This is a genomic window from Herbaspirillum sp. YR522 (assembly GCF_000282575.1).
Classification (GTDB): domain Bacteria; phylum Pseudomonadota; class Gammaproteobacteria; order Burkholderiales; family Burkholderiaceae_D; genus Herbaspirillum.
Window position 1 is genome coordinate 55,996 of the sequence record NZ_AKJA01000010.1, and the last position, 54,529, is coordinate 110,524.

A 54,529-nucleotide genomic window follows, 5' to 3' on the forward strand; every position below is an offset into this window, starting at 1 on the left:
AGGAGATCCGGCCCATCGAGATCGATCCCAAGTTCGCGGCCTACTCGCGCGAGCACCTGGGCAACGAATTCATCGGCTGGCTGCATTTCCAGACCCTGTTCGCCGAGATTTCGCATCTGCAGCCGGACCTGTTCGACTGAACGCGCCTGCACCAGGCCAGACCCGAAGGGGCAGGCGACAGGCTGCCGACCCGCCCCGATAACAAGAAATAGCCATCCGCCAACAAGGAGACAAACATCATGACCACCGCCATCAACAGCGGCGCCCTGGCGCACGCCGATGCCGCCGATATCTACAAGAAAGCGTACTGGCGGCTATTGCCGCTGATCCTGGCCTGCTACCTGGTGGCGTACCTGGACCGCGTCAACGTCGGCTTCGCCAAGCTGCAGATGCTCGATGCGCTCAAGTTCGACGACGCCATCTACGGCCTGGGGTCGGGCATCTTCTTCATCGGCTACCTGATCTTCGAAGTGCCCAGCAACATGATCCTGCGCCGGGTCGGCGCGCGCGTTGGATCGCCGCATCATGATCACCTGGGGCATCGTCTCGGCTGCCATGCTGATGGTGCACACGCCCATGCAGTTCTACATCGCGCGCTTCCTGCTGGGCGTGGCCGAAGCCGGTTTCGCCCCCGGCATCATGTACCTGCTGACCTTGTGGTTCCCGGCGCGACGGCGCGGTCGTGCCATGGCGCTGTACGTGATGGGGGCGCCGCTGGCCTTCATCATCGGCGGGCCGCTGTCGGGCTGGATTCTGGACGCGTTCCAGGACGTGCAGCCGCTGGCGGCCTGGCAATGGCTGTTTCTGGTGGAAGCCATCCCGGCGCTGGTGCTGGGCGTGATGGTGTATTTCTGGCTGGCCGATGACTTTCGCAAGGTGAGCTGGCTGACCGCAGCCGAGAAGGACCGCATCGACAGCGACCTGCGGGCCGAGAACGCCGACAAGGTCGAGCACGGCAGCGTGCGCGCGTTCCTGGGCAGCCGCCAGTTGTGGGTGTTCGTGCTGATCTACTTCTGCCTGATCATGGGCCTGTACGCGGTGGGGTTCTGGATGCCATCGCTGATCAAGCGCGCCGGGGTGGCCGATCCGTTTCATATCGGCCTGTACTGCGCCATTCCCAATATCGTGGCCGCCATCGCGCTGTACCTGTCGGGCCGGGGCGCCGACCTGTCCGGCCGGCGTCGCCTGTACTTCGCCGGCATGCTCACGCTGGGCGCCGTCGGCCTGGCACTGGCGATGCTCATCGATGGCGGTCCGTTGACCACCGTGGCCTGCCTGTCGCTGGCCGCCGCCGGCGTGTATTCGTGCATCAGCCTGTTCTGGGCGCTGCCCACCAGCATGTTCGTGGGGGCATCGGTGGCCGCGGCGCTGGCCTTCGTCAATTCGTTCGGCAACATCGCCGGCTTCGTCTCGCCTTACCTGGTGGGCTGGCTCAATGTCAGCACCGGGCGCAGCGACGTCGGCATGTATATCATCGGCGCGGTGATGGTGCTGGGCGCGATGGTGACCATGCTGCTGCCGCGCCATCTCGACAAATAGCGTCTTGGCATGGCCGGTTGCCGGCCGCCCCTCGGGGCGGCCTTTTGGTCGCCGCTCAGCTGGCCCAGGGCGGGTTGGCGAACCGGTCCACCAGGAAGTTGACGAACCCGCGTACCCGCGGATGAACATGGCGGTCCTTGGCATAGACGGCGTAGATGGCGGTGTCGTCCGGTGCCTGGAATGGCCTCAGCAGGGGCACCAGTTTCCCGCTGCGGATGGCCGGCAGCGCGAAGTGCTCGGCCATGCGCGTGATGCCCACGCCGGCCAGTACCATCTCGACCGACGACATGCCACTGGTGAAGCGGAAATTGCCCTTGATCTCGAGGCTGCTGCGCTGGCCGTCGATGATGAAGGGCCACTGGTTGAGGTGGTCCATCGGCGCTTCCCATTGCAGGCAGTTATGCCGCAGCAGGTCCGACGGCAGCTCGGGCTTGCCATGGCGCGCGATGTAGGCCGGCGAGGCCACGATCACGCGCTGCAGGTGGCACAGCTTGCGCGAGAGCAGCATCGAATCCTGCAGGTGACCCATGCGGATGGCCACGTCGAAGCCGCTGCCAATGATGTCGACCAGCGTGTCCGACAACGATAGCCGCACCTTCACATTGGGATACTGCGCCATGAACTGCGGCAGCAGCGGCACCACCTGGTCCATGCCGAACGAGGTGGCGGCGGTGATGCGCAGGTCGCCCGAGGCGGCCGCGCCGCCCGGCGCCACCTGTCCCTCGGCCAGGTCGATCTCGCCCAGGATGCGATTGCACGACGCCAGGAAGATCTTGCCTTCCTCGGTCAGGCTGACCTGGCGCGTGGAACGCCGCAGCAAGGCCACGCCCAGTCGTCGTTCCAGGTTGGTCATGGTGCGGCTGACGAAGGGTTGTCCGGTTTCCAGCGCCTGGGCGGCGGCGGTGAAGCCGCCATGCTCGGCCACCGCCTTGAATACCTGCATCTCGAGCAAGCGTTCGTCTTTCATCGGGTGTCTCGGTGATTTGATCGGTCGCGGCGCCTTATGGTGGCGCCTGGCGTCGATCATATCAGCCAAATCGATACCGTTGGGGCCGCGCGCCGTGCCCGACGCGATTGCCGTTTATGATGGCTGCCGTCATCCAATTTGCTCAATCGCAGGGGCGGGCGGACGCCACCCGCTGCATCCCATGGAGTGGTAATGCAAGACTATCGCAAACTGTTCGACCTGAGCGGCAAGGCCGCTGTCGTCATTGGCGCGGCCTCCGGCATCGGGCGCGCATCGGCCGAGGCCATCGCCAGCCTGGGCGGCCGGGTGATCTGCGCCGACGCCGACCTGGCCGGCGCCGAGGCGACCGCCGCCGGGATCGTCGCCGCCGGCGGCCAGGCCGAACCCTATCGGATCAACGCCGCCGACGGCGCCGAGATCGAAGCGCTGGCCCAATATGCGATGAAGCAGGGGCACATCGACATTGCCGTGAGCACGCCCGCGCTGAACATCCGCAAGTTGATCGTCGACACTACCGAAGAAGAATACGACCGGGTGATGAACCTGAACCTGAAGGGCGGGTTCAATTTCCTGCGCAGCTTCGGGCGGCCGATGATGGAGCAGGGCAGCGGCAGCATCATCGCCTGTTCATCGATGCGCGCCGTGACCATCGAGCCCGGACTGGGTGTGTACGCCGCCTCGAAGGCGGGCATCGAACAACTGGTCAAGGCCTTCGCCGCAGAGGCGGGGCCGTATGGCGTGCGGGTCAACGCGGTCATGCCCAGCATCATCGAGACGCGGCTGACGGCGCCCTTGAAGGAGCGTGCCGATATCTTCAAGACCTATGCCGGGCATACGGTATTGAACCGCTGGGGACAACCTTCCGAGGTGGGCGCGGCGGTGGCCTTCCTGGCCTCCGATGCGGCCAGTTATATCTCGGGCAGTTCGCTCTCGGTCGATGGCGGCTGGACTGCCATCGATGGTCCGCCAACGGGACTGACGGCGACCCGGCCCTCGAGTTGAGCGCGGGGCCGGTCGTTTTCGATACTTTCGTCGAATTGCCGGGGCGGAATCGATCGGGGTCATGAGGACCAACACAATGCATGCTTTTTTTCAGGGGGCATGCATGCAGATCGAAGACCAAGCCCGGCCGTGCGCCGGCACTGCGCTGGGCGCGGCCGGGGCGCCGCTGTCGTCGCGCCCGCGTCGCAGCGCCGCCAACCAGGAGATCGACCAACCCGAGGGCGTTCACGTGAGCCTGGGCGCACACGCCGGGCCACCTGTGACCGAGGTCTACGCCCCCTCGACGACGGTGCGCGCCGGAGGGGCCGGCGACTCCACTGCATTGCTGCGCGCACAGCAGCTGGAACGGCTCAAGCTGAGCCTGGCGGCGGACTATCCCGATGTACGGCGGGCAGCGGCCATGGCCATTCGCGACCGTCTCATCCAGGAGCACTTCATCGAGCTCGACCCCGATCGCACGTGGTTCAACGTGTTCCAGGGCGGCAGCGGCAGCGCGCTCACGTACAACGGCTGGCAGCATGCGCGTGCGCCACTGGCGTCGTACACGCTGACCGATATGCAGTTGCGCAATTTCGATGCCGACTTCGGCGAGGACCCGGCCAGCCTCGACGCCAATACCGGTATCTATACCCAGGGCCGCGAGGCCAGTCGCTTCGACCAGCGCAACGAGGTGCGGCTGCTGTCGAGTGCGCTCAAGGCGTCGATACGCGACAACGATTTCTACGGCAGCTATCACACCAGGCTGGCCAGTTACTACGCACGCAACGCCCAGGCCCTGGCGACCGTGGCCGAGGCCAATGTGCTGGGCTACGCGCAGGCCACGCGCCAGGCTGCCGGTGGCCTGTCGGAGCAGGCCATGGCCATGCTGGCCGAGGCCGCCGGCTATCCCGACCCTGCCGTCGACGCCCAGGGGACCCGGGCGTATGTGTTCGATATCGATTCCTGGCCATCGCGCGACATGAGCTGGTTGTGTGCCTCCGATGGGCATGTGGTGCTGATCATGCCGGGCAGCGCCAGGCCGGTGCGCGAATACGCCGACCTGGCCGGCATGCGTACGGATGTCGCCCGCATGACCCGAAGCGCTGCCGGCCGTGACGAACTGGCACGTCACTTCTCGATCACCAACCGGCGCGACGGCATGACCTACCAAGGGATCGACAGATGGCTGCTCGACATCGCCGCCGGCGGCTACGACGAACGTATCGCCTGGACGCCTTCGCTGGTGGGCGAGCGCCTCTTCGCCAACCAGGTGGTTCGCATGCGCGAGGCTGCGCTGGATGACGTGCGGCACCTGGTTCGTGCCAACGCCGATATCAGCCGGCAGGAACTGGTGCAGGCCTTCGGCGCCTTCAACAGCGTGCTGGGCAACCCGTTGACCCAGGTGGCCGAACTGGGCCTGAACCTGCTGGAGCAAAAGCGCGCCAGCCTGGTACAAGACCGTGATACCGCCGTGGCCGGTGCATGGAAGGCCGGGGTCGGACTGGCCCTGAGCCTGATGGTCGCGGGACTGGCGGACGCGCCCGATCCGATACCGGCAAGCGCGGCGGAAGCGGTGGGCGTCGAGGACATGCCTGCCGACACCGGGGCGACAGGGACCGATACGCAGGCGCTCGCCGACAGCGCGGCGGTCGCGGAGATGCCGGGCAGTTCGACGCAAGTCGCCCCCTTGGCCAGCGCCTCGCGCAACAGCCTGGATATGTTGCAGCATCAGAACATGCGGTTTTTGTACCGGGCTGTCTCGGCCCACACAGCGTCGAGCCTGGATCCGGCCGCATTCGGCTTTGCCAATTCCGGATGGTTCGAGGTGCCGCCCATGCTGGAAGGGCCGGTGGTGGTGACATCGTCGACCAAGGCCGGGGCCGTCCTGTTCGGCAGGGGATGCTGGCCGGAAGGCTTCGCGGTGTACCAGATCGACGCCGAAGGCTTGCCCGCGGTGTCGCTGGAAGAGAACGTGCGCCTCAATGCGCCAGCACTGAGTCGCCACCTGGGACTGGTCGAGGGCGCGGTCGACCACTGGAAGGAGAACGGCACCGCCGTTGTCAATGTGGGCAACGGGGCCATGGGCTACGACGAGGTGCACCTGTCCAACGCGGCCCTGGGACCGGAGCGCATCAGGCGCCTGCCCGACGAAGAACTGGATTCCATCGTCTCGGGTTACGTCACGCCGGGAGAGTTGTCGTCGGGCGACTCGTGGTGGAATGCCGACTGAAATGAAAAACGGTCCCGCGGGACCGTTTTCTTACGATGCACGGTCGTCGGCGCAAGCCGCGACCGCTGGACACATCAGGCGAAGTTCTTGGCCACGAAGTCCCAGTTGATGATGCCCCAGTAGTTCTCGACGTACTTGGCGCGTGCGTTGCGGTAGTCGATGTAGTAGGCGTGTTCCCATACGTCGACCGTCAGCAGTGGCTTGTCGGCGGTGGTCAACGGGGTACCGGCGCCGGTGGTGTTGACGATGTCGACGCTGCCGTCGGCCTTCTTGACCAGCCAGGTCCAGCCCGAACCGAAGTTGGCCAGGCCCTGCTTGGTGAACTCGGCCTTGAAGGCGTCGAACGAGCCCCACTTGGCGTTGATGGCATCGGCCAGGGCACCGCTCGGCGCGCCAGCACCCTTCGGGGTCAGGCCGTTCCAGTAGAAAGTGTGGTTCCAGACCTGGGCTGCGTTGTTGAAGATGCCGCCGGAGGATTTCTTGATGATCTCTTCCAGGGACAGGTTTTCGAACTCGGTGCCGGGGATCAGGTTGTTCAGGTTGGTCACATAGGTCTGATGGTGCTTGCCGTAGTGATATTCCAATGTCTCTTTGGAGATGGTGGGCGCCAGCGCGTCCAGTTCATAAGGCAGTGCCGGAAGGGTATGTGCCATGGTGAATCCTTTCAGTCTTGTTGATGGTTCGGGTATTACCGAGGTCTATTCCGAACCTGTGATTCTAAAGCGGATGAAGATTCTTTGCACTCGGTCAATTGCCCGCCAGGCCGCGCCGGGCCTGGATGTGATTGAATCAGAATCGTTCTCATTCAATGTCGATTTAGTTATTGGCCAGCACCGGCGCGCAAGGCCGCGGCTGGGCCGCACCGCAACGGGTCGCGGCGTCGAACAAGCTAATGACGAAAATGTCTGGGACCGGGCTCAGTCCAGGCGCGGCTGTACGCTGGCGATGCCGACCTCGGCGCTGCCTTGCGCCAGGCGCAGCGTAACCTGGCTGCGTGCAGCCAGCTCGGCGGGGGATTGCAGCACCCGGCCGCTGGCATCGGTGACGATGGCGTAGCCCCGTTCCAGCGTGCGCTGGGGATTGAGCAGCTCGAGCTGGTCGGCAAGCCCGGCCAGTGCGCGGCGACGCTGCTGCTGTTCGGCTTTCACGGCGCCTTGCAGGCGCCGTGCCAGCTCGGCAATGGCGCGCCGGCCCGCCGCGGTGTCGGGCAACTGGTGCGCCAGGCGTGCCGTGACGCGCTCCAGGCGATGTCGCATCTGCGTGGCCGGCAGGCCGATGCCGTGCGCCAGGCGGTTCTGCAACGCCAGCAACTTGACCCGTTCGTGGCGGATGGTGGCGCCCGGATTGACCAGGCGGCGCGACAGCCAGTCCAACGTCTGGGCCCGGTCGGTGAGCCTGCGGCGCAGCGAGCGGGTCAGTTCGCCGGCATGGGCGCGCAATTGGTCGAGGCGGTCCTGGCGGGCCACCACCGCCAGCTCGGCCGCGGCGGTGGGAGTGGGCGCGCGCAGGTCGGCGGCGAAATCGGCGATGGTGAAGTCGGTTTCGTGGCCCACCCCCGAGATCACCGGCACGGCGCAAGCCACGATGGCACGGGCCACCACCTCTTCATTGAAGGACCACAAATCTTCGATGCTGCCGCCGCCACGGCACACCAGCAGCAGGTCGCACTCGGCGCGTGCGCTGGCCGTGGCAATGGCCGTGGCGATACGCTGGGCGGCGCCCTCGCCCTGCACCGGGGTCGGGTACAGGATCACCTGCACATGCGGCGCCCGGCGGCGCAGGGTGGTCAGCACATCGCGCAGGGCCGCGGCCTGGGGGCTGGTGACGATACCCACCGTGCGCGCAAATCCGGGCATCGGGCGCTTGCTGGCAGGGTCGAACAGGCCTTCGCGCGCCAGCCTTTCCTTCAACTGCACGAACGCGGCATACAGGTCGCCTACGCCCGAGCGGCGCATCGCCTCGACGTTGAGCTGGTAGTCGCCGCGGGGTGCATACAGCGTCACCAGCGTGCGTACCTCGACCTTGTCACCGTCGCGTGGCATGAAGCCGGCGTACTGGGCGCGGCCCTTGAACATCACCGCGCGCACCTGCGCACCTTCGTCCTTGAGGTTGAAATACCAGTGGCCGGAGGCCGCGCGCGTGAAGTTGGAGATCTCGCCCTTGACCCAGACCAGTGGAAAGCTGCGCTCCAGCATGCGCGCCACCGACTGGTTCAGGGCCGACACCGTCAGGATCGGCGGCCCGCTGTCGGCCGCGGGCGTGGCGAAGGCGGGGGCAGGGCGGGGCGGCGGAAACTTGTCGATGGGCATGCGGCGTATCGGGCGATGGTTCGGTGATCGGCGGACAAAAGCGCGGGGCGGTGCGCCAGGCGCTACAATTGCCGACATTGTAAAGCCAGTGGCGGCGCTTGCCCCCGTCGTTGCAAACGGCTACATTCTGCACCCTGATTCGCGCGCGCCCCGGCCTGCGCCCGGTCATCCCTTCATCTTGTCTACAGGAGTCTGTTTTGCTCGCCATCATCCTCGCCGCCGGCTGGCCGATCTGGCCACTGCTGATCGCATCGATCATCGGCCTGGCACTGGTCATCGAACGACTGGTCTATCTGCGCCGCAGCCGCATCCTGCCCCCGCAACTGCTGTCGGAGGTGGTACGGGTCTACCAGAGTGGACGGGTCAACGACGAGGTCGTCGAGACGCTCGAGCAGAATTCGCCGCTGGGCCATGTGCTGGCCGCCGGCCTGCGCAATGTGGACGCGCCGCGCGAGGTCATGAAAGAAGCCATCGAAGAGGCCGGCCAGGCCGCCGCGCACCGTCTCGAACGCTTCCTGACCACGCTGGGCACGATCGCCTCGCTGGCGCCACTGATGGGGCTGTTCGGCACCGTAGTGGGGATGATCGAGATCTTCGCCTCGCAGAATGCGGCCGGCACCAACCCGGCGCAGCTGGCGCACGGCATCTCGATTGCGCTCTACAACACCGGGTTCGGGCTGGCCGTCGCCATGCCGGCGCTGGTGTTCTATCGTCATTTCCGGGCGCTGGTGGATGGTTTCGTGGTCGATATGGAGCAGCAGGCCGTGAAGTTCGTCGACATCGTGCACGACGTGCGCCATTGAGCACGCGGGAGACCCCATGAATTTCCGCAAAGGACGCAGCCGCGAAGAGCTCGAGATCAACCTGATCCCGTTCATCGACGTGTTGCTGGTGATCGTGATCTTCCTGATGGTGACCACCACCTACAGCAAGTTCACGGCGCTGCAGGTGACCTTGCCCACGGCCGACGCCCAGAAGGCGCTGGAGCAGCCGTTCGAGATCAATATCGCCGTCGATGCCCAGGGCCGCTATGCGGTCAACAACAGCCGCATCGCCGCGCGCGACGCCCAGGGGCTGGCCGAGCAGATGCAGGCAACGCTCAAGGCCAGCGGCAAGAGCGACCCGGTGGTGATCATCAATGCCGACGCCCTGGCCACCCACCAGACCGTGATCAACGTGCTGGAAGCGGCGCGCATCGCGGGCTTTCCCAAGGTGACCTTTGCCGCGCAATCGAGCGCCGGCAAGTAAGGCAGTCTTGGCACATCCGACCTCTCGTGCCGAAGCGGTGCTGACCCGCGCCTGGCAACGGCGCGGCCCGCTGGCCTGCCTGTTGTGGCCATTGTCGCTGGTGTTCGGCGCCGTGGCGCGCCTGCGGCGGCTGCTGTTTTCGCTCGGCATCAAGCGCCGCCAGCGCCTGCCGGTGCCGGTCATCGTGGTCGGCAACGTATTCGTCGGCGGCACCGGCAAGACGCCGCTGACGATCTGGCTGATCGAAGCGTTGCGGGCCGCCGGCATGACCCCGGGCGTGGTCTCGCGCGGGCATGGCGCCGATCTGCACGACGTGCGCCAGGTGCATGCAGGCAGCGCCGCGCGCGAGGTGGGTGACGAGCCGCTGCTGATGGTGCAGCGCACCGGCGTGCCACTGGTGGTCGGGCGCAGCCGCGCGGCGGCCGGCCGGGCGCTGTTGGCGGCCCATCCGCAGGTCGATGTGATCGTCTCCGATGATGGCCTGCAGCACTACGCGTTGCAGCGTGACGTCGAGATCGTGCTGTCGGATGCGCGGGGCGTGGGCAACGGCTGGCTGTTGCCGGCCGGCCCGCTGCGCGAACCGGCATCGCGCCGGCGCGACTTCTCGGTGTGCAACCTGCCCGCAGGCATGGCCGCCCCGGCCGGACACTTTGCCATGCGCCTGGACGGCAGCATGGCACGGCCGCTGGCAGGCGGCGCGCCGCCGCAGCCGCTGGCGAGCTGGGTCGGCAGCCGATTGCGACTGGCCGCCGCCGCCGGTATCGGCAACCCCGAGCGCTTCTTTGCGATGTTGCGTGGTGCCGGGCTGGCGGTCCGCACGCAGGCGCTGCCGGACCATCACGACTTTGCCGACAACCCGTTTGCCGCGCTCGATGCCGATGTCATCCTGATCACCGAAAAGGATGCAGTAAAATGCACGGCTATCGAGGCTATCCAAAACGACCCGCGCATCTGGGTCGTGCCCGTAACGGCGCGCATCGAAGGCGCGCTGGCTGAACATATAGTGGAGAAACTCCGTGAACGCCCGACTGCTTGATATCCTGGTTTGCCCGATCTGCAAAGGTCCTCTGGACTACGACAAGAAAGCGCAGGAACTGATCTGCAAAGGCGACCGGCTGGCCTACCCGATTCGCGACGGCATTCCCATCATGTGGGCCGACGAGGCGCGTGACATCAACGCCGCGCCGACCCCGGCGCCGGTGGCGTAGGCAAGCCCGACCGTCCATGTCGTTTACCGTCATCATCCCGGCGCGCCTGGCCTCCACGCGCCTGCCCAACAAGCCCCTGGCCGACCTCGGCGGACGTCCGATGATCGTGCGCGTGGCCGAACGGGCGGCGCTGTCGGGCGCGGCGCGGGTCATCGTCGCCACCGACCATCACGACATCTTCGCCGCCTGCCAGCAGCACCAGGTCGAGGTGGCGATGACCCGCGCCGATCATCCCTCGGGTACCGACCGCATTGCCGAGGTCGCCGCCACGCTCGGCCTGGCCGACGACGCGGTAGTGGTCAACGTGCAGGGTGACGAACCGCTGATCGATCCTGGCCTGATCGCCGCCACCGCCGGCCACATCAAGGCCGGGGTGCCGATGGCCACCGCCGCCCATGCCATCGACAGCGCGCAGGATGCGTTCAATCCCAACGTGGTCAAGGTGGTGCTGGACAAGGCCGGCTGCGCGATGTATTTCTCGCGCGCCACGATCCCCTGGCACCGCGACGCCTTTGCCCGCTCGCGCGACGTGTTGCCCGAGGCGCATGGGCCGGAACACGCCAACGACTATGCGCCGTTGCGCCACATCGGCCTGTATGCCTACAGCAACCACTTCCTGCAGCTGTACCCGACGCTGACGCCGTCGCCGGTCGAGCGCATCGAGGCACTGGAGCAGTTGCGCGTGCTGTGGCACGGTCATTCGATCGCGGTCCACGTCACGTCGCTGTTACCCGAAGCCGGCGTCGATACCCCCGAGGATCTGCTGCGCGTGCGCAAGCACTTCGAGGTCCCGCCCGATAGCGCGCTGGTGCAGAGCATCGCGTCGCTCTGAAGCCCGGCGTGTAAGTTTGCCGTCATGCTGGCGCGTCACAATCGTGCCCGGCCCAAGCGCCGGCATGCTGCTTAAAAATTAGGCGTTTGGCATGGTTGGGCGGGATTTTGTGGTAAGTTTCGTCCAGAGCAGATGCAAAAGGCGCAACGAAAAAAGGCTTAACCGCTCCGAAAGAACGGGTAACTACGGCCATCGCATCGCAACAGTATTCAGCATTCAGATTTCAGAAACCTCAATTAGGAAATAATATGCGCCTCATCCTTCTAGGAGCGCCTGGTGCCGGTAAAGGTACGCAAGCCACTTTTATCAAGGAAAAATTCAACATCCCGCAGATTTCCACCGGTGACATGCTGCGCGCCGCCGTGGCAGCCGGCACCGAGCTGGGTGTCGCCGCCAAGAAGGTGATGGATGCGGGCGGCCTGGTGTCGGACGACATCATCATCGGCCTGGTCAAGGACCGCCTGCAGCAGCCGGACTGCGCCAACGGTTACCTGTTCGATGGGTTCCCGCGCACCACGCGCCAGGCCGATGCCATGAAGGAAGCCGGCGTGGCCATCGACTTCGTGCTCGAGATCGACGTGCCCGACAGCGCCATCATCGAACGCATGAGCGGTCGCCGCGTACACCCGGGTTCGGGCCGCACCTACCACGTCAAGTTCAATCCACCGAAGGCGGAAGGTCGCGACGACGCCACCGGCGAAGCCTTGGTCCAACGCGACGACGACAAGGAAGAAACGGTCAAGAAGCGCCTCGATGTCTACCACGAGCAGACCGAAGTGCTGTTGAGCTATTACGGCGACTGGGCCAGGTCCGGCCAGCCGGGTGCGCCCAAGTACCGCAAGATTGCCGGCGTCGGTCCGGTCGAGGAAATCAGGGATCGCGCCTTCGCCGCCCTGGCGGAGTAAGCGGCACCGGGAAAAAGCGGACTGCGGTCCGCTTTTTTTACGTCCCGATCCTGTCGGCGCTGGCCAATAAGTGCCACCGGCCGGGGCGCCGCCGATGCATCCAATGTCGCGCCGCAGATAGTCGGGCGCGACCGCATGGCCGATAATGGCGGCAAGAACCCCAACGACAGACAGGAGACGCCATGCTCATCGCAGGCAATGTATTCATCGTCACCGGCGCCGCATCCGGCCTGGGCGCGGCCACCGCACGGATGATCACCGCCGGCGGCGGGCGCGTGGTGCTGGCCGACCTGCAGCAGGATGCGGGGGCGGCGCTGGCGCAGGAGCTGGGCGGCGTGTTCGTACGCTGCGATGTCACCGCCGAGGCCGATGCGGCGGCCGTGGTCGAGGCCGCCTGTGCATTGGGCTCGCTGCGGGGCCTGGTCAATTGTGCCGGCATCGCGCCGGCCGAGAAGCTGATCGGCAAGCACGGCCCGCATTCCATGGCGCTGTTCCAGAAGACCCTCTCCATCAACCTGGTGGGTAGTTTCAACATGGCCCGGCTGGCGGCCGACGCAATGGCACGCCAGGATCCGGTGGCCGACGGCGAGCGCGGCGTGATCATCCATACCGCCTCGGTGGCGGCCTACGACGGGCAGGTCGGACAGGCGGCATACGCTGCCTCCAAGGGCGCCATCGTGGCCATGACCCTGCCGATGGCGCGCGACCTGGCACGCTTCGGCATTCGTGTCATGACCATCGCACCGGGCATCTTCGAAACCCCGATGATGCTGGCCATGCCGCAGGAAGTGCTGGATTCGCTGGGCCAGTCGGTGCCTTTTCCGCCGCGCCTGGGACGTGCCACCGAATACGCCCGGCTGGCCGGCAGCATCATCGAGAACGTCATGCTCAATGGCGAAACCATTCGCCTCGATGGCGCCATCCGCATGCCGCCGAAGTAGGTGGTTGCGGTGTCAGATTCAGGCCACCATCTTCAATTTCTTTCGACAGCGGCGGCGCGCTGCTGCTAAGCTCACCGGATGGAGTCAACAGAACAAAAAACCGGCTTGATCCTGACCGGCGGCGGTGCGCGGGCAGCCTATCAGGTGGGGGTGCTCAATGCACTGTCGATGATCTTGCTGGAGGCCGGCTGGCCAGTCCATCGCAATCCCTTTCCTATCGTATGCGGCACGTCCGCCGGGGCGCTCAACGCCACGGCGCTGGCCTGCCGCGCCGACGATTTCGGCGAGGCGGTGCGCGAATTGATGGCAGTGTGGAGCAATGTCGAGGTCGAGCAGGTCTACCGTGCCGACTCGCTGGGGGTATTGCGCTCCGGCGCGCGCTGGCTGTCGCTGTTCTCGTTCGGTTGGTTGCTGCGCAAATGGCGCGCCAACCCGCCCAATTCGCTGCTCGACAATACGCCGCTGGTGACCATGCTGCACCGGCTGCTCGACCTGCCCCGGCTGGACGCGGCGCTGGCCAGCGGCGAGCTGCATGCGCTGGCGGTGACGGCGTCTTCCTATACCAGCGGTCATCACATCACGTTCTACCAGTGCCTGGACGAGATCGAACCGTGGCGCCGCACCCAGCGCCTGGCCCTGCGTGACCAGATCGGCATCGATCACCTGCTGGCGTCGTCGGCGATCCCGTTCATCTTCCCGGCCATCCCGGTCTACATCGACGGTCGCTGCGAATACTGCGGCGACGGTTCGATGCGCCAGATCGCGCCGATCTCGCCGGCCATCCACCTGGGCGCCTCGAAGGTGCTGGTGATCGGCGCCGGACGCATGGGCGAGAAGGGCGAGACCGCACCGGTCCATGCGCCGCAATATCCGAGCCTGGCGCAGGTGGCCGGGCATGCGATGTCGAGCATCTTCCTCGATGGCCTGGCGGCCGACATCGAGCGCACCAACCGCGTCAACCAGACATTGTCGGTATTGACGCCGCAGCAGCGCCTGCATACCCCGCTCAAACCGGTGCGTACGCTGGTGATTTCACCGTCCCAGCGCATCGACAGTATTGCCAGTCGGCATGTGGGCAGCCTGCCGCGTCCCATCCGCAGCATGCTGGGCGGGATCGGCGCGACCGAGGCGCGCGGCTCGGCGCTGGCGTCCTACCTGCTGTTCGAGAAGAGCTTCACGCGCGAACTGATCGCCTTGGGGGAGCACGACACCTACGCCAAGCGCGACGAGGTGTTGTCGTTTTTTGAACCGGAAACCCGCCAGCAGCTCCAAGACTGAACTCGCAAGTGGCGCTGGCCAGGCTCGCTGCGGTTGATCCAGCGCAGCCCGGCGAGCGCGCCGTGGTTGCCTAGCCGAAAGCAACAGGCTAATCTACTGTGTCGAATTGCCCACAATTAACAAAATTGCAATAGTAAAAATGCGAGCACGACTCATTTCAAGTTTATTCCTGCGTTTCTGGCTGGTCCTGCTGACCGCGCTGGTGCTGACCGGTCCTGCGCAGGCGCGTGGCTCGATGGATGGCCTGGACGTGGTCCAGATCGACCAGTTGCCGCGCGAGGCGCAGCAGACCATGGCCTTGATCCGGCAGGGCGGGCCTTTTCCGTATCCCAAGGATGGCGCGGTTTTCGGGAACTATGAAGGGGTTTTACCCAAGCAGAAGCGCGGGTATTATCACGAATTTACGGTGCCCACGCCGCGCGCGCGCAATCGCGGGGCACGTCGGATCGTCAGCGGTGGCGATCCTCGCAGCTCCGGCGAATACTATTACACGAGCGACCACTACAAGACCTTTCGCCGCGTCCATGACTGATTCGTCATCGACCTGCCTGGTTGCGGGTGGCCGCATCGCGGCCCGCAACGCCGTGCGCCAGGATCCGCAACACCCGTCAATCGTTACTGGAAGGGAGAATGAGTTTGTTTAAAACGGTGCCGCCAAATATTGTGCAGTCGATCCGCGCCTTTCGCGTGACCGAATTGCAGGAAGAGGCTGCGCGTCTGGAGCAGCACTTTCTCTATGCTTATTGCGCCGAGGCAATCACCAAGCAGCAGGTGTTGAGCACGATTGCCCACGCCTTCCACTTTCCCAAGCATTTCGGCAAGAATTTCGACGCCCTTGCCGATTGCCTGACCGATCTGACCCACAAGGCCGGCCGCCAGACCGGCTTCGTGGTGGTGATCGAACAATTGCCCAATACCCAGAAATTCGACAAGGAGGCGCGCGAGACGCTGCTCGATGTATTCCGGGACGCGGCCGACTTCTGGGCTGACAAGAAAGTCCCGTTCAGGGTCTTCTACTCTTTCCAATAACGCATTCATACCGTGCTTGCCCCGATTTTACGGTGCGAACGGCGCTAAAATCGCGGGCGCGGTGCTCGTCAGCAGGTACAATGCGCACACCATGAGAAGCATTGTCATCCTGATTTCCGGGCGCGGAAGCAATATGGAAGCCATCGTCCGTGCCGCTGCCGCCGAGCAGTGGCCCGCCCGGATCTGCGCGGTCATCAGCAATCGCGCCGACGCCAGCGGCCTGGACTTCGCCCGCGCCCACGGCATCGCCACCGAAGTCATCGCCAACCGCGATTACGCCAGTCGCGACCTGTTCGACGCGGCATTGCGTGAACGGATCGACGCCTATCGGCCCGACCTGGTGGTGCTGGCCGGCTTCATGCGCATCCTGACCACACCGTTCGTCGACCACTATCGCGGGCGCATGCTCAATATCCATCCGTCGCTGCTGCCCAGTTTCCCGGGCATGGCCACGCATCGGCAGGCGCTGGCGGCCGGGGTCAAGCTGCACGGCGCCACCGTGCATTTCGTCACGCCCGACCTCGACCACGGCCCCATCGTCGCCCAGGCCGGCGTGCCGGTGCGTGACGATGACAGTGAAGAAACCCTGGCCGCGCGCGTGCTGGAGCAGGAGCACCTGATCTACCCACGCGCCGTGCGCTGGTTCGTCCAGGGCCGGCTGACGCTGCAGGGCGGGCGCGTGCGCCTGGCGGCGGCCGACCTGGCCCAGACCGATACGCCCTCAGTGATTGCAATCTGAGTCATTGCAGTCCCATTACTTTTTGAATCCGAAGGACCCAGCATGAGATTGCCACCCGCGATCATTCCCCATACCGAAGAACTGTTGCGTGAGATCCTGCGCTTCACCGGCCCGGCCGATGTCACCCTGTCGCGCTATTTCCGCGACCACCCCCGGTTGGGGAGCCGCGAGCGCGGCGTGATCGCCGAGGCGATCTACGGCATGCTACGCAACAAGACCGTCTTTACCAATTTCGCCGAATCGGGCGCCGGCCCGATGATGCGCCGCCTGACGCTGCTGGGCCTGGTCGACGCCGTGAGCATCGAATCGATCGCCGGCCTGCAGCCGGAAGAAACCGAATGGCTGCAGCGGGTGGCGCAAATCGACCGCGGCCAGTTGCCGCCGCAGATGCGCAGCAACCTGCCGCCATGGCTGTACGACCGCCTGGTCGAGCGCATGGGTGAAGCGGGCGCGATGGAACTGGCCCACGCCATGAACCAGCAGGCCCCGCTCGACCTGCGCGTCAACGCCATCAAGACCGATCGCGAAACGGTGCTGGCCGAGCTGGCCAAGGTGCCGGTGGCGTGCGAGATCACGCCCTATGCGCCGCTGGGTCTGCGCGCACTGAAGAAGCCGGTGCTGCAGAACATGCCGCTGTTCAAGGAAGGCGCCATCGAGGTGCAGGACGAAGGCAGCCAGTTGCTGGCCCTGGTGGTCGGCGCCAAGCGCGGCGAGATGGTGGTCGACTTCTGCGCCGGTGCCGGCGGCAAGACCCTGGCGCTGGGTGCGTCGATGCGCAATACCGGCCGCCTGTACGCGTTCGACATTTCCGAGAAGCGCCTGGCCAAGCTCAAGCCGCGCCTGGCGCGCAGCGGGCTGTCCAACGTGCATCCGGTGATGATCGCCCACGAGAACGACGCCAAGGTCAAGCGCCTGGCCGGTAAGATCGACCGCGTGCTGGTGGACGCGCCCTGCAGTGGCCTGGGTACGCTGCGACGCAATCCCGACATGAAGTGGCGCCAGACGCCCGAGACCATCATCGAGATGCACGCCAAGCAGATGGCCATCCTGACCAGCGCCGCGCGCCTGGTGCGCCCGGGCGGTCGGCTGGTGTATGGTACCTGCAGCATCCTGGACGAAGAGAACGAAGCGGTAGTGACCGAGTTCCTGGCCGCCAACCCCGATTTCTCGCTGCGTCCGATGCACGAAGTACTGGCCGAGCAGAAGGTCGAGCTGGAGATGCAGGACTACCTCAAGCTGCTGCCGCACCTGCATCACACCGATGGCTTCTTCGCCGCCGTACTGGAGCGCCGCGCCTGATGCGCACGATAACCTGTCGCGCATGGTCGCTGGCGGCGTTGCTGCTGCTGGCCTCGGTTGGCGGTGCCCAGGCGCGCAGCCTGGCGCCGGCCGCGCCGCCGGTGTTGCAGGCCCGCGGCACGGTGCAGGTGGCCTTTGCCCCCTGGGACGACATCGAAGGCATCATCATCGCCCGCCTGGCCGATGCCCGTCGCCAGGTATTGATGCAAGCCTACCTGCTGACCAACCGCAGGATCGTCGACGCGCTGATCGCGGCGCACGCACGCGGGATCGATGTACAGGTCATGATGGATCGGGGCCAGCTCGACAAGAATTCGACCGAGCGGCTGCGCCAGTTGCGGGCGGCCGCCATCCCGGTCTGGTTCGAGACCCTCTATCGCAGCGCCCACAACAAGGTGATCGTGATCGACGCCGGCCAGCCCACGGCAGCCGTGATCACGGGCAGTTTCAATTTCACCTGGTCGGCCCAGCATCGCAACGCCGAGAACATCGTGGTGCTGGCAGGCGACGACGCGCTGGTGGCGCGTTATGCGGCCAACTGGCAGCGCCACCGCGAGGACGCGGAAGTCGCACCGTGAAGCCATGACCCAGCATTTCCTGTCGTTATTCACTTACCCGCCCTTGATCGACGTGCTGCGCCAGGTCGGCGTGGTCGTGCTGTGCGTACTGGGCGGCATTGGCCTGTCGCGCTGGGTGCGCACGCTGTTTCGCGTACCTGGCGACGACCAGCAATCGCTGGTGCAGATCGGCGTCAAGAGCTTCGTGCGGGTGTTGTCGCCGTTGCTGGCGCTGGGCCTGCTGACGGGCTGCTACTTCGGCCTGAAGCGTATCGGCCACCCGGTCGGGCTGTGGGAGATCATGTTTCCGCTGGCCATTGCCCAGGTCTCGATGCGCTTCGTGTTCTATGTCCTGCGCGGCATCTTCGTCAAGGATGCCACCGTCGGCGCGCTGCTGCACCTGTCCGAGAAAGTCATCGCCATCTTCGTCTGGCTGTGCGTGCTGCTCTATATCTCGGGCCTGTGGCCCGAATTCATCGAGTACCTCGATACCACCGAACTGCCCCTGGGCCGGCACAAGGCTTCGCTGCTGACCACCCTGCAGGCGGTGGCCTCGGTGCTGGTGACGCTGATCATCGCCCTGTGGATCGGGGCCGTGCTCGAGAACCGGCTGATGAAATTCAGCAACATGCACTCGTCGTTGCGTACCGTGGTCGCGCGCATGGCGCGGGCGGTGCTGATCCTGGTGGCATTCCTGGTCAGCCTGTCGCTGGTGGGCATCGACCTGACCGTGTTGTCGGTGTTCGGCGGTGCGCTCGGGGTCGGTATCGGCCTGGGTTTGCAGAAGATCGCCAGCAGCTATGTATCGGGCTTCGTGATCCTGTTCGAGCGCAGCATGGTCATCGGCGACATGGTTGCCGTGGATAAATATTTCGGCCGCGTCACCCAGATCAATACCCGCTACACCATCCTCGAAGGGCTCGATGGCATCGAATCGGTGTTGCCCAACGAGATGTTCATGGCCAACCCGGTCCAGAACTATTCCTTGACGCACCGCATTGTACGTTTGTCGACACAACTTACAATTCTGTACCAGGACGATGTGGAGACGGTCTTGTCTATCATGGAGCAAGCCGCACTTGGGGTAAAGCGCATCTCGCCACAGACCGCACCGCAGGGCCTGCTGGTAAAAATAGGTGCTGATGGGCTCGAACTCGAACTGGGATTCTGGATCACAGACCCCGAGAACGGCCGGTTGAACGTGATATCCGATGTCAACCGGGCAATATGGCAGGCGTTCAAGCGGGAGGGGATCCAGCTGGCGCACGCCAAGCGCGACATCCGTATCATGGATGAACGCAGTTTCCGGCAAAGTGTGGCACCCACGGTTCAGGAAAATCCCGAACCCCAACGCGAACAGAATTCGCGTACAATGCCCGAAAATTAGAAGAACATAAAAACATTTTCCCCGAACAAGTTAAAATGACCGATTTACATGTGTGTGAATCGGCCGGTACGTGATGGGTGTTTTTGTCCGATGGCAGTTTTCTATTTGGAGTAAGTGATAATGCTAGATGCGATCCTCGACTTTGTTGCCCACGGCTTGCTGCACGCAAGCGGTTGGCAGATTGTCATTTACACGTTGGTGATGACGCACATCACGATCGTGGGCGTGACGCTCTACCTGCATCGTTGCCAGGCGCATCGCGCGCTCGAAATGCACGCGATCCCCAGCCACTTCTTCCGTCTCTGGTTGTGGATGACGACCGGTATGGTCACCAAGGAATGGGCTGCGATCCACCGCAAGCACCATGCCAAGTGCGAAACCGAGGAAGATCCGCACAGCCCGCAGACCCGTGGACTTTCCAAGGTCATGTGGCAGGGCGCAGAGCTGTATCGCCAGGAGTCGAAGAACGCCGAGACCATGGAAAAATTTGGTCACGGCACCCCCGACGACTGGGTCGAGCGCAACATCTACAGCAAGTACGGCTGGCAGGGCGTGGGCATCATGATGATCATCGACATCGCCTTGTTCGGCGCGATCGGCCTTGCGATCTGGGCCGTGCAGATGGCATGGATCCCGTTCTGGGCCGCCGGCGTGGTCAATGGCATCGGGCACTTCTGGGGTTATCGCAACTACGACTGCAATGACGCTGCGACCAACCTGTTCCCGATCGGCATCATCATCGGTGGCGAAGAAATGCACAATAACCACCACACCTTCGGTACCTCGGCCAAGTTCTCGTCGAAGTGGTACGAGTTCGATATCGGCTGGATGTACATCCGTATCCTGGAAACCTTCGGCCTGGCCAAGGTAAAGAAGGTAGCGCCGGTGCCCAAGTTCGATAGCAAGAAGTCGGCGGTCGACTTCGATACGCTGCAATCGGTGATCGCCAACCGTTACGACGTCACTGCCAAGTACGCCAACTCGGTCAAGCGCGCCTGGAAGGACGAGCTGGATCACCTGATCGAGAAGGCCAAGCTGGAATCGCGCTTCCTGAAGTCGTCCAAGAAACTGCTGCAACGCGAACCGGCCAAGCTGGAAGACGGCCAGAAGCAACAGCTCTCCGAGTTGTTCACGCACAGCAATGCGCTCAGGACGATGCACGAGATGCGCATCGAACTGGGCGCCATCTGGGAGCGTTCGCATTCGACCCGCGAGCAGCTGCTGCAACAATTGCAAGACTGGTGCGTGCGTGCCGAAGCATCGGGTGTCCAGGCCCTGCGCGATTTCGCGGTACGCCTGCGCAGCTACGCCTGAGCGGTATCAACTGGCCCGAGCGCAAGTGAAATGCCCGATGCGGTGACGCATCGGGCATTTTTCATTGCGCCCGTGGCTGCGTGATGTACCGAATCATTCACCGCTTCCAAGCGCCCCGGGGCCGGCCAATGCCGGGCCAGGCCGGGTGCCGGACCCTGGCAAGCAGGGCAGGCGCCCGCGACAGCGTCGCGTAAAAAAATTGCCACCGCGGATGTCTCCACGGTGGCAATCTCTACAGGCAACCGGCACGCTATTGAGCTACACGGCCACGGCAACTTTCGATACGCGCCGCGCGCTCGTCGAGCGTGTCGCCCGCTGCATCAACGCTTGAGTGCCGGCTGCGAACCGCGTCCCAGCACCAGGTTGACGATCACGGCGACGACGATATTGAGCGCCAGTGCGATCAGGCCGGTGTACATGGTGTAGGAGTCACCGCCCACCACGAAGGTGTGCACCGGCTTGATGCCGTCGGCAAACGCCATCCAGCTGCCGCCCACGATACCTACCGCCCAGCCGCACAGCAAGGCGCGCGCGCCGAACCAGCCGACGAACAGCCCGAACACCAGCGCCGGGAAGGTCTGCAGGATCCACACGCCGCCCAGCAACTGCAGGTCGAGGGCGAACTTGGTGGGCAGGAACAGGATGAACACCAGTGCGCCGAACTTGACCACCAGCGACACCACCTTGGCTACCTTGGCTTCCCCCTCGTTGCTGATCCCGGGATTCACGTAGGGCTTCCAGAAGTTGCGCGTGAACAGGTTCGAGGCACCGATCGACATCACTGCCGCCGGCACCAGCGCGCCGATGGCAATGGCGGCAAACGCGAAGCCTGCGAACCAGCCGGGGAACAGGCCATTGAACAGGGCCGGCACCACGTCGTTGTTGGACTGCACCGTGATGCCGGCGGCATAGGCCATGAACCCCAGCAGCGCGATCAGGCCCAGCAAGACCGTATAGGCGGGCAGGAACACCGCATTCTTGCGAATGGTGTCGGCGTCCTTGGCCGCGAAGATGCCGGTCAGGGTGTGCGGATACATGAAGGCCGCCATGGCCGAGCCCAGTGCGAGCGTGGCGAACGGCAGGATCTGGGTCGGCTTGAGGGTCAGGCCGGTGGCACCGCCCTTGGCCGCGAAGGCGTCGCGCGCCGCACCGAACACCGCACCGTAGCCGCCCAGCTTGGCCGGCACGATGATCACCGCCGCCAGTACCACGATGTAGATCATCAGGTCCTTGACGAAGGCGATCAAGGCCGGCGCCCGCAGGCCGGCCGAGTAGGTGTACAAAGCGAGGATCACGAACGCGGCCAGCAATGGCAGCTCGCCGGTCAGGCCGAGTGCCTTGATCACCACCTCCATGCCGATCAGTTGCAGCGCGATGTAGGGCATGGTGGCGACCACGCCGGTGAGGGCGATGGCGAACTCGAGAGGGCGCGACTGGTAGCGCCCCCACACCACGTCGGCGGCGGTGACGTGCCCGGCCTTGTGCGCGGCGTGCCACAGCTTGGGCATGATCACGAACACGATCGGATACACCAGGATGGTGTAGGGCAGCGCAAAGAAGCCATAGGCGCCGACCGCGTAGACCAGCGCCGGCACCGCAATGACGGTATAGGCGGTATAGAAGTCACCCCCTACCAGGAACCAGGTGATCCAGGTGCCGAAGTTGCGCCCGCCCAGGCCCCACTCGTCGAGATGGGCACCCTTGTTGCGGGGGCCGGCCTGCCAGCGCGACGCCCAGAACCCCATCACGGTGACCAGCGCGAAAAAGAAAATGAAAACCCACAACGCAGACCAGTGGATGTTATTGGTATCCATCACTCTACCCCCTTGCGCAAGCCGTCGCGATACACCAGCCAGATGATCAGCGAGGTCAGGGGCACCCAGGCGAACTGGTACCAGTAGAAGAAGGGAAAACCGAACAGCGTGGGCAGTTCTTCGTTATAGAACGGAACCCAGAGCAAACCAATGAACGGCAGGATGAGTAGTAGCCGCATAATTCTCCTCTAACTTTTGGCGAAGGAATGTTGTTCTAAAAGTTGCCAGGAAATTATATTAAGAATGTCCGAATGGTGCTGGCAATGCGCCGTTTTCGAGTTTTCTGGTATCGCGGCACCTGGTTCGCACCATCTAGTGGGAATGTTGCCGTGGTCTAAGTAATTTTTTGACCTGGCGCAATAACCTGTGCCTGGCACTCAGGAAAAGCCCCGTTGTTTAGTTGATAATTTGATAAATTTCATGCTTTTCCCAGCATCGCAGCGAGGCCTGTGGCGGTTAAAATACCAGGCAGCAAGCCCGGAAAAATCCAAGGCGTCCATGCGGCGTTGAAAAGGATCGGGCATCACGTTGAGGTTGTTCACGGTGTTTATCTGAGACGGACATGCGGCGACCCGGGGGAAGCGCAATGGCGCAGGAAGTTGATTTGACCGAATTTTCATCTGAACACACTTATAAATTGCTGGTCGAGGGCATCACCGACTACGCCATCTACATGCTCCGTCCCGACGGCACGGTAGCCAACTGGAACGCTGGCGCCCAGCGCGCCAAGGGCTATCTCGAGCATGAGATCGTCGGCCGCAACTTCGCCATGTTCTACAGCGATGACGATCGCCTTGCCGGCTTGCCGGGCAAGAACCTGGCCATCGCGCTGCGCGAGGGCAAGTTCGAGGCCGAGGGCTGGCGCTATCGCAAGGATGGCAGCCGCTTCTGGGCGCACGTGGTGATCGATCGCATCTTCAAGGAAAACGGCGAACTGCTCGGGTTTGCCAAGATCACCCGCGACCGCACCGAACAGATGGAAAGTCGCGAGCGCATCAATTACCTGGCACGGCACGATGCGCTGACCGGCCTGCCCAACCGGGCGCAATTCCTGGAGCGGCTCGATGCGGCCATCGCCGGCCTGGATCACGGCCAGCAGGAAATCGCCGTCATCAGTATCGACCTCGACCGCTTCAAGGAAATCAACGATACCTTCGGGCATGTCGTCGGCGACCAGGTGCTGTGCGAGCTGTCCGAACGCATGAAGGGCCTGGCCGACGAGAACGAAGTGGTGGCCCGTTTCGGCGGTGACGAGTTCGTCGCGCTCAAGGTGTTTCGCCAGGAGCGCGCCTTGGCCGACTTCATCACCCGCCTGTACCGGGCGCTGACGTCGGTGCTGCGCCTGAGCGATACCGACATGGCCCCCGGTGCCAGCCTGGGGGTGGCGATGTTCCCGGGCGACGCCGAGGATCGTGCGCAATTGCTCAACAACGCCGACCTCGCCATGTATCGCGCCAAGAAGAGCATGGGCGAGAAGATCTGCTTCTACGAAGCCAACATGGACGAAGCCTCGCGCGCGCGCCGCACCATGGCGCGCGACCTGTGGCAGGCGCTGGAACAAGGCCAGTTCTTCCTCAATTACCAGATCCAGCGCTCCGTGAGCCACGATGAAATCACCGGCTACGAAGTGCTGCTGCGCTGGAAGCACCCGCAGCATGGCCTGATCTCGCCGGCGGTGTTCATCCCGATCGCCGAGGAATGCGGCGCCATCGGCGCCATCGGCGACTGGGTGCTGGAAAGAGCCTGTCGCGAGGCCGCCCAGTGGGATCTGCAGCCACGCATCGCCGTCAACCTCTCGGCCGTGCAGCTGTCCAGCCTGGCGCTGGTGGAAAAGGTCAGGGCGGTGCTGGCATCGTCCGGCTTGCCGGCCACCCGGCTCGAACTCGAGGTGACCGAGACGGCCATCATCTCGGACCGCGATCGTGCCCTGCATATCCTGCAGCAGCTCAAGGCGATGGGCGTGACCATCGCCATGGACGACTTCGGCAGCGGCTACTCGTCGCTGGAGACGCTGCGCTCGTTCCCGTTCGACAAGATCAAGCTGGACCGCAGCTTCATCAGCGAACTCGAAAGCAGCTTGCAGGCCAAGGCCTTCGTGCGGGCGATCCTGGCACTGGGCCACAGCCTCAACGTGGCGGTGCTGGCCGAGGGCGTCGAAACCGAGCAGCAACGCGCGATCCTGGAACAGGAAGGTTGCCACGAAGGGCAGGGCTTCCTGTTCGGTCGCCCGGCCACGCTGCAAAGCCTGGCCGAGCAGCAGGTGATCGGCCTTCCCGATTTCGTCGAGCGACGCGCCTGAACGCAGGGTCTGCTACGATAGGCGAACCCCTCGCCAAACACATCATGTCTTCCGTCCAAGTCACTTCCTGCGCTACCTCCGAAGCCGCGTTGCTGCAATTGCTGCGCACGCACCGGCGCCTGCTGGTGCTGACCGGCGCCGGCATCAGCACTGCCTCCGGCATTCCCGATTATCGCGATGACGATGGCGTGCGCCGCGGCCGGTTGCCGATCCAGGGCACCGAGTTCCGCGCCCACGAAGCCGCCCGCCGCCGCTACTGGGCACGCAGCATGGTGGGCTGGCCACGGCTGGCGCTGGCGCGCCCCAATGCCGCCCACGAGGCATTGGCGCGCCTGCAGCGGGCCGGTCGCATCGACACCATCCTCACCCAGAACGTCGACGGCCTGCACCAGCAGGCCGGCAGCGATCCGGTCATCGAACTGCACGGCAGCATCCATGCCGTGCGGTGCCTGGCGTGCGCCCGGCCCACCACGCGTGCCGATGTCCAGCGACGGCTGGAACAGGCCAATCCCGCTTTCGTCGGGCTCGATGCGGCCAGCCTGCCCGATGGCGACGTGCAGCTCGAACCGGATGCCGATGCCGCCTTCGAGGTTCCCGTGTGTGAACATTGCGGTGGCATGCTGCAACCCGACGTGGTGTTCTTCGGCGACGGCGTGCCGGCCGCGCGCAATGCCATTGCCGAGCAGGCCGTGCGGCAGGCCGACGCGGTGCTGGTGGTGGGTACCTCGCTGATGGTGCTGTCGGGATTTCGCTTCGCGCGCATGGCCGCCGAATCCGGCAAGCCGGTGGCGGCCATCAATCGCGGCCTCACGCGCGCCGATGCCTTGCTTGCCGTCAAGTCGGCCGACAGTGCCGAACTGCTGCTGCCCCGACTCGCCGCCGACTTGCTCGACAGCCACGCGGCATGACCGGCTGCATAACGATATCCATTTTCCTTCCTTAGCATTCGCCTGCGGCTGCCAGATAATCGATGGCATTGCCGGCCCTGCCGGCGCAACTGCAGGAACATCATGAGCATCACCGTCAATGCCGCCGCCGAGGCGCAACATCAACGTTTCGCCGACCTGTTCGAGCGCATTGCCGCCGGTGCCATCGAGCGCGAAATCCATCGCCGCCTGCCGCATGAAGAGGTCAAGCAGCTCAAGGAAAGCGGCTTCACCGCATTGCGCGTGCCGCCGGCGCAGGGCGGCGCCGGGGTCAGCCTGGAGACCTACTTCACCTTGCTGATCCGCTTGGGCGAGGCCGAGCCCAACCTGCCGCAGATCCTGCGTGTCAATGCCGGCTTTACCGAAGTGCTGCTGGAGCGCCGCGATGACGCCGACACCCGCCGCTGGCTGTCCGTGATCGGCAGCGGCAAGACCTTCGGCGCGGCCGTGGCCGAGCGCAACGGCAGCACCGGCAACACCACCGTGGTGGCGCCCGACGGCAGCGGGCAACTGCGCCTGGATGGCGAAAAGTATTATTCGACCGGTACCTTGTACGCCGACTGGATCCAGGCCCGCGCCCACGACGACCAATCCGACCTGACCGTGCTGGTGCCCTCGGACGCGCCCGGTGTCGAGCGTATCGACGACTGGGATGGCTTTGGACAGCGCCTGACCGGCAGCGGCACCACCCGCTTCACCAACGTGGCAGTGCAGCCCGACCAGATACTGGACCGCTACCATGTCTCGCAGCCGCGTCGCAACAGCATCATCACGTCGTTCTACCAGACCTTCCACCTGGCGACGCTGGCAGGGATAGCCCGCGCCGCATTGCGCGACGCCGTCGGTTTTACCCAGCCGCGCACGCGCACCTTCGGCGTGCCGGGCAACTCCAGCCCGCGCGAGAACCCGCTGGTGCATCGGGTGGTCGGCCGCCTGGGCAGCCTGGCCTGGTCGGCCGAGCAACTGACGCTGGCCGTGGCGCGCCAGCAGGACGCACTGAACCACGCCCGCGGCGCCGGCATCGCCACCACCGAAGACTATAACGCGCTCGACATCCACACCTTCGAGGCGCAGCAGATCGTCATCGGCCAGGTGCTGGAGGCCACCACCCTGTTGTTCGAGGTGGGGGGCGCGTCGGCCACCAGCCAGGAGCGACGCCTGGATCGTCATTGGCGCAATGCGCGCACGCTGGCATCGCATAATCCGGCGATCCAGCGCGAAGCGGTGATCGGTAATTTCCATCTCAACGGCGAGCCGCACAACGAACGCTTCGGCCATGGCTATGCCTAGGCGGTCGTCGGATATCGACATGCGAAAAGCTTCGTTCTAATGCATCGGCATGGTCAATACACTGCGCTCACCATCCACTTCCAAGCCACGCGAGCACATTGACCATGCCCACCTTCAAACGCATCCTGTCGTTGCTGTTGTTGTCCCTCGCCGTGACCGCCCAGGCCGCACCCGAGACCCGCGAACTCAAGGTTGGCTTCGTGCCCGGCCCCTATATCGACGAATTCAAGCTGGGCGTGCAGCCCGAGCTGGAAAAGAAGGGCTATCGCATCAAGCTATACGAATTCAGCACCGGGCTCGAAGCCAACAGCGCCGTGTTCAAGGGCGACATCGACGCCAATGTGATGCAGCACACGGTGTTCCTGAATTCGTACAACGAACGCAACAAGACCGACCTGGTCGGCATCGTCCAGGTGCCCACGCCGCCGATGGGCCTGTACTCGCGCAAGCACAAGGACCTTGACAACCTCAAGAAGGGCTTCACCGTGGCCGTGCCCAACGACCCGGTCAACCTGCAGCGGGCGCTGTGGATCTTGCAGCGCCTGGGCTGGATCCGCATCCGCGAGAACAAGCCGGTCGACGTGACCGAACTGGACGTGATCGAGAACAAGGTCGGGCTCAAGCTGCTGTTGCTGGAAAATGCCCAGGGCCCGCGTGCGCTGGATGATGCCGACTATGTGGCGATCCAGGGCAACTTCGCCATCTTCGCCAAGCTCAAGCTGTCAGAGGCATTCATCCTGGAAGACATGAAGTCGCCCTACATCAACGTGCTGGCCGTCAAGAAGACGCGCCAGGACGACGCCTATGCCAGGGATCTGGTGCAGGCCTATCGATCGGAAAACTTCCAGAAGGCCATACGCGCCGATCGCTTCTATGACGGCTTCACGTTGCCGGATTATTTTTCGACCCGCAAGGACTGAGTCGTTTCGATCACGGCAGCGAACTGCCGCTGCCGTGATCCCGACTCGCGCGACGCCCACGCGGCCGCCTTCCCGTGTCCCCGGGGCGGCGCATCGCCTATGGCTGGCGGTGCAGGCCCGGCGGCCGCGCCAGCCCGAAATGCTCGCGCAAGGTGCGCCCTTCATAGGCGCGCCGGAACAGGCCGCGTTGCTGCAGCACCGGCACCACGCCATCGACGAAGTCCTGCAGCCCGTCGGGCAGGGCGTCGGGCATCAGGTTGAAGCCGTCGGCCGCTCCCTGGCGGAACCAGGCTTCGATCTCGTCGGCGACCTGTTCCGGCGTGCCCACCAGCACCCGATGACCACCGCCGCCGCATAGCGCGCGAATGACATCGCGCACCGTGTGCTTGCGGTTCTTCACCAGCGACAGGGTGGCATGGAAAAAAGTATGGTTACCATTGCCGCCACCCGGCAGCACCAGGTCGTCGGGCAAGGGACGGTCCAGGTGCAGCCGCTCGACGTCGATGCCCAGGGTGCCGGCCAGCCGTTTCAGGCTGTAGCGCCAGGGGATCATCTCCACCAGCTGGTCGCGGCGTTGCAGCGCCTGCGCTTCGGTGGCGCCGATGATGGTGGCCAGCCCCGGCAATATCCTGACCGCGCGCGGTCCGCGCCCCAGCGCCTGGGCGCGCTGGTTGATGGCCTCCGAATAGGCGCGCGACTCTTCTATCGTATGCGCCGCCGAGAACACCGCCTCGGCATGGCGCGCCGCCAGTTCGCGACCGTCGTCGGAGCCCCCGGCCTGCACCAGCAGTGGCTGGCCCTGGGGCGTACGCGGCAGGTTCAGCGGACCTTGCACATCGAAGTAGGTGCCGCGGTGCGAAATCGGCTGCACCTGCGAGGTATCGATGAAGCGCCCACTCGCCTTGTCGCCGATGATGGCATCGTCGCTCCAGCTGTTCCACAGTGCCTTGACCACCGTGGTGAATTCATCGGCACGGGCGTAGCGCTTAGCGTGGTCGGGGGTGGCGGGCAAGCCGAAATTGCGTGCCGATCCGGGGTCGGCGGTGGTGACGATATTCCATCCGGCACGCCCGCCGCTGACATGGTCCAGTGTCGCAAAACGGCGTGCGATATTGAAGGGCTCGTTATAACTGGTCGATGCCGTGCCGATCACGCCGATATGCGTGGTGGCCGCGGCAATCGCGGCCAGCAGCACGGTCGGCTCCAGCGCCATGGTCGGCCGGAAGTCGATCTGCTCGGCGATGCTCGCGGTGTCGGCCAGGAACACGGCATCGAAACAGGCGGCCTCGGCGATCCTGGCCACCTTGACGTAATGGGCGGCATCGATGAAGGCCAGCGGGTCTGCCTGTTCCAGCCGCCACGCCGACGGGATGAACCCGGAATGCAGGATGTTGACGTTGAGGTGCAACTGGCGGGGGCGTTCGGCCAAGGCCATCAGCCGGCCCGGGCAAGGTCGTGGCGCCGTCCCGCGCGGGGCGCGGCGTCGGATGGCTGTTCAGGTAAGCGCAACAGGTGGCCACGCATGACTGTCCTTTCGATCAAGATGTCGTCATTCTGGGACGACCCGGACGAGGGCGGCCACGAATAATTACGCATATTCTTATGCGGTCCAGCAGCTACAATGCCGGTATCGCACACTTATTCCGACAGCTTGCACATGGCCGCATTGACATCGCTTGATACTCTTCCGTGGCTGCGCTGGCCCCTGTTGCTGGTGGCCTTGTTATTGTTATTGGTATTAGGAATCTGGGGCGGGCTGGCGCTGTGGTACCAGCTGCCTTCACCGTCCTGGCTAAGGGTAGTGGTCATCGGCGCCTGGTCGGTGCTGGGGCTGGCCGCCCTCGGCGCGTTGTGCGACTGGTTGCCCAGCGGCGTGGGAGAGTGGACGCCCGCTGCATTCGTGCTGTGCCTGGTGACGCTATTGGCATGGTGGACCTCGATCGTCCCTTCGCACCAGCGCGTCTGGGCCGACGACGTGGCACAGATGCTGGAGTCGCGCGTCGAAGGCGACCAGGTCACGCTGACCAATGTGCGCAACTTCACCTGGCGCGGCGAAGATGACTACGACATCAACTGGGAGACCCGTCACTACGACCTGTCGCAGTTGCGCTCGGCAGACCTGGTGCTGTCGTACTGGATGGGGCCGGCGATTGCCCACACGCTGGTGTCGTTCGGCTTTGCCGATGGCCGGCGCCTGGTGTTCTCGCTGGAGATCCGCAAGGAAAAGGGCGAGGCCTTCTCGGCCATCGGCGGCTTCTTTCGCCAGTTCGAGACCGTCATCGTCGCCGCCGACGAGAGCGACATCATCCGCACCCGCACCAATGCGCGTGGCGAAGATGTCTACCTGTATCGCCTGAACCTCAAGCCCGAGCAGTTGCGCGCAGTGTTCCTGGGTTACCTGGACCGGGCCGCCGAACTGCACGGCCATCCGCGGTTCTATAACACCCTCACCAGCAATTGCACCACGATCGTATTCGAGCTGGCGCGCAGCCTGTCGCCGACGCTGCCGCTGGACTACCGGCTGCTGGCCTCGGGCTACTTCGCCAACTATGCCTTCGACCATGGCGGCCTGGTGCCGGGACATGGCTTTGCCGAACTCAAGCAGGCCGGCCACATTACCGCCCGCGCGCTGGCCACCAAGCCGGGTGACGATTTTGCCAGCGCCATCCGGGTCAGCGTGCCAGGCATTTCAGACTGACGTCGTCGGTGGCTCAGTGGCTCGACGAGCGCTGCCACAGGTTGACTTGCCCTTCCTGCGCCTGGGCATCGATGGCCGCCAGTTCGTCTGCGGTAAAGACCAGCTTGTCGAGGGCGGCGACGTTCTCGCGGATCTGGTGGCTGCTGCTGGCGCCGATCAAGGTCGAGCTCACGCGTTCGTCGCGCAGTACCCAGGCCAGCGCCATCTGGGCCAGGGTCTGGCCGCGCGACCTGGCGATCTCGTTGAGTGCGCGCACGCGGGCCAGGTTTTCCGGGCTCAGGTGCTCGCTCTTGAGCGAACCGCCCCCGGCGCGGTTGATGCGCGCATCCTGCGGCACGCCGTCGAGGTACTTGTCGCTCAGCAGTCCTTGCGCCAGCGCCGTGAAGGTGATGCAGCCCATGCCCTGCTGTTGCAGCGTATCGAGCAGCCCGTGTTCGATCCAGCGGTTGAGCATGTTATAGGAGGGCTGGTGAATCAGGCACGGCACCCGCCATTGCCTGAGCAGCTCGGCCGCCTCGGCCGTCTTCTGCGGCGAATAGGACGACACCCCCACATACAGGGCCTTTCCTTGCTGTACGGCGGTGGCCAGTGCGCCCATGGTTTCTTCCAGCGGCGTGTCGGGGTCGAAGCGATGCGAATAGAAGATATCCACATAGTCCAGGCCCATGCGCTGCAGGCTCTGGTCGAGACTGGCCAGCACGTATTTGCGCGAGCCGCCGCCCTGGCCGTAGGGGCCGGGCCACATGTCGTAGCCGGCCTTGGTCGAGATGACCAGCTCATCGCGGTAGGGACGAAAATCCTGCATGAAGTGATGGCCGAAGTTGGTCTCGGCGCTGCCATAGGGCGGCCCGTAGTTGTTGGCCAGGTCGAAGTGGGTGATACCGAGGTCGAAGGCGGTGCGCAGCATGTCGCGCTGCGAGGCCAGCGAACTGGTGTCACCGAAGTTGTGCCACAGTCCCAGCGAGAGCAACGGCAACTTCAGGCCGCTGCGGCCGCACTGGCGGTACTGCATGGTTTCATAGCGCGTATCGGACGCACGATAGGTCATTGTCTTGTCTCCGGAATGGGGGATTTATTGATCGTCGGATCTGGATTGCGTCGGCATTTATACACCGAACCTGGCTCGGGCGCAGGCGGTCTAGCCGCGGTGATTGGACAGGGTACGGCATGCGTAGGCATGCATGGCATGCAGGGCATGTGCCGAGGCTGCCGGCCGGCGCCCCACCATGACAAGATCGGCGAGGCGTGCAGCCGGCCGCGCTATCGTGGGGTTTTGACTGCGTTCAGGGCGCAGAGGATGAATCGACCGACGCGAAGCTAGTGCTTGGCCGACAACATCCTTTCCACATACCGCGCAATCAAGTCAATCTCCAGGTTGACCCGGCTGCCCGCCTTCAAATGCTTGAGGGTGGTCACTTCCACCGTATGTGGAATCAGGTTGATGGAGAATCGGCAAGCATCAGCCAGGTCCTCGACGCGATTGACCGTCAGCGACACCCCATTGACCACGATCGATCCCTTGTAGGCCAGGTACTTGCCCAGCGCCTTGGGTGCATCGACGATCAGTTCGCGCGACTCGCCGACCGGCTCGAACGAATGCACCTGCCCCAGGCCGTCCACATGGCCCGATACCAGGTGTCCGCCCAGTCGTTCGGCCAGGGTCAGCGCCTTTTCGAGGTTGACTTCGCCGGGGGCGTCCAGGCCTACGGTCAGGTTCAGGCTTTCACGCGACACATCCACCGTGAAACCATGGTCGCTCTTCTCCACCACCGTCATGCAGGCGCCGTTCAAGGCAATCGAATCGCCCAGTCCCACGTCGCCCATCGGCAACGCACCGGCGTCGATGGTCAGGCGCACGCCGGCGTCGGGGCCGGCCGCCAGAGGATGAACGGAAGTGATTTTGCCGATGGTGGCGACGATACCGGTGAACATGAGACGAATTCCTGACGATGACGAAAGTGTGAGGTGGGTGTTAGTCGAACCGGGCAAGGATACGCAAATCCGGGCCGATCTGCTTGACCTCGTGGAAGTGCAAGCCGATGCGGCCCTGCAGGTCTTGCAAGGGCGGCAAGTCGAACATATTGCGTCCCTCGCCCAGAAGGCAAGGAGCCAGGTAGGCCAGCAACTCGTCCACGCAGCCTTCGCGGATCAACGATGCATTGAGCTTGCTGCCGGCCTCGACATGCAGTTCGTTGACCTGGCGCTGGCCGAGTTCGCGCAGCAGTGCCGGCAGGTCGACCTTGCCCTCGGCATTGGCCAGCACGATGACCTCGGCGCCCTTGTCCTCCAGCGCGGCACGCTTGTCGCGGTCTTCGCTGGCCGTGAATACCCAGGTGCCGCCGCCTTCGATCACGCGCGCCTGGGGCGACACGGCCAGCTTGCTGTCGACCACGATGCGGTGCGGCTGGCGCGGCGTGTCGATGGCGCGCACGGTGAGCTGGGCGTCGTCCTTGGCGATGGTGCCGATGCCGGCCATGATGGCGCAGGCACGCGCACGCCAGATGTGACCGTCGTCGCGCGCGGCCTGGCTGGTGATCCATTGGCTGCTGCCGTTGTTGAGCGCGGTCTTGCCATCCAGGCTGGCGGCAGTCTTCATGCGCACCCAGGGCAGGCCGGTGCGCATGCGCTTGAGAAAGCCGATGTTGATCTCGGCCGCTTCGTCCTGCAGTACGCCGCTGGCGGTCTCGATGCCTGCGGCTTGCAGCTTGGCCAGCCCCTGGCCTGCGACCAGCGGATTGGGATCGGTGATGGCGGCGACCACGCGGCCGATGCCGGCGCGGATCAAGGCGTCGGCGCAGGGTGGGGTGCGGCCGAAATGGCTGCACGGCTCGAGCGTGACGTAGATGGTGGCGCCGCGCACGTCCTCGCCGCGCATCGCGGCATCGGCCAGCGCCTGGATCTCGGCGTGGTTGCCGCCCGGGGGTTGGGTGAAGCCGACGCCGATCACCCGTTGCTGGCGGGTGATCACCGCGCCCACGCGCGGGTTGGGGTTGGTGCTGAGCATGCCGAAACCGGCCTGTATCAATGCCAGGGCCATGCCCTGCTGGTCGGTGTCGATGCGCAGTTGGTAGATGGTGTCTTGGGTGTCGTTCATGGTGCGGGTCTGGTGGGGTTTGTCAGGGCGACAACCGGTGCCGTTTGTCGTCAATATACACGCCTTTACCGCTCAGCAAGACCCCGTCGGCGCCGGGTCGCAGATCCGGATTCGACCCAGGAAGTTGATGATCACCCAGCGTTGCGTGGCGCCATCGGTGAAGCGCCAGGTGCCAGACACGGCAGGCCGGCCATCGGCGAGATAGCGCACCCGGGCTTGCTCGGCCGTGCTGCTGACATCGATGCCCGGCGCCAGTGCCGGCCTGGTCATCAGCACCTCGTTGCCGTTGACGACAATGCGCCATCCCTGGCGCCAGTCAGCGCCCTGTGGCGGAACCATTTCGGCGGTCCGGCCGCGGCGCAGGGCGGTGGCGCGGGTAAGGTGGGCCGCATGGAAGAAGTCGTCGGCGGCGCCGGTCAGGCGCTGGCGGCGCACCATCTGCTGCAACGCCGGTACGCCAGCCGTGAGGACGATGGCGGCGATCAGCACCACCACCATCATCTCGACCAGGGTGAAGCCGGCGCGCATGGGCATGGCCGCGCTCACCAGCAGCCGTCGCCGACGGGATTGCGCCGGCCGAGGGTGTCGGCACTGAGCGCGCCGCACAGCGCATCGTCGAATACGGCGGCGCGCGGCGTCGCCGTGACCTGCACGCAGGTGCGCAAGTTGCTGCCGGGGCAGGCGTCGGCTTGCAGCAGGTAGGCGCTGCTGGCCTCGCTGTCACCGGAAAACCAGCGGAATTCGGTTTCGCTGGCCACGGCGGTAAAGCTGCGATAGCTGTGTTCCCGTGCATGACGCCGCTCTTGCTGCAGCAGCACCTGGAGCACCGCGGCGCGGCCCTCGGCGCGTCGGCTGCGGGTCAGGTATTGCTGGTAGCCGTTCCAGCTGAACGTGGCAAGCAAGCCCACGATCGCCAGCACCACCGTCAATTCGATCAGCGTAAAGCCGCGCCGTCGTGCCCATCGATGGTTACCGTCCATCTGGCCATCTCCCTCTTCGCCAGCCAAGAACCTCGAGGGTGACCACGCCACGCTCCGGTTCCAGCCGCCTGACCAGCATCTGCAACGTGGCGCGCGCCTGGCCGGCACCGAAGCCTCGGGCGGTCACCCGATACAGCGCCCGGCGGCGCCACTCGCGGGTTCTGATCCATTCGATCGTATAGCCCGGCATGGGCAGTCGATCGGCATCGAAGGCGGCAGTCATGCCGCTCGAATCACCCAGGTTGGCCGTTCGGGGCTCGGGCAGGCGTTGATCGTTTTCCCAGCGCGCGCCGCCCAGGTCGACCAGCGCATCGTCGAGCGCCGCCTGCGCCGCCAGTCGCGCCTGGTCCAGCCCCTGGTGATTGCGGGCGGCGTGTTCTTCCAGCATGCGCAACCTGGCCGACGATGCACCCAGCAGCAGGATGACGATCACCAGCGTGAGCGTGATGATGAGGGTTGCGCCTCGTTGGCGGGAAGTCGACTTCATGCCGGGGCACCGAGCACCGCATTGCGCAGCATCACCGTGGTCTCGAACACCGCACGCATGCGACGCGGGGCCTGGTCGGTGGCGATCCTGACGGCCTGGGCGCCGGGGCCGAGCAATTCGAACGCCGGCGTCGCACCGTCGCGGGCACTGAAATGCCTGCCGCGCACCAACAGCGCAATGCGCACCAGGCGCACCCGTGGCCACAGCGTGGCATCCATCTGGCTGGCGTTGAGCCAGCGATCGGCGCCAGCGGTGGTATCGCTGTCGACGCCATACAGCACCTGCATCGATTCGACGCCGGGTGCGATGGCGTCGCTGCGCCAATCGGCGCCGGTATTGCGGAACCGGCAATGCAGCGTCGGCTCGGCGGAGCCCGCTTGCCTGACGTAGTAGATGACCCAGGTGCGCCGGCCGGCGCTGCCGGCGATGCCATCGTCTCTCTCGCTGCCCAGCGCGCCACTGTTGCAGCTGTTGACCTGGCCCGCGCCCGGTGTGCCGAAGAAGCCGATCACCAGGATGTCGCTCTGGTTGATGCCCGGCTCGGCGCCGGCATTGAAGCGATTATCGAGGGGATCGAGCGCAGTGCCGTTGCGGCGGTTGTCCAGGCCTCGCAGTCCGCCGCCGCGCAGGACCCGGTTGTCGGAAAACCGCAATGCCGTTTCCCACGGCAGGTGATTGGCCTGTGACAGGACGGTGCGCAGGTGCGCCAGGCTCATGCGCCCGGTTTCCTGGATGCTGGCACTGTCATCCAGTTCCAGGTAGACGGTGCGCGCAGTGTGCAGCAAGGCGCTGGCCGACAACACTACCAACAGCCCAGCCGCCAGGGCGATCATCATCTCGATCAGCGTGAAGCCGCCCGCCGTGGAGTGTCGCATCGCCATTCAATAGCCGATGAACATGGCCAGCTGTGGCCGCTCCACCGGCGCGCCGCCAGTGTCGAAACGTGGCGCCCCGCGCCAGCCCAGCTTGATGTAGACCGGCCCCGTGCCGCCTGCCGTGCAGGCCCAGTCGCCGGCGACGGTGGCGGGGGCGCGGCTGTCACGGCAGACTGCGACGCGTGCGTCCGGGAAGTCGTTGGACAAGCGCGTGAGCCAGCCGGCGATCGCCTCCCGGGCGAACGTTTGCGGCGCGCAGCGCACGTTGCTGCAGTCGCCCTGGCCCGGGGCGTTGCCGCCGGCCTCGAACTCGAGCAGGTAGGGATCCTCGCCGGGACTGCCGGCGGCCCGGTATTCGGAGCGCAGCTCGGCCAGCTCGACGGCCATCATCACGGCGCGGCTCTGCAAGGCGTTGTCGCGGCTGCTGCGCAGCGCCTGCAATTGCAGCATGATCATGGCCATCGCACCGGTGCCCAGCACCAGCATGGAGACCAGCACTTCGATCATGGTAAAGCCCGGACTGCGACGTATCATCCTGCCCCCGCATTGAGTCAGCCTGGCGGGCAGTGTAGAAGGAGCAGCGCAGAAAGGGGCGTGCTAGCGTTTATATCGGAGCGGTGTCGAACATGTTCGTCGATGCCCTTGAACGGCATCGACGAAGGCTGTCAGAACGACGAGCCCGGCTGCCTGAGAAAGGCAAGCTCTTCGGCGCTGGAGGTGCGCCCGAGAATGGCGTTGCGATGCGGAAAACGGCCGAACTGCGCGATCACGTCGCGATGGCGGCGGGCGTACTCGGCAAAACCGCCGAACGCCTGGCGCTGTGCGTCGTTGGCCTGGTGCGTGCGTGCCAGGGTACCGATCAGTTCGACCGCATAGTGCTGGTCATCGATGTCTTCGGCGTGTTCCAGCGGCAGGTACGCAAACAGGCGCGCGATGGCCGGTAGTTCCTGGTCGAGTCCGGTGGCCAGCAACAGCTGGCAGCACTGGCGCGCCAATTCGTCGAAGGCAAAGGCGCGCGGGGTGTCGCGGTAGATGTTGCGCGGGAACTGGTCCAGCAGGATCACCAGCGCCAGCAGCGTGGGCGCCGACTCGGTCCAGTCGTCGAGGCGATTGCCGGCCGCATCCTGCAGCAGCGCTTCGAAGCGGGCCGCGATGTCGGCATCGACGGCCGCATCCTTGCCGAACCACAGCCTGGATTGGCGGGCCGCGATGTCTTCCGGGGCGGCGGCCGGATAGTCGGGGCCGAACCAGAAATCGAGGATGGCCTGGGCGCGCGGGTCGCTCATTGCGCCGTGACCGTGATCTGCACGTCGCCCAGCGTGACGCGCTGTCCGGGAACGATCTTGCAGGTCTTGCGCAATTCGGTCTTGCCGTCGACCTTCACCTGGCCGTCGGCCACGATCTGTTTGCCGGCGCCACCGCTGTCGCACAGCCCGACCAGCTTGAGCAGCTGGTTGAGTTCGACATGCGGATGGCCTTGCAGCGGGAAGGAGATTTTCTGCATCTGGGTCTTTCTGGGTAACGATGGATCAACTGTAGAACGCGGTGAGGGCGAACAGGGCGATATTGCACAACAGGCCCAGGCTCCACACCGCCGAGCGTGCGCTGGGCTGGTTGCCCAGGTACAGCGCCGTGTAGACCAGGCGGCAGGCGATGAAGGCCAGGGCGACCGCGTCGACTACCCCTTGCGGCGCGTCGAACTGCTGGGCCACCAGCACGCCGGCGGCAAACAGGGGCAAGGCCTCGAAGTGGTTGCGATGGGCATAGTCGGCGCGCCGACGCAGGCCGGTGAGGTCGTTCATCCAGGCGCGCGGCTCGGCGTTGTCGAAATCGCGGCGGCCCCATTTGGCCACCGCTACGGTAAAGACGGGCAGCAGGCCCGCGATCAGGATGCACCAGGCGGCAATGGTCATAAATCTTCCTTAGAGTTGTTTGGCGGCGAAGGTATTGCAGGCGCTTACCTTGCCGGCGGTAATGCCACGCTTGAACCACGCAACCCGCTGGGCCGACGTGCCGTGGGTAAACGAGTCCGGTACCACTTCGCCACGGGCCTGGCGCTGCAGCGCATCGTCGCCGATGGCCGAGGCGGCATTGAGGGCGGCGTCGATGTCGCCCTCTTCGATGATGTGACGAGCCTCGTTGGCGTGGTAGGCCCAGACGCCGGCGAAGCAGTCGGCTTGCAGTTCAAGGCGCACCGACATCGCGTTGGCCTGCTTCTCGGTGCTGTTGCGGCGTGCCGCCTCGACCTTCTCGGAGATGCCCAGCAGGTGCTGTACGTGATGGCCGACTTCGTGGGCGATCACATAGGCCTGGGCAAAGTTGCCTGATACCTTGAAGCGCTGCTTCATCAGGTCGTAGAAGGCGAGGTCGATGTAGACCTTCTGGTCGGCCGGGCAATAGAACGGCCCCATGGCGCTCTGGCCGGTGCCGCAGGCGGTCTGGGTGCGTCCGGAGAACAGCACCAGGCGCGGGCGCACGTACTGGCTGCCGTTGGCGGCAAACAGCTGGCCCCAGGTGTCCTCGGTGTCGGCCAGGACCGTGGAGACAAAGCGCGCCATCTGGTCGTCCGGCGAGGGCTTGTGCGCCGGTGCCTGTTGCTGCACCGGCGCCGGGCCGCCGCCACCGCTGAGCATGTTGAGCACCGTCAGGGGATTGATGCCCAGGAAATACGACGCCACCAGCGCCACGGCGACGGTGCCGAGCCCGATCGAGCGCCCGCCGAACGAAAATCCGCCACCCCCGCCGCCATAGCCGCCGTCATCGCCGCGCCGGTCTTCGACGTTGTCGCTTTCGCGATTACCTTCCCATTTCATGATGCTTCCTTGTTGTATGCCGCGATTGTAATGGACCGGCGCCGAGGCGGGCGGTTCGTTGCGGCGCCGATCAACGCCGTTTGTCGGCTTTGTCCGACGGCGCTTAGGCGGAAATGTCCGATTGTCGCGCTTTTGCCTGGCAGGTATGTTGCAGTGTATAAATAGCAGCGGCTGTCCCGAATAACAAATGCAGAGATGCAGCAGAGCAAGGAGACGCACATGACCCTATGGATCGTCGTTCTGGTGGCCGGCGCGCTGGCGCTGATGGTGGCGCGCGCAAGCGCCTGGATGTGGTTGCTGGCCGAGGCGGTCTGGATCTGGTTGGGCGGCCCGCTGGCCGGCATTGAACTGCCGATCATGGTACTGCTGGCGATCCTGCTGTTTGCGCCGACCCTGTTGGTGGCCATCGATTCGGTGCGGCTGTCGCTCATCACGCGTCCGGCGCTCGATACCTTCCGCCGCATCATGCCGCGCATGTCGGCCACCGAGCGCGACGCCATCGAGGCGGGTACGGTCTGGTGGGACGGCGAGCTGTTTTCGGGACGTCCCGACTGGCAGCGCCTGCTCGACCTGGCGCCGCCGCGCCTGACGCCCGAGGAACAGGCCTTCCTGGACCACGAGGTCGAGCAGCTGTGCGCCATGGTCAGCGACTGGGATAGCAGCGTGCGGCACCAGGACCTGCCGCCCGAGGCCTGGCAATTCATCAAGGATCGCGGGTTCCTGGGGATGATCATCCCGCGCCAGTACGGCGGCAAGCAGTTTTCGGCGTATATGCATTCGCAGGTGATCATGAAGCTGTCCTCGCGCTGTTCGGCGGCGGCCATCTCGGTGATGGTGCCCAATTCGCTGGGACCGGCCGAGCTGCTGTTGCACTACGGCACCCAGGCCCAGAAGGACCACTACCTGCCGCGCCTGGCGCAGGGGCTGGAAATTCCGTGCTTTGCGCTGACCAGCCCTTATGCGGGCTCGGATGCGGCCGCCATTCCCGATGTGGGCGTGGTGTGCCGGGGTATCCACGACGGCCAGGAAACCATCGGCTTCAAGGTAACCTGGAACAAGCGCTACATCACGCTGGCGCCGGTGGCCACCGTGCTGGGCCTGGCGTTCCGGGTGCGCGACCCGGAGCGCCTGCTGGGTGACGATCCGGAGCCGGGCATTACCTGCGCATTGATTCCCACCAGCCATCCGGGGGTGGTCACCGGGCGCCGTCACTGGCCGCTCAACGCGGTGTTCCAGAACGGTCCGACCTCGGGCCATGAGGTGTTCATCCCGATGGAGTGGGTCATCGGCGGTCTGGCGCAGGTGGGGCGCGGCTGGCGCATGCTGATGGAATGCCTGGCCGCCGGGCGTGCCATTTCGCTGCCGTCGTCGAATGTGGGCTTTTCCAAGCTGGCGGTGCGCGGCACCACCGCCTACACGGCCATGCGGCGCCAGTTCAAGGTCGAGATCGGCAAGTTCGAGGGAGTCCGGGAGGCGCTGGCGCGCATGGGCGGCAACCTCTACATGATCGATGCCACCCGGCGCCTGTCGGCGCTGGCGGTGGATGCCGGCGAGAAGCCGTCGGTGATCTCGGCCATTTCCAAGTATCACGTCACCGAGCGCGGGCGCACCATCGTCAACGACGGCATGGATGTGATCGGCGGCAAGGGCATCTGCATGGGGCCCGGCAATTTCCTGGCGCGGGCCTACCAGCAGATCCCCATTGCCATTACGGTCGAGGGGGCCAATATCCTTACCCGCTGCCTGATCATCTTCGGCCAGGGCGCGATTCGTTGCCATCCCTACGTATTGCGCGAGCTGGCCGCCGCGGCCGACGACAACCACGAGCGCGCCACGCAGGAGTTCGACAAGCTGCTGTTCGGCCACCTGTCGTTTGCCGCGGCCAACTTCGCGCGCGCCTTCATCGGCGGCCTGAGCCATGGATGGCTGTTGCCGGCAAGCGCTCGGGCGGCGCGCCAGACGCGGCGCCATTTCCGCGCGGTGACGCACCTGTCGTCGGCGCTGGCGCTGCTGGCCGACGTCTGCATGGCCGTGTTCGGCGGCACCTTGAAGTTGCGCGAGCGCGTCTCGGGGCGGCTGGGTGATGTGCTATCGCAGTTGTACCTGGTGTCGGCCACGCTCAAGCGCTTCGAGGACGATGGTCGTCCGCCAGAAGACCTGCCGTTGCTCGAATGGTCGGTGCGCGATGCGCTGCATCGGGCGCAGGAGGCCATCGTCGAGGTATTGCACAACTTTCCCAATCCGGTCATCGCCCTGGCGTTGCGGTTGGCCATCTTTCCGCTGGGGCTGATCTATCGCAAGCCTTCCGACGCACTGGGTACGGCCGTGGCGCGTGCCATGCAGACTCCGGGGGCAACCCGCGAACGGCTGCTGTGCGATGGCTACGTGCCGCAAGGAGACGACCCGCTGGCCGCCGGCGAGCGCGCCTTTGCGCTCACGCCTACCGTGCAGTTGCTCGAGCAACGGCTCAAGCCGGTGATCAAGGAAGGGCAATTGCCGGCGATCCCGCAAAGCCTGATCGAGATGAAGGCCTGGAATGCGACGGCGTTCGAACGAGGCTTCATCAGCCAGCAGGAGCTGGGCTTGCTGGACGCGTTTGCCCGCGATGGCGACCAGGCGATACAGGTGGACGACTTTGCGCCGGACTTCGATCGCAAGGAGATTGTCGATTTGGAGCAGGCGCGCAGGCTGGTGGTGTAACCGTGGCGTTGTGGTGCGTTTTTTCGCGCCTAAGGAACATCGTTCCGGCTGGTAAGCGCGTAGCGCTGTATCGAAGCCTGTCCTGAGCCTATCGAAGGAAGCCTGTCGAAGGAAGCCTGTCGAAGGGCCGGTCCCGAGGCCCGAGCGCAGGACACCGCATCCGATTTAGAATGCACGGTTTCGGTTCGTCACCCTCATTGTCAATGAATCTGCCTCGCATCTATCTCGCCGGTCCCGATGTCTTCAAGCGCGACTACCCGCAGCATAAACGGAACGCCCGGCGCTGGTGCGCCGAGCTGGGGCTGGTGGCCCTGTGCCCGGGGGACGACGAGGTGGTGGGCGATACCCGCGCGGCGGTGTCGCGCGGGATCTTCGAGATCAACCTGGCATTGCTGGACTCGGCCGACTACGTGGTGGCCAACCTGGCCAATTTTCGTGGCCATGAGCCGGACTCGGGCACCGTGTTCGAGATCGGCTATGCCATCGGGCGCGGCAAGAAGGTCTGGGGCTACAACACGCCGCAGCACGACTTGCTGTCACAGATTCCGCAAGGCGAACCCGGGCATTGCCGCGACGGCATGCAGATCGAGGATTTCGGCTTGCCGCGCAACCTGATGCTGGCGCACTCCTGCGAACTGGTCGATGGCGACCTGAGCGCCTGCCTGCTCAAGGTCGCGCGCTGGCACGCCAACCGGCATTGACCGGGTCCTACCCGTTGGAAGGCGCAATCATCTCGGCGTAGTCGTACAAGGCGCCGAGCACTTCCTGCGCCTGCTCGTCGTCGGTGGTTTCCTGCAACTGGTCGATCTGTTCGAACAACTGGGCAATCGTGCGCGCGCCACCGGCGCCGTCGAACAGGCGCGCCGCACGGTGCGCTTCCCAGTCGGCGCTTTCCTGGGCGCTGAGGGTGTCGGGGAAGTTGCGCGCCCGATAGCGAAACAGGATCTGCGTCAGTCGCGCATCGGCGAACGATACGCTGGCAGCGGCCAGCGCTTGCGGCGTCATGGCACGCAACTGCGTCAATTGACGACGATCGTCGTTGCCCACGAAACCGCCGTACAGGTCTTCGTCCACGTCCGCCGCGGCTTGCTGCTCGCGCTGGTAGACCTGCTGCCACAGGTGTCCCAGGTCGGGCAGGGCGGCAGCGACCTCGGCGTGCCGCAGGGCAAGGTCGACATCGATGCCCAATTGCGCCGCGCGCGTCGCGGACAGGGTCTTGAGATTGCCTACCACCATCGGTGACTTGTTCAGGTGGATGCTCTTGAGCGCCAGGCGGGTCATGCCCTCGGGCATCGCATCGCTACGGGTGAAGAGCCTCTCGCGGGCAGTGCTGGCGTCCAGTCCGGCCAGTTCGCCGGGGTCCACGCTCAGGTCCCAGGCCAGCAACTCGTTCTTGTTGGTGGGGTGGATGCCCAGCGGCCACATCAATGCCAGGCAACCGCGCGCCGCCGGGAACATGCCTGAGACGTGCAGGAACGGGCGCGGGGTCGGCAAGCCGATCTCGGTGGCCACCCGGTCCTTCTTGTGCAGCGCCAGCGCAAAGTCGAACAGGCGCGGATTGTGCTGTCGCAGCAGGCGTGCCAGGGCGATGGTGGCGCGCACGTCGGACAGGGCGTCGTGCGCGGCTTCATGCACCAGGCCATTGGCCTGGGTCAGGTGCTCGAGCTTGAAGCTGACGGAGCCGTCCTCCTTGGTCGGCCAGTTGATGCCTTCGGGGCGCAGCGCGTAGCACAGCCGCACCACATCGAGCAGGTCCCAGCGGCCGCAGCCGTTTTGCCATTCGCGCGCATACGGATCGATCAGGTTGCGCCAGAACAGGAAGCGCGTGACTTCGTCATCGAAGCGGATGGTGTTGTAGCCCACGCCGATGGTGCCGGGTTCGGCCATGGCCTGCTCGATGCGCTGGGCGAACTGATGCTCGGGCAGGCCCTGTTGCAGGCATTGCTGGGGCGTGATGTGGGTGATCAGGCAGGACTGGGGATCGGGCAGGTAGTCGGGCGCCGGCTTGCAGTAGATCATGATCGGCTCGCCGATCTCGTTGAGTTCGGCATCGGTGCGCACGGCGGCGAACTGCGCCGGGCGGTCGCGGCGCGGCACGATGCCGAAGGTTTCGTAGTCGTGCCACAGGAAGGTTTGGTTGGACATCGCAGCGGGACCGGCAAGCGGCCTGTTAAAAGAACATCGCGCGATTATAGGGCCTGCGCGCTGCTTTACTGCAATGGCAGCGTATCGCGCTTGAGCAGCTTGGTCAGTACCGCCTGCAGCGTACCGCTGCGCATGGGGGCGGCGCCCTTGGCATATTCGATGTTGTCGATGACCCAGCCACGCGCGTCCCGCGTGAGCAAGACCTGGTCGGTCCACTTGGCTGGCGCCTTGAGCTTGGCGTCGCTGTAGATCAGTTCGACGGCGCACTTGCTGTCTCGTTCGCCGATGTCGCAGTTGACGATGCGAAAGGTCGAGGCGCCGGCCGGGTTGCCGGTGAAGATATCGCCCTCCACCAGCGGCGGCAGCGGGTCGGCGTCGGCCTGGGCAGACTGGGCGATGCGTGCTTCCTCGGCCACCGAGGTGTCCTTGAGCAGGTCGAACAGGTTCACGGACATGAAGTGGCGGAACGTGATGAGCTCGTTGAGCGTGAGCGCGCCTATCGGCCGCACCGACTGGTGCATCTTGTAGAAGCTGCTGACCACGTCGCGGGCGCGGCTTTCATCGCCACCGGCGCAACCGGCCAGCAACAGGGCGGTGCCGATCAACCACGACCGGGCAATGCATTTGACGACCTGTTTTTCCATTCGCTGCACAATCGGCTCCATCACTTCATTGATAGTCGAACACCAAAGTTTGCCATGCATTGCCGCAAGACAACTATAGGTGACGAATCGACAACGGTTCTTTCCGGCAATGATAAGCCTTGCCGGCTGCGGCAAAGCCGTGGAACACATCATTAAAAGCCGGCCAATTCATCTGCCGGGCTGCACGCGGCCGCTGGCGCGCGGGCTAGTCGACCTGGGCGATGGCGTCGGCCAGGGCGTCGCTCAGGTATTCGCGGTGCGATGACTGGTCCAGGCCGATGAATTCGATGTCGTCGATGCGCCATTGGCGCTCGTGCTGCACCAGCAGGACCTTGTCGTTCCAGGCTTCGTCGCTGCCATCCTTGCGATAGCGGAACTGCACCTGGCACGATGCGCACTGTTCGTCGGTCTCGCAGGATTGCACCGAAAAGCTGGTCGCGCCCTCGTAGAGCGAAGTCATGAGGTCGCCTTCGACCAGCGGTGGCGCCTGGTTGCCGGCCAGTCCGTGATAGCGGTTCTCGGCCGCCTCGGCCTGGGTCAACAGCGTATTGAGGGCAGGGCTGACCAGCGGCTGGAGCTGCCGCAGTTCGTCCGACGCGGGCAGGCCAGGCGCGTTGGCCTTGAGATGGATGCGGTAGAAGTTGTCCACCACGTCGGCCTGGCGTTGCTCGTCACCCGAGAAATCGTGGCAGCCGCCCAGGGCCAGCGCGGCCAGCAGTGCGCAGGCAACGACCGCCCGGCGTCGTGGCGTGGAAGATGGCCAGCCACAGTGGCCGGCAGCAGCAGGTGCAGATGGGTTGTTCACGGAAGTTCCTGGCGTGCGGCATGCCGCGTTTCTTGGTCTTTTCTGGCGCCGCCGAGGAGGCGATCGCGCCGCCTGTTAGTCAGGTTGGCGGCGCAATCGTTCCAGCCAGGTTCAGCTCGACTGGTCCAGCAGCGCGAAATGCTCGACCTGCGGCGGGCTGGCGAAGAACGGTCCGACGATGCCGCGCCATTGGGCAAAGGCCGGCGACTCGCGAAAGTCGACCGTGTGGTTCTCGAGCGTGGCCCACCGCACCATCAGGAGGTAGCGTTCCGGCGATTCGACGCCTTTTTGCACCTGGTGGCCCAGGTAACCGCGCGACTTGGCAATGGTCTCGGCCACGCCGCGTTGGATGGCTGCGTCGAATTCGGCCTGCTTGCCGGGTTGGATGCGGATATCCGCCAGTTCCAGAATCATGTGAATCTCCATGGTCGAGTGCGCCGGCACTGCATGTTGCGCGACAGTGGCGACATGCGGCGGCGCGTCGGCGATTATTACATTTTCGGCAGCGGCGCGAATGCAACAATATGATGCCCGCCGGTGAAATCACTTCACCCGGCCGGGTGGTCGCCCGGGTGGTGACGATGGCTGGCGGCAGCGCGGGCGGCGCGCAGTTTCTGCTCCATGTCTTCCAGGCCGATCTCGATGGCGCCGGTGCTGATTGTGATTTCCCACAGCGACACCAGCAGCGACGCCACCAACAGGAACAGGCTGACACCGAAGCAGATCTCGGCGGCGCGGTCTTGCTCGACGAAGATCAGGAACATCGAGATGGCGCACATGATGAAGCTCGAAACGCCCAGCGCCTGCATGTAGCGGGTCAGCACGATGCGCTTGCGCAGGTTCAGGATCTGGCGCAGCACCAGGTCGCGGCCGTCGTCCTTGTGCTGGGTCTGCAGGTTGCGGATCAATTGCGCCAGCACCAGGAAACGGTTGGTATAGGCCAGCAGCAACAGGGAAGTGGCGGGAAACAGCAGGGCGGGAGTGGTGAGGTTCATCATCGAATTATGCGTTGGCGATTGGCTGGGCCGTGGATTTTATTCTTTCCTGTGGCGCAAGAAACATGCCCATTGCGTGTCGGCCCTGGGTTCTCGCGCACATTCGAATCGACTGGCCGTTTTGGGGCAGGGCCTGCACCAGCACGCGATTCTTGCACCGTCCGGCGGCATGGTCGCCGCGGGCAGGATTATTTTATGGATCGGCCAGCGCTGGCCAATTGTTATTTGATGCCGCCATCAATACACTACCCGACGATCCAATAAACCATAACGAAAGGATATCCATGTCGGGTTCTTATTTCCCCCAATGGCGGCTGCGTGCCAGCGCCGATGACGGCCAGGGCGCCGTGATCGCCACCGATGAGCGCCTGCCTGCGCCGCAGACGCTGGCCATGGGCGTGCAGCACGTCGTGGCCATGTTCGGTTCGACCGTGCTGGCGCCGCTGCTGATGGGGTTCGATCCGAACGTGGCGATCCTGATGTCGGGCGTGGGTACCCTGCTGTTCTTCCTGCTGGTGGGAGGGCGCGTGCCCAGCTATCTGGGATCGAGTTTCTCGTTCATCGGACTGGTCATTGCCGTCACCGGCTATGCCGGGCAAGGCGCCAATGCCAACCTCGGCCTGGCGCTGGGCGGCATCATCGCCTGCGGCGCGGTGTATCTGCTGATCGGCTTGCTGGTCGGCGTGGTCGGCACCGGCTGGATCGAAAACCTGATGCCGCCGGTGGTCACCGGTGCGGTGGTGGCGGTGATCGGCCTGAACCTGGCGCCGATTGCCGTCAAGGGCGTCACCGGTAACGGTTTCGATGCCTGGATGGCATTGGTGACGGTGCTGTGCGTGGGCATGGTGGCGGTATTTACCCGTGGCATGCTGCAGCGCCTGTTGATCCTGGTCGGCCTGCTGTTGGCCTATGCGATCTATGCGGTGCTGACCAATGGGGTCGGCTGGGGCAAGCCGATCGATTTCTCGGGCGTCGCCATGGCTGCCTGGTTCGGCGTGCCGCACTTCGCCGCGCCGGTGTTCGAGGGCCGTGCGATGGCCTTGCTGGCGCCGGTGGCGATCATCCTGGTGGCTGAAAACCTGGGACATATCAAGGCGGTGTCGGCCATGACCGGCCAGAACCTGGATCGCTACATCGGTCGCGCATTCGTCGGCGACGGTCTGGCCACGATGGTATCGGGCAGCGTCGGCGGCACCGGCGTGACGACCTATGCCGAGAACATCGGGGTCATGGCGGTCACCAAGATCTACTCGACCCTGGTCTTCGTGGTGGCGGCGGTGATCGCCATCCTGCTCGGGTTTTCCCCCAAGTTCGGCGCGCTGATCCTGACCATCCCGGGGGCGGTACTGGGCGGCGTATCGATCGTGGTGTTCGGCCTGATCACCGTATCGGGGGCGCGCATCTGGGTCGAGAACAAGGTCGACTTTTCCAATAACACCAACCTGATCGTGGCTGCCGTGACCCTGGTCCTGGGCGCCGGCGACTTCACCTTGAAGCTGGGCGGCTTCGCCCTGGGCGGCATCGGCACCGCTACCTTCGGTGCCATCATCCTGTACGCGCTGCTCAAGCGCCGCCAGTGAATGACGTGGCGTGGGTGCAGGCTCGACCCACGCCCGCAGCACGGAAGGCGCGATAAATTTCCGTTGAGCAATTCGATGATGGTGACTATACTTTGCGGCGTTGCAGCGACAGGCGAATCCGCCCATGCGCGGCGGTAGTCCGGGGAAGGGCGCCGTCGACGGCGCTGCCTTCTTACTCAAGGGGAACCCGCAGCATGAATACCACCACCCGCCTGTTGGCAATGATGTGCCTTGCCGCGCCATTGCTGGCAGCATGCGACATGACCGCCGGCAAGAAGGACTATGCCTACTTCCGCCAGAACCTGGACCAGGCCAAGTCGGTGTCGGACCAGTGCTCGCTTAACGGCACCTCAGGCATGAACAAGTCGCAGATCTCCGAATGCGACGCCGCCCGCGAAGCCTATTCCAACCGCAAGCTCGGTTATTGATCGCCTTACTTGGGGCCGTCGTTCCAGCGCAGCGACAGCTTGCTCGGCTGGGCGCCCAGCGTCAATTGCCGGGTTTGCGCCTGGCCGTTGTAGACGGCATTGAGCTGGTACTTGCCTGGCGGCAGCTTGACGTTGGTCATGGGACCGGCCGCCGGTAGCGAGAAAACGGTCTTGCCGGCGCTGTCGGTGATGTCCAGCTTGACGTCGCTGATGTATTCACCGCTGCCGCCTTGCGAGAACAGCAATTGCAGGTTGTAGTCGGCGGCGGTGGCCTTGATCGAGGCCTGCTCGCCGGCGCCGATGCCGCCGTTCATGTAGGGCGGTGCCGATTGGGCCAGGGTACCGCTCGCGGTGGCGCCCAAGGCCGCAGCAAGGCACAGGCAGAGCAGGGGTTGGCGCAGGCGCAGAGGGTGGGTCATGGTCGGTCTCCGATGTGGTTGATCTGATGAATGGGCCACTGCCGGGCTAAAAAGTTCGCATGGCCGAGCGGCATGCCCGGGGTCACGGGCCTGTCACAAATTTGTCAAAGTCGGCCGGTAGAATGCCATCGACCTTCCCAGCCCCTGTCTCCCTTTCTTCATGCACAACCCGCCGGACACACCGCAAGCCCTGCACCTGCTCTACGAGCCGGCCGGATTTATCTGTGCGTTCCACTTCGCAGGTGGCCATGCGCGGCAGATGAAGTGGAACGAGGTCATCGACTACCGCCCCCATGCCGACGCCTTCACCTGGCTGCATGTGAAGACGGCCGACGTCAAGATCCAGCAGTGGATGGCGCATCATAGCGGCGTGCCCGAGCACATCAACGAGTTCCTGTTGAGCAGCGACACGCATCCGGGCCTGCACATGAGCGCCGATAGCGTCTATGGCACGCTGACCGATATCAAGATGGAAATCGGCGACACCGGTACCGAAAAGGGGGCATTGCACTTCTATCTGGACAGCCGGCGCTTGTTGACGCTGCGCACGCAGCCGCTGTGCTCGACCAACCTGCTGCGCCAGAAAGTGCTCGACGGCGTGGGCTTCCAGAACAGCATGGACCTGTTTGCCAAGCTGTTGCGGTGCCTGGCCGATGGTTTCAACGAACGGCTCGACAGCCTCAACGACAAGGTCGATGACATCGAGTTCTCGGTGCTGTCGGACCGGCGCCCGGAGGATCGTAGCGAGTTATCGAGCATTCGCCGTCAACTGGCCGAATTGCGTCGTTTCATCGCGCCCGAGCGCCGCATCCTGAACCAGTTCAACCGGCTGCGTCCGGCCTGGGTGCCGTCGACCGCGATGGACGACCTGACCCACGCGCTGGACGAACTCAACGAGTTGCATACCACCGTCGAAGCACTGTATGAGCGCGCCAAGCTGCTGCAGGAAGAAATCGCCTCGCAGATGTCGGAGCAGATGAACCGCAACCTGATGGCCTTGTCGATCCTGACCGCGCTGCTGATGCCGGCTACGCTGGTGTCGGGGATCTTCGGGATGAACGTGGCAGGCCTGCCGGGCCTGCACGACGAAGTCTCGTTCTGGGTGGTGATGGGCATCATGGGCGCACTGGGGTTGGCGACGGTGGCCTTCCTGAAGTGGCTCAAGATCTGGTAGCGCGGTGCCTCAGTCGCGCTCGGCCAGCGCCGCTTCGCTTTCGCGGATCAGGCGGTCGATATCGATGTTGTCGACCGCTTCGATACGCAGCGTCACCGGGCGCCACAGCGAATACAGCCACAGGCCGATGGTACACAGCGTGCCCAGGAACAGCGTGATGAATCCCGACAGGAACAGGCCGATGAAGGGCGAGGCGATCAGCCCGTCATAACCGATCAGGTGCTTGCCATCCCAGGTGATGGTATGGGCGCCAAACAGCGACAGCACGCCCATCAGGGTCGAGAATGGCACCAGCGAGAACGTGGTGCCGATAGCCAGCAGCTTGTAGATGGTGCCCATCGACATGCGCTGGATCTTGAGCTGTTCGAACATGATTCCCCCTTAGCCTGCATGGCGCGTGGTCGTGGCCAGCGCCTGATACCGCATGAAGCGCTCGGCGCACCCCCGTGCACGCGCGCCGCCCGTTTTTTATCGCCGGGCCTACTTGCCCCAGCTGTCCTTGAGTGTCACCGCCCGGTTGAATACCGGCTGGCCATCGGTGGAGTCGATGCGATCGGCCACGAAGTAGCCATGTCGTTCGAACTGGTAGATGTCGCCCGGCTGGGCACTCTTGAGCGTCGGTTCCAGGTAGGCGGTGATGACGTCCTTGGAGTTGGCGTTGAGCGCGGTGAGGAAATCCTTGCCGCCCGCATCCGGGTGCGGGTCGGTAAACAGGCGGTCGTACAGGCGCACCTCGGTGGCCAGCGCATGCTCGGCGCTGACCCAGTGCAGGTTGCCCTTGACCTTGTAGTTGGAGCTGCCTTCGGTGCCGCTCTTGCTGTCCTCGAAGTAGTTGCAGTGCACTGCGATGACGTTGCCGTCCTGGTCCTTGTCGAAGCCGGTGCATTCGACCACATAGCCGTAGCGCAGGCGCACCTTGTTGCCGGGGAACAGGCGGAAATAGCCCTTGGGCGGCACTTCCATGAAGTCCTCGCGCTCGATCCACAGTTCGCGCGTGATCGGGAAGTGACGATGTTGCTGGTCGTGCAGCGGGTGGGCCGGCGGATAGACCGGCGCGCTGCAGTCGATGCTCTGGCCTGCCGGGAAGTTGTCGATGATCAACTTCAACGGGCGCAATACGGCCACCGCGCGGCGTGCCTTGGGGTCGAGGTCCTCGCGCAATGCGCCTTCGAGCACGCCGTAGTCGATCCAGCTGTTGTGCTTGGAGGCACCGGTGCGGTCGCACATCAGGCGGATCGCCTCGGGCGTGTAGCCGCGTCGGCGCAGGCCGACGATGGTCGGCATGCGCGGGTCGTCCCAGCCTTCGACGATCTTCTCGTCGACCAACTGCTTGAGCTTGCGCTTGCTGGTGATGATGTAGGTCAGGTTCAGGCGTGCGAATTCGTACTGGCGCGGCAGCGGCCTGGAGAACATGCCTTCGGCCGACAGGCGTTCGAGCACCCAGTCGTACAGCGGGCGCTGGTCTTCGAATTCCAGGGTGCAGATCGAATGCGAGATGTTCTCGAGCGCATCCTCGACCGGGTGGGCGTAGGAATACATCGGATAGACGCACCACTTGCTGCCGGTGTTGTGGTGGACCGCATGACGGATACGATAGATCGCCGGATCGCGCAGGTTCATGTTGGGGCTGGCCATGTCGATGCGCGCGCGCAGGATCAGCGAGCCGTCGGGGTGCTTGCCGTCGCGCATCTCCTCGAACAGGCGCAGCGATTCATCGGCAGGGCGGTCGCGCCAGGGCGAATTGCGCCCCGGTTCGGTCAGGGTGCCGCGGGTCTCGCGCATCTGCTCGGCATTCTGCTCGTCGACATAGGCATGACCGGAGCGGATCAGCGCCTGGGCACCGGCGTACATGAAGTCGAAATAATTGCTGGCGTAGTACAGGTGCTGGTTGCCCTCGTGTTCCCACGAAAAGCCCAGCCACTGGACTGCATCGAGGATGGTGTCGACGTATTCCTGCTCTTCCTTCTCGGGATTGGTGTCGTCGAAACGCATGTGGCAGCGGCCGGCATAGTCGCGCGCCAGGCCGAAGTTGAGGCAGATCGACTTGGCGTGGCCGATGTGCAGGTAGCCGTTCGGTTCGGGCGGAAAGCGCGTGATGACCTGGGGCAGCGGGACGCCATCCTGGGTAGTGCGCCCGGCGTAGGTGCCGCCGGCCAGGTCGGCCTCGATGATGCCGCGCAGGAAATTGGTAGGCGGCACTGGCGCCTGGCCGTTGGCGGGGGCGCCGGCGTGGCCGTTCTTCAGATCATTGCTCATGGTTGAATCGGGAAGATGCTGGTTTATTCAGATGGCAGGCATTCTACCGCAGCGAGCCTGCTTGCACCGGGCCGGGCAGCGTCGCCGGCGAGATTTTTTCGGCCTGGCGTCCACATGAGATGGGCCTTCTTGTTACAGATGATACGGCGCTGTATTACCTGTAGCCCGCTGCTCCAGGCAATCTGCTGCTGTGCCGGACCGGGTCCGGCCTGACGGTTAACAGAGAGGGCATCATGAAAAGACTAATCAAATTGGTGATCGCCGCGGCAGTCGCCGCGGCCACGTTGTCGGCTTGCGTGGTGGTGCCGGTGGGGCCGCCGCATCCGCATTACGCCCGTCCATACTATGGACCGGGCTATTACTACGGACGTTGAGGCAGCCCCGGCGGCTCAGGCGGCCGGGGGCTTGCGCCCGGCCGTGCGATGTACCGTCTTGAGCGACTTCAACGGAATGGCGATCTGCGCCATGGTCCCGGCCGGCACGTTGTGGGTAATGATCAGCTCGGCCAGCGGCCCATACAGGGTCGACACCCTTTCGCGAATCTGCTCCAGCCCGAAGTGCATGCCGATCCTCGGTTCCTTGCGGCCCACCGCGCCCAGCCCGGCACGCGGCGCCGGCTGGTTGAGCGCGGCGCCGCTGGCCAGGCCGACGCCGGTATCGAACACGCTCAATACCAGCAGGTCCTGGTGTAGCGCGGCACGCACGGTGCAGTTGCCGCCATCGGCCTTGGGCTCGAGCCCGTGCTTGATGGCGTTCTCCACCAGCGGTTGCAGCAGCATCGGCGCCAGCCGCAGGCGGCCCAGGTGCTCCGGCAGCTGCAACGTATAGGATAGGCGCAGGCCCATGCGCAGCGACATCAGGCCCAGGTAGGCGCCGATCAGGTCGAATTCCTTCTTGAGGGTGGTGCTGTCGTTGCGCGAGGTGGCCAGGGTAGTGCGCATGAACAGGTTCAACTGGTTGAGCATGTGTTGCGCCCGCAGCGGTTCGGCGCCGATCAGCGTCTGTAGCGTCGACAACGTATCGAACAGCAGGTGCGGCTCGATCTGTGCCTGCAGCATCTGCAGCTGGGCCTGCACCGCCTGTTTCTCGACTTCACTGGCATGGGCTTGCGCTGCGGCGTTGGTTTCGCGATTCCAGAAGTAGATCGCCGCGCCCAGGCTGACCAGCGACATCAGCACCAATACCCCGATGACGCCATCGCTGTCGGCCACCGGCCACCAGGCGAGGGGCTGCCCCAGTATCCGCGCGGACAATGCCCGACCCAGCAGCAGCGAGGCCGGCGCGAGCACCACCAGTGACACCAGGAAGCCCAGCGGGTCGGGCTTGTCGTCACCCCAGATGGCCACGCGCGAGCCATCGATCAATACCATCGCCAGCAGCCCGATGCACATCGCCAGCACCAGGTTCTCCTGGAAGCCTGCGCCGATGCGCATGAGGTAGGTGACCGCCAGCGCGCACAGCAGGATGACGGCCAGCGTAGGCAGCAGGGCGAACAGCAATTCACGCAGCAGCAGGATCAGGCGCGGCGGGATGGAAGTATCTTGTCGGTTCATTGCTCAGTGTTGCAGGTCCGGATCTGTCGGGCGTGAAATAGTACCCCGATTCCCTGCCAGTCAGGTGCTTGTCGCCTGTCCTGATCTGCACTAAGGTGGGCGCCGATGGGGCGTGGCTTGCCCCGGTGACCTTCAACGGAGAAAAACATGTGGCCTTATCCCCGGGCGCTGGCCCATCGTGGCGGCGGCACCCTGGCGCCCGAGAATACGCTGGCCGGCTTTCGCGCCGGCCTGCAGTTCGGCTATCGCGCGGCCGAATTCGATGTGATGCTGACCCGCGACGAAGTGCCTATCCTGATGCACGACCCGCAGCGCGGGCGTACCCTGCCCGGGGTCGGCGCCATCGCCGAGACCGATTGGGCCGAATTGCAAGGACTCGATGCCGGCGCCTGGCACAGCCCGGGCTTCGCCGGCGAACGGATCTGTACGCTGGCGCAGGCGCTGGCGTTTTGCAGCGACCACGGCATCTGGATGAACGTCGAGATCAAGCCGGGCGCGCCGGCCCATGCGCGGCGTACCGGTGAACTCACCGCGCAGGCGGTGGCGCGCCATTTTGCCACCCGGCTGCAAGCGCCGCGTGACGGTGCCGACGGGGTGGCGCAGTTGCCGCTGCTGTCGTCGTTCTCGTTGGCGGCCCTGCGCGCCGCGCGCGAGGTGGCGCCCGAGCTGCCGCGCGGTTTCCTGGTGGACGTGGTTCCCGCCGACTGGGAGTCGCGCCTGGTCGAGCTGGACGCAGTGGCATTGCACACCAACCACAAGCACCTGGAGCCGGCCCAGGCGCGCCGCATCAAGGACGCCGGCTTCGGGTTGTTTTGTTATACCGTCAATGATCCTGGGCGCGCCGCCGAGATCGCCGGCTGGGGCGTCGACG

General features: G+C 64.7%; 61 protein-coding genes (2 of these 61 running past the window's edge). 32 read left to right on the plus strand and 29 right to left on the minus strand.

The features are described 5' to 3' along the window. Positions 1-140: the final stretch of a class II aldolase/adducin family protein gene (locus PMI40_RS01070; RefSeq protein WP_008111237.1), read on the plus strand. It extends 703 nt beyond the left edge of the window; only the last 140 of its 843 coding nucleotides appear in the window; its start codon lies beyond the left edge, outside the window; the stop codon is at positions 138-140. A 174-nt stretch (positions 141-314) separates the two neighbouring features. Here PMI40_RS01070 and PMI40_RS24320 read toward each other — a convergent pair whose 3' ends face one another. Further along, a complete protein-coding gene (locus PMI40_RS24320) occupies positions 315-542 on the minus strand; it encodes a hypothetical protein (protein ID WP_238540867.1) in 228 nt (75 codons plus the stop codon). Between PMI40_RS24320 and PMI40_RS01075 the strand changes: the two genes are divergently transcribed. Further along, positions 526-1,539 (plus strand): MFS transporter, encoded by a 1,014-nt coding sequence (locus PMI40_RS01075; RefSeq protein ID WP_008111238.1) that lies wholly within the window; start codon positions 526-528, stop codon positions 1,537-1,539. The genes PMI40_RS24320 and PMI40_RS01075 overlap by 17 nt on opposite strands. 55 nt (positions 1,540-1,594) lie before the next feature. On the opposite strand, the gene PMI40_RS01080 is transcribed toward PMI40_RS01075, so the two are convergent. Further along, a complete protein-coding gene (locus PMI40_RS01080; RefSeq protein ID WP_008111239.1) occupies positions 1,595-2,506 on the minus strand; it encodes a LysR family transcriptional regulator in 912 nt (303 codons plus the stop codon). A 192-nt stretch (positions 2,507-2,698) separates the two neighbouring features. Between PMI40_RS01080 and PMI40_RS01085 the strand changes: the two genes are divergently transcribed. After that, positions 2,699-3,508 (plus strand): SDR family NAD(P)-dependent oxidoreductase, encoded by an 810-nt coding sequence (locus PMI40_RS01085; protein WP_008111240.1) that lies wholly within the window; start codon positions 2,699-2,701, stop codon positions 3,506-3,508. Positions 3,509-3,611: 103 nt separating this feature from the next. Further along, the gene (locus tag PMI40_RS01090; RefSeq protein WP_008111246.1) at positions 3,612-5,717 is read left to right on the plus strand and encodes a dermonecrotic toxin domain-containing protein; all 2,106 of its coding nucleotides are present in this window, start codon (positions 3,612-3,614) and stop codon (positions 5,715-5,717) included. A 74-nt stretch (positions 5,718-5,791) separates the two neighbouring features. Here the strand turns inward: PMI40_RS01090 and sodB are convergent, their stop codons facing one another. Both sodB and xseA read right to left on the minus strand, forming a co-directional pair. After that, positions 5,792-6,370: a superoxide dismutase [Fe] gene (gene sodB / locus PMI40_RS01095; RefSeq protein ID WP_008111249.1), complete on the minus strand. Its 579-nt coding sequence runs from the start codon at positions 6,368-6,370 to the stop codon at positions 5,792-5,794. 264 nt (positions 6,371-6,634) lie between these two features. Then, a complete protein-coding gene (xseA, locus tag PMI40_RS01100) occupies positions 6,635-8,026 on the minus strand; it encodes an exodeoxyribonuclease VII large subunit (RefSeq protein WP_008111252.1) in 1,392 nt (463 codons plus the stop codon). A 197-nt stretch (positions 8,027-8,223) separates the two neighbouring features. Between xseA and PMI40_RS01105 the strand changes: the two genes are divergently transcribed. From PMI40_RS01105 to PMI40_RS01175, 15 genes are all read left to right on the plus strand, one after another. Then, positions 8,224-8,829 carry a MotA/TolQ/ExbB proton channel family protein gene (locus PMI40_RS01105; RefSeq protein ID WP_008111253.1) on the plus strand — a complete coding sequence of 202 codons (606 nt, stop codon included), beginning with the start codon at positions 8,224-8,226 and terminating at the stop codon, positions 8,827-8,829. A gap of 16 nt (positions 8,830-8,845) precedes the next feature. Next, entirely contained in the window at positions 8,846-9,274 is a 429-nt protein-coding gene (locus tag PMI40_RS01110) for a biopolymer transporter ExbD (RefSeq protein WP_008111254.1), read from the plus strand. A 7-nt stretch (positions 9,275-9,281) separates the two neighbouring features. Next, positions 9,282-10,310 carry a tetraacyldisaccharide 4'-kinase gene (gene lpxK, locus PMI40_RS01115; RefSeq protein ID WP_008111256.1) on the plus strand — a complete coding sequence of 343 codons (1,029 nt, stop codon included), beginning with the start codon at positions 9,282-9,284 and terminating at the stop codon, positions 10,308-10,310. Further along, on the plus strand, positions 10,291-10,482 hold the full coding sequence (locus PMI40_RS01120; protein WP_008111258.1) for a Trm112 family protein: 192 nt from the start codon (positions 10,291-10,293) through the stop codon (positions 10,480-10,482). The genes lpxK and PMI40_RS01120 overlap by 20 nt, the downstream gene beginning before the upstream one ends. A 16-nt stretch (positions 10,483-10,498) precedes the next feature. Next, positions 10,499-11,314 carry a 3-deoxy-manno-octulosonate cytidylyltransferase gene (gene kdsB, locus PMI40_RS01125; protein ID WP_008111260.1) on the plus strand — a complete coding sequence of 272 codons (816 nt, stop codon included), beginning with the start codon at positions 10,499-10,501 and terminating at the stop codon, positions 11,312-11,314. Between the two features lie 248 nt (positions 11,315-11,562). Continuing rightward, positions 11,563-12,219: an adenylate kinase gene (gene adk / locus PMI40_RS01130; protein WP_008111263.1), complete on the plus strand. Its 657-nt coding sequence runs from the start codon at positions 11,563-11,565 to the stop codon at positions 12,217-12,219. A gap of 182 nt (positions 12,220-12,401) precedes the next feature. Next, positions 12,402-13,160, plus strand: a complete 759-nt coding sequence (locus tag PMI40_RS01135; RefSeq protein WP_008111264.1) for an SDR family NAD(P)-dependent oxidoreductase — start codon at positions 12,402-12,404, stop codon at positions 13,158-13,160. A 78-nt stretch (positions 13,161-13,238) separates the two neighbouring features. Beyond that, the gene (locus PMI40_RS01140; RefSeq protein WP_008111266.1) at positions 13,239-14,438 is read left to right on the plus strand and encodes a patatin-like phospholipase family protein; all 1,200 of its coding nucleotides are present in this window, start codon (positions 13,239-13,241) and stop codon (positions 14,436-14,438) included. A 139-nt stretch (positions 14,439-14,577) separates the two neighbouring features. Next, positions 14,578-14,970 (plus strand): ribonuclease domain-containing protein, encoded by a 393-nt coding sequence (locus PMI40_RS01145; protein ID WP_008111267.1) that lies wholly within the window; start codon positions 14,578-14,580, stop codon positions 14,968-14,970. Then, positions 14,967-15,467 carry a barstar family protein gene (locus PMI40_RS01150; RefSeq protein WP_369770639.1) on the plus strand — a complete coding sequence of 167 codons (501 nt, stop codon included), beginning with the start codon at positions 14,967-14,969 and terminating at the stop codon, positions 15,465-15,467. The genes PMI40_RS01145 and PMI40_RS01150 overlap by 4 nt, the downstream gene beginning before the upstream one ends. A 91-nt stretch (positions 15,468-15,558) precedes the next feature. Then, positions 15,559-16,206, plus strand: a complete 648-nt coding sequence (purN, locus tag PMI40_RS01155) for a phosphoribosylglycinamide formyltransferase (protein WP_051001733.1) — start codon at positions 15,559-15,561, stop codon at positions 16,204-16,206. Between the two features lie 42 nt (positions 16,207-16,248). After that, positions 16,249-17,505, plus strand: a complete 1,257-nt coding sequence (locus PMI40_RS01160; protein ID WP_008111270.1) for an RsmB/NOP family class I SAM-dependent RNA methyltransferase — start codon at positions 16,249-16,251, stop codon at positions 17,503-17,505. After that, positions 17,505-18,083, plus strand: coding sequence for a phospholipase D-like domain-containing protein (locus PMI40_RS01165; RefSeq protein WP_008111271.1), 579 nt, complete (start codon positions 17,505-17,507; stop codon positions 18,081-18,083). The genes PMI40_RS01160 and PMI40_RS01165 overlap by 1 nt, the downstream gene beginning before the upstream one ends. A 4-nt stretch (positions 18,084-18,087) precedes the next feature. After that, positions 18,088-19,449: a mechanosensitive ion channel family protein gene (locus tag PMI40_RS01170; RefSeq protein WP_008111272.1), complete on the plus strand. Its 1,362-nt coding sequence runs from the start codon at positions 18,088-18,090 to the stop codon at positions 19,447-19,449. 117 nt (positions 19,450-19,566) lie between these two features. After that, positions 19,567-20,763 carry a fatty acid desaturase gene (locus PMI40_RS01175; RefSeq protein WP_040501509.1) on the plus strand — a complete coding sequence of 399 codons (1,197 nt, stop codon included), beginning with the start codon at positions 19,567-19,569 and terminating at the stop codon, positions 20,761-20,763. A 320-nt stretch (positions 20,764-21,083) separates the two neighbouring features. Here the strand turns inward: PMI40_RS01175 and mctP are convergent, their stop codons facing one another. From mctP to PMI40_RS23620, 3 genes are all read right to left on the minus strand, one after another. Continuing rightward, on the minus strand, positions 21,084-22,577 hold the full coding sequence (mctP, locus tag PMI40_RS01180; protein ID WP_008111274.1) for a monocarboxylate uptake permease MctP: 1,494 nt from the start codon (positions 22,575-22,577) through the stop codon (positions 21,084-21,086). After that, complete coding sequence (locus PMI40_RS01185; RefSeq protein ID WP_008111275.1) at positions 22,577-22,756, minus strand: DUF3311 domain-containing protein; 180 nt, start codon at positions 22,754-22,756, stop codon at positions 22,577-22,579. Before PMI40_RS01185 ends, mctP begins: the two co-directional genes overlap by 1 nt. A gap of 198 nt (positions 22,757-22,954) precedes the next feature. Then, positions 22,955-23,119 (minus strand): hypothetical protein, encoded by a 165-nt coding sequence (locus tag PMI40_RS23620; RefSeq protein WP_157221413.1) that lies wholly within the window; start codon positions 23,117-23,119, stop codon positions 22,955-22,957. Between the two features lie 62 nt (positions 23,120-23,181). Between PMI40_RS23620 and PMI40_RS01190 the strand changes: the two genes are divergently transcribed. The 4 genes from PMI40_RS01190 to PMI40_RS01205 all read left to right on the plus strand — a co-directional run bounded on the left by PMI40_RS01190 (position 23,182) and on the right by PMI40_RS01205 (position 28,012). Then, the gene (locus PMI40_RS01190; protein WP_238540868.1) at positions 23,182-24,876 is read left to right on the plus strand and encodes a bifunctional diguanylate cyclase/phosphodiesterase; all 1,695 of its coding nucleotides are present in this window, start codon (positions 23,182-23,184) and stop codon (positions 24,874-24,876) included. A gap of 44 nt (positions 24,877-24,920) precedes the next feature. Next, a complete protein-coding gene (locus PMI40_RS01195; protein WP_008111279.1) occupies positions 24,921-25,784 on the plus strand; it encodes an NAD-dependent protein deacetylase in 864 nt (287 codons plus the stop codon). Positions 25,785-25,886: 102 nt separating this feature from the next. Next, positions 25,887-27,092: an acyl-CoA dehydrogenase family protein gene (locus PMI40_RS01200; protein ID WP_008111280.1), complete on the plus strand. Its 1,206-nt coding sequence runs from the start codon at positions 25,887-25,889 to the stop codon at positions 27,090-27,092. A gap of 104 nt (positions 27,093-27,196) precedes the next feature. Then, entirely contained in the window at positions 27,197-28,012 is an 816-nt protein-coding gene (locus PMI40_RS01205; protein WP_008111282.1) for a MetQ/NlpA family ABC transporter substrate-binding protein, read from the plus strand. Between the two features lie 97 nt (positions 28,013-28,109). Here PMI40_RS01205 and PMI40_RS01210 read toward each other — a convergent pair whose 3' ends face one another. Then, positions 28,110-29,447 (minus strand): LLM class flavin-dependent oxidoreductase, encoded by a 1,338-nt coding sequence (locus PMI40_RS01210; RefSeq protein ID WP_008111284.1) that lies wholly within the window; start codon positions 29,445-29,447, stop codon positions 28,110-28,112. A 222-nt stretch (positions 29,448-29,669) separates the two neighbouring features. On the opposite strand from PMI40_RS01210, the gene PMI40_RS01215 reads away from it, so the two are divergent. Further along, complete coding sequence (locus PMI40_RS01215; RefSeq protein WP_157221419.1) at positions 29,670-30,710, plus strand: DUF4105 domain-containing protein; 1,041 nt, start codon at positions 29,670-29,672, stop codon at positions 30,708-30,710. Positions 30,711-30,723: 13 nt separating this feature from the next. Here PMI40_RS01215 and mgrA read toward each other — a convergent pair whose 3' ends face one another. The 12 genes from mgrA to PMI40_RS01275 all read right to left on the minus strand — a co-directional run bounded on the left by mgrA (position 30,724) and on the right by PMI40_RS01275 (position 38,959). Continuing rightward, the gene (gene mgrA, locus PMI40_RS01220) at positions 30,724-31,758 is read right to left on the minus strand and encodes an L-glyceraldehyde 3-phosphate reductase (protein WP_008111289.1); all 1,035 of its coding nucleotides are present in this window, start codon (positions 31,756-31,758) and stop codon (positions 30,724-30,726) included. Between the two features lie 269 nt (positions 31,759-32,027). Next, positions 32,028-32,642 carry a riboflavin synthase gene (locus tag PMI40_RS01225; RefSeq protein ID WP_008111291.1) on the minus strand — a complete coding sequence of 205 codons (615 nt, stop codon included), beginning with the start codon at positions 32,640-32,642 and terminating at the stop codon, positions 32,028-32,030. A 40-nt stretch (positions 32,643-32,682) separates the two neighbouring features. Then, positions 32,683-33,804: a bifunctional diaminohydroxyphosphoribosylaminopyrimidine deaminase/5-amino-6-(5-phosphoribosylamino)uracil reductase RibD gene (gene ribD, locus PMI40_RS01230; RefSeq protein ID WP_008111292.1), complete on the minus strand. Its 1,122-nt coding sequence runs from the start codon at positions 33,802-33,804 to the stop codon at positions 32,683-32,685. Between the two features lie 72 nt (positions 33,805-33,876). Beyond that, positions 33,877-34,338, minus strand: coding sequence for a GspH/FimT family pseudopilin (locus PMI40_RS01235; RefSeq protein WP_008111293.1), 462 nt, complete (start codon positions 34,336-34,338; stop codon positions 33,877-33,879). A gap of 8 nt (positions 34,339-34,346) precedes the next feature. Further along, entirely contained in the window at positions 34,347-34,784 is a 438-nt protein-coding gene (locus tag PMI40_RS01240) for a type IV pilin protein (RefSeq protein WP_008111295.1), read from the minus strand. Beyond that, the gene (locus PMI40_RS01245; protein ID WP_008111297.1) at positions 34,774-35,271 is read right to left on the minus strand and encodes a PilX N-terminal domain-containing pilus assembly protein; all 498 of its coding nucleotides are present in this window, start codon (positions 35,269-35,271) and stop codon (positions 34,774-34,776) included. Before PMI40_RS01245 ends, PMI40_RS01240 begins: the two co-directional genes overlap by 11 nt. Continuing rightward, a complete protein-coding gene (locus PMI40_RS01250; RefSeq protein ID WP_008111300.1) occupies positions 35,268-36,146 on the minus strand; it encodes a PilW family protein in 879 nt (292 codons plus the stop codon). Before PMI40_RS01250 ends, PMI40_RS01245 begins: the two co-directional genes overlap by 4 nt. A gap of 6 nt (positions 36,147-36,152) precedes the next feature. Further along, on the minus strand, positions 36,153-36,680 hold the full coding sequence (gene pilV / locus PMI40_RS01255) for a type IV pilus modification protein PilV (protein WP_008111301.1): 528 nt from the start codon (positions 36,678-36,680) through the stop codon (positions 36,153-36,155). Between the two features lie 131 nt (positions 36,681-36,811). Continuing rightward, complete coding sequence (locus tag PMI40_RS01260) at positions 36,812-37,432, minus strand: DUF924 family protein (RefSeq protein ID WP_008111303.1); 621 nt, start codon at positions 37,430-37,432, stop codon at positions 36,812-36,814. Beyond that, a complete protein-coding gene (locus PMI40_RS01265) occupies positions 37,429-37,650 on the minus strand; it encodes an RNA-binding S4 domain-containing protein (RefSeq protein WP_008111305.1) in 222 nt (73 codons plus the stop codon). The genes PMI40_RS01260 and PMI40_RS01265 overlap by 4 nt, the downstream gene beginning before the upstream one ends. A 25-nt stretch (positions 37,651-37,675) precedes the next feature. After that, positions 37,676-38,059: an MAPEG family protein gene (locus tag PMI40_RS01270; RefSeq protein ID WP_008111308.1), complete on the minus strand. Its 384-nt coding sequence runs from the start codon at positions 38,057-38,059 to the stop codon at positions 37,676-37,678. 9 nt (positions 38,060-38,068) lie between these two features. Continuing rightward, a complete protein-coding gene (locus tag PMI40_RS01275) occupies positions 38,069-38,959 on the minus strand; it encodes a neutral zinc metallopeptidase (RefSeq protein ID WP_008111309.1) in 891 nt (296 codons plus the stop codon). Between the two features lie 219 nt (positions 38,960-39,178). Between PMI40_RS01275 and PMI40_RS01280 the strand changes: the two genes are divergently transcribed. Together PMI40_RS01280 and PMI40_RS01285 are read left to right on the plus strand one after the other, a co-directional pair. Then, complete coding sequence (locus PMI40_RS01280; RefSeq protein WP_008111311.1) at positions 39,179-41,659, plus strand: acyl-CoA dehydrogenase; 2,481 nt, start codon at positions 39,179-39,181, stop codon at positions 41,657-41,659. Between the two features lie 203 nt (positions 41,660-41,862). Next, positions 41,863-42,360 carry a nucleoside 2-deoxyribosyltransferase gene (locus tag PMI40_RS01285; RefSeq protein ID WP_008111312.1) on the plus strand — a complete coding sequence of 166 codons (498 nt, stop codon included), beginning with the start codon at positions 41,863-41,865 and terminating at the stop codon, positions 42,358-42,360. A 7-nt stretch (positions 42,361-42,367) separates the two neighbouring features. On the opposite strand, the gene sbcB is transcribed toward PMI40_RS01285, so the two are convergent. From sbcB to PMI40_RS01310, 5 genes are all read right to left on the minus strand, one after another. Then, positions 42,368-43,804, minus strand: a complete 1,437-nt coding sequence (sbcB, locus tag PMI40_RS01290; protein WP_008111314.1) for an exodeoxyribonuclease I — start codon at positions 43,802-43,804, stop codon at positions 42,368-42,370. A 65-nt stretch (positions 43,805-43,869) separates the two neighbouring features. After that, the gene (locus PMI40_RS01295; RefSeq protein WP_040501482.1) at positions 43,870-44,448 is read right to left on the minus strand and encodes a hypothetical protein; all 579 of its coding nucleotides are present in this window, start codon (positions 44,446-44,448) and stop codon (positions 43,870-43,872) included. A gap of 205 nt (positions 44,449-44,653) precedes the next feature. After that, positions 44,654-45,253, minus strand: coding sequence for a DUF3828 domain-containing protein (locus tag PMI40_RS01300; protein WP_008111318.1), 600 nt, complete (start codon positions 45,251-45,253; stop codon positions 44,654-44,656). Positions 45,254-45,364: 111 nt separating this feature from the next. Then, on the minus strand, positions 45,365-45,667 hold the full coding sequence (locus tag PMI40_RS01305) for an antibiotic biosynthesis monooxygenase (protein WP_008111320.1): 303 nt from the start codon (positions 45,665-45,667) through the stop codon (positions 45,365-45,367). A 134-nt stretch (positions 45,668-45,801) separates the two neighbouring features. Then, positions 45,802-46,251, minus strand: a complete 450-nt coding sequence (locus PMI40_RS01310) for a DUF2721 domain-containing protein (RefSeq protein ID WP_008111322.1) — start codon at positions 46,249-46,251, stop codon at positions 45,802-45,804. Here PMI40_RS01310 and PMI40_RS23625 point away from each other — a divergent pair. The 3 genes from PMI40_RS23625 to PMI40_RS01320 all read left to right on the plus strand — a co-directional run bounded on the left by PMI40_RS23625 (position 46,238) and on the right by PMI40_RS01320 (position 48,256). Continuing rightward, positions 46,238-46,477: a hypothetical protein gene (locus PMI40_RS23625; RefSeq protein ID WP_157221414.1), complete on the plus strand. Its 240-nt coding sequence runs from the start codon at positions 46,238-46,240 to the stop codon at positions 46,475-46,477. The two genes, PMI40_RS01310 and PMI40_RS23625, sit on opposite strands and share 14 nt — an antisense overlap. A gap of 55 nt (positions 46,478-46,532) precedes the next feature. Then, positions 46,533-47,828: a solute carrier family 23 protein gene (locus PMI40_RS01315; protein ID WP_008111323.1), complete on the plus strand. Its 1,296-nt coding sequence runs from the start codon at positions 46,533-46,535 to the stop codon at positions 47,826-47,828. Positions 47,829-48,022: 194 nt separating this feature from the next. Continuing rightward, on the plus strand, positions 48,023-48,256 hold the full coding sequence (locus PMI40_RS01320) for a hypothetical protein (protein ID WP_008111324.1): 234 nt from the start codon (positions 48,023-48,025) through the stop codon (positions 48,254-48,256). 5 nt (positions 48,257-48,261) lie between these two features. On the opposite strand, the gene PMI40_RS01325 is transcribed toward PMI40_RS01320, so the two are convergent. Beyond that, positions 48,262-48,675, minus strand: coding sequence for a hypothetical protein (locus tag PMI40_RS01325; protein WP_008111325.1), 414 nt, complete (start codon positions 48,673-48,675; stop codon positions 48,262-48,264). A 160-nt stretch (positions 48,676-48,835) separates the two neighbouring features. On the opposite strand from PMI40_RS01325, the gene PMI40_RS01330 reads away from it, so the two are divergent. Further along, on the plus strand, positions 48,836-49,849 hold the full coding sequence (locus PMI40_RS01330; protein ID WP_008111326.1) for a transporter: 1,014 nt from the start codon (positions 48,836-48,838) through the stop codon (positions 49,847-49,849). A gap of 9 nt (positions 49,850-49,858) precedes the next feature. Here PMI40_RS01330 and PMI40_RS01335 read toward each other — a convergent pair whose 3' ends face one another. Together PMI40_RS01335 and PMI40_RS01340 are read right to left on the minus strand one after the other, a co-directional pair. Then, positions 49,859-50,221 (minus strand): hypothetical protein, encoded by a 363-nt coding sequence (locus tag PMI40_RS01335; protein WP_008111327.1) that lies wholly within the window; start codon positions 50,219-50,221, stop codon positions 49,859-49,861. Between the two features lie 108 nt (positions 50,222-50,329). Beyond that, complete coding sequence (locus PMI40_RS01340) at positions 50,330-52,105, minus strand: glutamine--tRNA ligase/YqeY domain fusion protein (protein WP_008111330.1); 1,776 nt, start codon at positions 52,103-52,105, stop codon at positions 50,330-50,332. Positions 52,106-52,338: 233 nt separating this feature from the next. Here PMI40_RS01340 and PMI40_RS24205 point away from each other — a divergent pair, with 233 nt between their 5' ends. Beyond that, on the plus strand, positions 52,339-52,479 hold the full coding sequence (locus tag PMI40_RS24205; RefSeq protein ID WP_008111332.1) for a hypothetical protein: 141 nt from the start codon (positions 52,339-52,341) through the stop codon (positions 52,477-52,479). Positions 52,480-52,494: 15 nt separating this feature from the next. Here PMI40_RS24205 and PMI40_RS01345 read toward each other — a convergent pair whose 3' ends face one another. After that, positions 52,495-53,658 (minus strand): sensor histidine kinase, encoded by a 1,164-nt coding sequence (locus tag PMI40_RS01345; protein WP_008111334.1) that lies wholly within the window; start codon positions 53,656-53,658, stop codon positions 52,495-52,497. Positions 53,659-53,805: 147 nt separating this feature from the next. On the opposite strand from PMI40_RS01345, the gene ugpQ reads away from it, so the two are divergent. Then, a protein-coding gene (ugpQ, locus tag PMI40_RS01350) for a glycerophosphodiester phosphodiesterase (RefSeq protein ID WP_008111335.1) crosses the window boundary here: on the plus strand, positions 53,806-54,529 show its 5' portion. Its footprint extends 56 nt past the window's final position; the window shows 724 of its 780 coding nt (coding positions 1-724); it begins with the start codon at positions 53,806-53,808; the stop codon falls past the right edge of the window.

What these genes read in the sequence shown, in the direction of transcription:
- PMI40_RS01085 (WP_008111240.1), top strand. Translation starts at nt 2,699, where the DNA reads ATGCAAGACTATCGCAAACTGTTCGACCTGAGCGGCAAGGCCGCTGTC.
- PMI40_RS01140 (WP_008111266.1), top strand. Translation starts at nt 13,239, where the DNA reads ATGGAGTCAACAGAACAAAAAACCGGCTTGATCCTGACCGGCGGCGGT.
- PMI40_RS24320 (WP_238540867.1), bottom strand. Translation starts at nt 542, where the DNA reads ATGCCCCAGGTGATCATGATGCGGCGATCCAACGCGCGCGCCGACCCG.
- PMI40_RS01340 (WP_008111330.1), bottom strand. Translation starts at nt 52,105, where the DNA reads ATGAGCAATGATCTGAAGAACGGCCACGCCGGCGCCCCCGCCAACGGC.
- kdsB (WP_008111260.1), top strand. Translation starts at nt 10,499, where the DNA reads ATGTCGTTTACCGTCATCATCCCGGCGCGCCTGGCCTCCACGCGCCTG.
- pilV (WP_008111301.1), bottom strand. Translation starts at nt 36,680, where the DNA reads ATGATACGTCGCAGTCCGGGCTTTACCATGATCGAAGTGCTGGTCTCC.
- PMI40_RS01215 (WP_157221419.1), top strand. Translation starts at nt 29,670, where the DNA reads ATGGCCGCATTGACATCGCTTGATACTCTTCCGTGGCTGCGCTGGCCC.
- ribD (WP_008111292.1), bottom strand. Translation starts at nt 33,804, where the DNA reads ATGAACGACACCCAAGACACCATCTACCAACTGCGCATCGACACCGAC.
- PMI40_RS01330 (WP_008111326.1), top strand. Translation starts at nt 48,836, where the DNA reads ATGCACAACCCGCCGGACACACCGCAAGCCCTGCACCTGCTCTACGAG.
- PMI40_RS01285 (WP_008111312.1), top strand. Translation starts at nt 41,863, where the DNA reads ATGAATCTGCCTCGCATCTATCTCGCCGGTCCCGATGTCTTCAAGCGC.
- PMI40_RS01295 (WP_040501482.1), bottom strand. Translation starts at nt 44,448, where the DNA reads ATGGAAAAACAGGTCGTCAAATGCATTGCCCGGTCGTGGTTGATCGGC.
- PMI40_RS01260 (WP_008111303.1), bottom strand. Translation starts at nt 37,432, where the DNA reads ATGAGCGACCCGCGCGCCCAGGCCATCCTCGATTTCTGGTTCGGCCCC.
- PMI40_RS01235 (WP_008111293.1), bottom strand. Translation starts at nt 34,338, where the DNA reads ATGCCCATGCGCGCCGGCTTCACCCTGGTCGAGATGATGGTGGTGGTG.
- mctP (WP_008111274.1), bottom strand. Translation starts at nt 22,577, where the DNA reads ATGGATACCAATAACATCCACTGGTCTGCGTTGTGGGTTTTCATTTTC.
- PMI40_RS01310 (WP_008111322.1), bottom strand. Translation starts at nt 46,251, where the DNA reads ATGATGAACCTCACCACTCCCGCCCTGCTGTTTCCCGCCACTTCCCTG.
- PMI40_RS01080 (WP_008111239.1), bottom strand. Translation starts at nt 2,506, where the DNA reads ATGAAAGACGAACGCTTGCTCGAGATGCAGGTATTCAAGGCGGTGGCC.
- PMI40_RS01200 (WP_008111280.1), top strand. Translation starts at nt 25,887, where the DNA reads ATGAGCATCACCGTCAATGCCGCCGCCGAGGCGCAACATCAACGTTTC.
- PMI40_RS01170 (WP_008111272.1), top strand. Translation starts at nt 18,088, where the DNA reads ATGACCCAGCATTTCCTGTCGTTATTCACTTACCCGCCCTTGATCGAC.
- PMI40_RS01075 (WP_008111238.1), top strand. Translation starts at nt 526, where the DNA reads ATGATCACCTGGGGCATCGTCTCGGCTGCCATGCTGATGGTGCACACG.
- PMI40_RS01145 (WP_008111267.1), top strand. Translation starts at nt 14,578, where the DNA reads ATGCGAGCACGACTCATTTCAAGTTTATTCCTGCGTTTCTGGCTGGTC.
- PMI40_RS01185 (WP_008111275.1), bottom strand. Translation starts at nt 22,756, where the DNA reads ATGCGGCTACTACTCATCCTGCCGTTCATTGGTTTGCTCTGGGTTCCG.
- PMI40_RS01325 (WP_008111325.1), bottom strand. Translation starts at nt 48,675, where the DNA reads ATGACCCACCCTCTGCGCCTGCGCCAACCCCTGCTCTGCCTGTGCCTT.
- PMI40_RS01305 (WP_008111320.1), bottom strand. Translation starts at nt 45,667, where the DNA reads ATGATTCTGGAACTGGCGGATATCCGCATCCAACCCGGCAAGCAGGCC.
- purN (WP_051001733.1), top strand. Translation starts at nt 15,559, where the DNA reads ATGAGAAGCATTGTCATCCTGATTTCCGGGCGCGGAAGCAATATGGAA.
- PMI40_RS01135 (WP_008111264.1), top strand. Translation starts at nt 12,402, where the DNA reads ATGCTCATCGCAGGCAATGTATTCATCGTCACCGGCGCCGCATCCGGC.
- PMI40_RS01240 (WP_008111295.1), bottom strand. Translation starts at nt 34,784, where the DNA reads ATGGACGGTAACCATCGATGGGCACGACGGCGCGGCTTTACGCTGATC.
- adk (WP_008111263.1), top strand. Translation starts at nt 11,563, where the DNA reads ATGCGCCTCATCCTTCTAGGAGCGCCTGGTGCCGGTAAAGGTACGCAA.
- PMI40_RS01275 (WP_008111309.1), bottom strand. Translation starts at nt 38,959, where the DNA reads ATGAAATGGGAAGGTAATCGCGAAAGCGACAACGTCGAAGACCGGCGC.
- PMI40_RS01210 (WP_008111284.1), bottom strand. Translation starts at nt 29,447, where the DNA reads ATGGCCTTGGCCGAACGCCCCCGCCAGTTGCACCTCAACGTCAACATC.
- PMI40_RS01110 (WP_008111254.1), top strand. Translation starts at nt 8,846, where the DNA reads ATGAATTTCCGCAAAGGACGCAGCCGCGAAGAGCTCGAGATCAACCTG.
- PMI40_RS01165 (WP_008111271.1), top strand. Translation starts at nt 17,505, where the DNA reads ATGCGCACGATAACCTGTCGCGCATGGTCGCTGGCGGCGTTGCTGCTG.
- xseA (WP_008111252.1), bottom strand. Translation starts at nt 8,026, where the DNA reads ATGCCCATCGACAAGTTTCCGCCGCCCCGCCCTGCCCCCGCCTTCGCC.
- PMI40_RS01195 (WP_008111279.1), top strand. Translation starts at nt 24,921, where the DNA reads ATGTCTTCCGTCCAAGTCACTTCCTGCGCTACCTCCGAAGCCGCGTTG.
- PMI40_RS01205 (WP_008111282.1), top strand. Translation starts at nt 27,197, where the DNA reads ATGCCCACCTTCAAACGCATCCTGTCGTTGCTGTTGTTGTCCCTCGCC.
- mgrA (WP_008111289.1), bottom strand. Translation starts at nt 31,758, where the DNA reads ATGACCTATCGTGCGTCCGATACGCGCTATGAAACCATGCAGTACCGC.
- PMI40_RS01090 (WP_008111246.1), top strand. Translation starts at nt 3,612, where the DNA reads ATGCAGATCGAAGACCAAGCCCGGCCGTGCGCCGGCACTGCGCTGGGC.
- PMI40_RS01270 (WP_008111308.1), bottom strand. Translation starts at nt 38,059, where the DNA reads ATGACCATTGCCGCCTGGTGCATCCTGATCGCGGGCCTGCTGCCCGTC.
- PMI40_RS01280 (WP_008111311.1), top strand. Translation starts at nt 39,179, where the DNA reads ATGACCCTATGGATCGTCGTTCTGGTGGCCGGCGCGCTGGCGCTGATG.
- PMI40_RS01245 (WP_008111297.1), bottom strand. Translation starts at nt 35,271, where the DNA reads ATGAAGTCGACTTCCCGCCAACGAGGCGCAACCCTCATCATCACGCTC.
- PMI40_RS01250 (WP_008111300.1), bottom strand. Translation starts at nt 36,146, where the DNA reads ATGCGACACTCCACGGCGGGCGGCTTCACGCTGATCGAGATGATGATC.
- PMI40_RS24205 (WP_008111332.1), top strand. Translation starts at nt 52,339, where the DNA reads ATGAAAAGACTAATCAAATTGGTGATCGCCGCGGCAGTCGCCGCGGCC.
- PMI40_RS01225 (WP_008111291.1), bottom strand. Translation starts at nt 32,642, where the DNA reads ATGTTCACCGGTATCGTCGCCACCATCGGCAAAATCACTTCCGTTCAT.
- PMI40_RS01315 (WP_008111323.1), top strand. Translation starts at nt 46,533, where the DNA reads ATGTCGGGTTCTTATTTCCCCCAATGGCGGCTGCGTGCCAGCGCCGAT.
- PMI40_RS01335 (WP_008111327.1), bottom strand. Translation starts at nt 50,221, where the DNA reads ATGTTCGAACAGCTCAAGATCCAGCGCATGTCGATGGGCACCATCTAC.
- sodB (WP_008111249.1), bottom strand. Translation starts at nt 6,370, where the DNA reads ATGGCACATACCCTTCCGGCACTGCCTTATGAACTGGACGCGCTGGCG.
- PMI40_RS01345 (WP_008111334.1), bottom strand. Translation starts at nt 53,658, where the DNA reads ATGAACCGACAAGATACTTCCATCCCGCCGCGCCTGATCCTGCTGCTG.
- PMI40_RS01265 (WP_008111305.1), bottom strand. Translation starts at nt 37,650, where the DNA reads ATGCAGAAAATCTCCTTCCCGCTGCAAGGCCATCCGCATGTCGAACTC.
- PMI40_RS01320 (WP_008111324.1), top strand. Translation starts at nt 48,023, where the DNA reads ATGAATACCACCACCCGCCTGTTGGCAATGATGTGCCTTGCCGCGCCA.
- PMI40_RS01160 (WP_008111270.1), top strand. Translation starts at nt 16,249, where the DNA reads ATGAGATTGCCACCCGCGATCATTCCCCATACCGAAGAACTGTTGCGT.
- sbcB (WP_008111314.1), bottom strand. Translation starts at nt 43,804, where the DNA reads ATGTCCAACCAAACCTTCCTGTGGCACGACTACGAAACCTTCGGCATC.